Genomic DNA, 43,974 nt, shown 5'->3' with positions numbered 1-43,974 from the left:
CTCCGGCAGGACACGGTCATCGACGGCTCTCCCGCGCGAGACTGGCTGCAGGGACTACAGCCAGGAATGAAGGGCATCCTGGTTGATGGGGCCGAGGTCTACGGTCAGCCGATGAATGTTGTCCTGACCTACACCCAGGATGGGGAGGCGCTCGTCGTTGCCAGCACCTCTGGCTCTGCCAGCCGTATTCTGGCCGGGTACCGCAAGCGGTTTTGCATTGAGTGCTTATTCCGGGCTTTGAAAAGCAAGGGCTTCAAGCTGGAAAGTACCCACATGACGCTCCACGATCACGTGGAGCGCCTGCTCTGCCTGCTGACCCTGGCGTATGTGTGGTGCGTGCTGGTGGGTCTTCTCCAAACATGCACCGTGAAGGTGCACGGTCGACGAAACTGGAGTGTGGTCACCTTGGGTCTCCGTACCCTGGTGCGCACATTCGCGCGCATCCACGAGCGTGGAGAGGTCGAAGCCCTTCAACTGATTGGACTCTTGGAGCCGTCTCAGACAGAAAAATTAGAAAGTGTCGGGTACTGAGCGCTATTGGTCATCAACGGCTCCCTGGTTCAGGGTTTCATCCCCGGTGAAAAGACTTCCACCGGCCCCGCGCCATGCTCCAGCACCAGGCTGACTTTAAATTTGGCCCGGTCATAATTGGCACTCTGATAGGTGCCCGTCAACTTCGTCCCGCTCGCGATTTCCCGGCCGTCCAAGCGTAAAGATCCAGTCTCAAACTTCTGCACCGTCAGTTTGAGCCCTGTGTCCTGCCTGAGATAGATGTCAAGACTGCCCGTATCCTGCGTGACCACGCCTGAAAATGAGGTGGACGGCAGTTGTAAGATGAGCGGGCCAGCATCAGACTTCACACTGAGTCCAGTCACGGGCAGTCCAGTTAAATTGAGAAGGCTGCTGCCTGTCTCGCGGATGACATGCAGCTTCAAGGGCAGCTTGGGGCTGAGACCCACCTGCCAAGAGCCCACCTCGCGGCTGGCCGAAACGTAGGCCACACCATTTTTGACTGGGGGTTGAGCCAAGCCAAGAGCCGGGCTCATAGAGGAACTCACCGCGACTTCGAGAGGGCCGACCTCGTGGTTCAAGGTGATGTCAACAGAGCGGTAGGTCAGGGCAAGTGCGACGCTCCCTAGGGCGAGGCTCAAGGGAGCCAGCAACAACAGGACGGGTTTATTCATGGATACCTCCGGGGAACCAGCGACTCAGGAATCTCGGCCATTGTGCCGTGACTGTCCTAAGACGTACCCACGAATTCTCTAAATGCTTACGTTTGCGAAGTGGGCTTGAATCGGTTCTGCGCACATCTGGTTAAGCCACTTGAGCTTGGCGCTCAAACTCGTATGGTGTCAAGTCGTCCAGGGTCGAGTGGCGTCGGCATCGATTGTAGAAGACTTCAATGTATTCAAAGATGGCTTGCCGCGCTACAGTTCGGCGTTCAAAGGGAGCCGTGTCTAGCAGCTCCCGTTTCAGGGAGCTGAAAAAGCTCTCTAGGACGCTGTTGTCCCAGCAACTGCCCTTCCGGCTCATGCTCCCTTGCGCACCGATGCGCATCAATTCGGCCTGAACAATTTTGCTGGCGTATTGACTTCCACGGCCCTGCGTGGTGGAGGAGGCCAGGCGAAGGTTTCCTTGCGCCCACGGCCATCCGCAAGGCTGTCAAGGGCAGGGTCGCTGGCCTCTGGGCCTCCATGGCGTACCCCACCACCGCCCGTGAATGCAGATCAAGGGTGACGGCCAAAGAGAGCCAACCCGCTTTGGTGGGAATAATGTCAGATCAGAAATCCACACCATATTGACGTGCTGAACGGCAAATTTTCGGTTGAGCACATTGGGGCAGACCGCACAGGTGTGTTCGCTATCCGTCGTTCGTACGAATCGTCGTTTTCCCTTGGCCCGCAGGCCAGCAGCCCGCATCAAGCGCGAAATCCGCTTGCGGGAAACAGGTTGTCCTTCAGCTCGCAGATCGGCCTGAAGACGAGGCGCACCGTAACGCCCTTTGCTGGCTTCGTGCAGCACACGGACGCGCTGCTCCAGCAGCGCCATGAAGCTCAGCGTGTGGTGAGGTGGGCCTTCTTTGCCAGCTGTAAAACGCACTGCTGGACACGTCCAGCACCCGCCACAAGACTTCGAGCGGGTACTGGGTGCGCCACTGTTGGATCAACACGTATCTCAACGCGTGGCTCTCTGGCAAAGAGGTGGGCAGGCCCCATACGGGTGCCGTCCTGCCCAAGACAGGCCGCGGCTTTTTTCAAGATCTCGCGCTCCTGACGCAAAATTTCATTCTCCTTGCGGAGTCGTTTGAGTTCCTCCTGTTCAGGTGTCAAGAGTTGACGGCCCTGACCAGGGAAGGCCAACTCCCCATTGTGCTGGTCGGCTTTAATCCACTTTCTTAAGGCAGAGAGTCCAATACCAAGGTCGCGGGCGGTGCCCGCTATATTTTCGGTGGACTGCGCGAGTTGGACAGCCGTAACGCTTGAATTCGGCGGTGTATGTTTTGCGCTGGGTCATGGGGTGTCTCCTATGATCGGGGCTTAACTCCACGTGTGCAAAACTGACTCACCCTCAGGTGGCCCCTGGCGGGGCTGGTTGAACGGTTGTGTTGCCCCAACTGGGCTAAGCTACGCTCACCGTCCGTGACCGAGGTCAAACCCGACCGCCACCGTCACGCTGTCGGTGCTGACCAAACTGCGTCCGTCGTCAGAGCCGAGGGACTGGTCTGGCTGATCCTCTACCGCTGATCGGCGCTGAACTCCAGGTGCGCCAAATCGACTTACCCTCAACCTTGAAGTGATCCAATATCGTGACGCTCAGACGTTATGCTGCGCCGCCTGAACATGGGGCTTGCCCAGAAGGCTCAGGGAGGCAACGCATGCGGCCCCAAATGCATCATTTCTACATTTGAGTTTCGACTGCGTGATAAACTATGTTTCCCTATTGGGGATGACCCGGTTTCGACGGGGATCACTGAGCGGGACGTTGCGAGCCGAGGATGGTTGTGGGCCTCGTTAATCATCAACCAAGCCATTAACTGGCAACAACAACAGCACCACCTACGCTCTCGCTGCATAAGTGAGACAGTGATCAGGAAGCCCGGCCATTGGCGTCCTGTTAACTTACGAATAGATGGCTAGCCTGAGCAGACGCCCTTAAGCTCAAGCGAAACAAAGGGGCTGGAGTCAAAGGAAGCGTGTCCTTGCGCGTCTGAGACTTGAGATTTAAACCAAGGACTACGCTCGTAGAAACTACTGCAACGGGTCTTCGGACGGCGGTTCGACTCCGCCCATCTCCACCACCAGAACGCCCCAGGCCTCCATCGCCTGGGGCGTTTCTTATAACCCCTCCACTGTTCGAAGGTGGGTGGGGACAGTGGTTCGGACATACTGGTGAAGATTCGAGATGTGGGCATGGAGAGCCAGAAATTCCTGCCCTCGTCGCGCTTTCTTGAATCTGAGGAACAACCGGCAGCGGTAGAGCTTGCGGTCACGGGCAATCAGCCTACTGCGGATCATGTTGCTGCGTCTCCTCTTTGACAACCCCACCAAATCACTGTGGTTCGATTGGCCCTCACTGCTGGCGTGTATTGGCAGGTCCAACTGTGGGCCTGAATCCTGTCCATCATCTTGATGACCCTGGCGCGACCTCAAACCCTGCTCGCGCTGTACGGCCGCACTGTGCGACTGGGCTTGGACCCGTTTGTCTGCATGCTCGATGGAATTCAGGGGGAACCACCTTGGAGGCACTTCGGACCTCAGTCTTCCCCGTCCAGTGCGTCAATACTTCGCCTGCGTCCTTTAAGGGCTGAGCTGTCCGTTGTTGACCGGAGCGGAACTCCTTTCCCACGGCCGCCTCTGCTAAGCTGACCTGACCTGAGCAAGGGGAAGACCGGTGAAGGTGCTGATGCACCCAGTCCGGCGCTGTTGCGCAACGGTAATCAGATCTCTCGTATCACGGGATTCTGTCAGCCCGAATGCCTCTCAGGGAGACCCACCGTGATTGGTGGGCACCTCTCGCCATTAGAGGGCCACCAATGAGTTGAGGTCTGTCATGGCGCTGTTCTGGCGCGAATTCTGCCCACTCCGGCCCCGGCTGGAGTGGGCTGTTCAGGCTGGCCCAGTTCCAGCTGTTTTCGCCTTTGCCCATTGGAGTCGTCATGCGCTGTCTTCTGTGTTGTGTTCCTCTTCTCACCCTGTCTCGCCCTGGGCCGTCCCTCCCACTGCCCAGGGGCACTGAAATGCCCGATTCCACGACCGGACAGCGCGACAACTCCAAGAAACGCGAAGCGATCAGCAAGGGCCGGCGCGGGCTGATCATTGTGAATACTGGGAAGGGCAAAACCACTGCCGCGCTGGGCCTGATGATGCGTGCCCACGGCCGGGGCCTGAACACGAAGCTGTCTCAGTTTCTGAAGCACGGTAGCGCTCAATCTGGAGAGCGCAGCAAAAACCTTGAGAATTCGGCAGAGTTGGCGCCGCACGGCTGGATACTGGCAGAAGAGGCCATCCTGAACGGCGACCATGACCTGATCGTTCTGGCCGAATTCACCTCTCCCCTGAAATACGGCTGGGCTGCGGTGAACGCGGTTCTGCGTGCCCGTGACCCACGGCTGACTGTGGTGATCACCGGGCGCGACGCGCTGCCCGAACTGGTGGCTTTGGCCGATACAGTCAGTGAGATTCAGCCTGTCAAGCACGCTTATCAGGCCAGAATCGGCGGTCAACCGGGCACCGAGTACGGATCGAAGGGCCGAGCATGGTGACGACGCTGGTATTGGTATTCATCTTGGGCCTGCGGCACGGGATGGACGCCGATCATCTGGCAGCTATCGACGGCTTTTCACGGCTGCGGCCCAGCCGCTGGAACGGGGTGCTGTTCGGGCTGGGGCACGGGCTGGTCGTGACCCTCCTGGCGCTGCTGGTGGGGCGTCTGGGCGAAAAGTTCAGCCTGGGTTGGCTGGCACCCTACCTGTTTTTGGGAGTAGCGGCACTGAACCTGTGGCGGCTGCTCCGCCCCGCGCCCCCTCATGTCCACGCGCAGTTCACGCCGGGCCGCGCCTTTCTGGCGTCCAGTCCCTTTCTGATGGGCCTGTTGCTGGCGGTGGGCATGGAAACCAGTTCGCAGCTCTCGGCGTTGTCCCTGAGCAACAATGTGCCGCCGCTCGTGTTGGGGCTGGTCTTTACCCTGGGCATGGTGCTGATCGACGGCGTGGACGGCGTGCTCGCATCTCAGTTGCAGCGGGGTCAGCAGGCCGATCCTCAGCGGGCGCGCGTTGCCTCTCAGTTGATGGGCTGGATGGTGGTCGTCTTGTCACTGACCTTTGCCCTGAGCGATCTTGCTGATGTAGACCTGGGCGAAATCGCCAACCCACTTGGCTTCGTCCTGTTTGCCGTCCTGCTGGCCCTGCGGGTATGGAGTCGGTTGGGCCGCGTGCCCACGCGGGCCGCATGAGCCGCCCAAGTGCGCCGCGCCAACGGGTCGTCCGCGCCGATGGCCGCACCATCAACGTGGTGCGCAGGCGCGGGCACCTGAGTTACTGCTTTCACGGCTGCTGCTGTGGACGCACTGACAGGGGTTACGCCGAAGCTCCTGTCGACACCTATACAGAAGAGTGGACGCGGCGCAAGCTGCGCAATCAAATACACCTCACCAGGGCGGGCTGCTTGGGACCGTGCCTCCTCTCCAACGTGGCTCACCTGGTCTTCGACGGGCATGACGTGTGGTTCCACTCGGTCAACGACCCCTGGCTGGTGCGGGCCATCTTCGGGTACATCAGCGCCATGCTGGAGGCAGATGGATACTTGCCACCACCACCCGAACTGCTGGAGTACACCTTCAACTACTACACTTGGGACGCCTCCAGTTCAGCACCGGCAGTGGGGCACCGGATCCCGACCGAGGTTTCAGACCGCCCCCTGTCCGGGTTTGCCTTCCTCAGTCACGCCGATACTGACCTGCTCAATCTTCAGGCCGCGCAGGAAACGTTGCCGGACGATTTCGGGCCGGTTACCGGTGTGGCGCTGGGCGGTATTCGCAGTGAAGCGCAGATGGAGGCCCTGCTGGCCGGCGCAGTGGGACAGGCGGAAGTGGTCCTGGTGCGCGTGCATGGCAAGTTCAGTGGGCTGCCCGGCGGTGAGCGCCTGCGGCAACATGCCGCCGCGATCGGTCAGCATCTGCTGGTGGTCAGCGGCACCAACGAACCTGATCCGGAGTTGGCGCGGCTGAGTGTCGCCCCCCTGCACACGCTGGACACCGCGCTGACTTACCTGGCGGCCAGTGGTTGGCCGAACACCCGTGAACTCCTGCTTTCCTTGTCCGACACCCTGCGCCTGACGGGGTACGGCGCACAGCCGCCGCAACCTTTCCCCGAGCACGGTCTGTATCACCCCGACTTGCCCGAAGGAGCGACGCTGGACGATTGGCACCAGCGCCGCGACCTCCAGCGCCCGGCGGTCGGCATCCTCTTCTACCGCGCACACGCCCTGAGCGGCAACACGGCCTTTCTGGACACCTTGGTCGCGGCACTGGACGAAGCGGGGGCCGACGCCCTGCCCGTCTTCACCACCAGCCTCAAAGACGTGAATGCTCAGAGCGATCCACACGCCTTTGCGCTGCTGAAGGGTCAGGTGGACGCCGTGATCTCGACCCTCAGTTTTGCAATGGCGGAGGCCCGCACGCACACCGGCCGGGAAGATGACGGCGCATCGGCCTTCATGCGGCTGGGCGTGCCGGTCGTGCAGGGCCTCACGCTGGGCGGTGCACGCGGCCCCTGGGCCACGAGCGCGCGCGGCCTTGGTCCCCTCGACACGGCCATGAACGTGGCCCTGCCGGAATTCGATGGCCGGATCATTGGCGTGCCCTTCGCCTTCAAGGAACAGGAAGCGGGGGAGGCCCGGCGGCTCGTGGCTGACCCGGAGCGCAGCGCACGCCTGGCCGGAATTGCGGTGCGGTTGGCCCGGCTGCGGCACAAACCCAACGGGGACAAGCGGCTGGCCTTCATCTTCACGAACTCAGCAGCCAAGGCGTCGCAGGTGGGCAACGCGGTGGGTCTGGATTCGGCGGCGTCGCTGCTGCACATCCTGCGTGCCCTGCGCGGCGAGGGCTATGACGTGGGCGACCTTCCCGAAACCTCCGACGCCCTGATGCATGGGTTGATCGAGCGCAGCAACTACGACCAGACTGTGATGACGCTGGAGCAACTGGCGCAGGCAGCGGCACAGATTCCGGTAGAGCAGTACGCCCGTTGGTTCGCCGAATGGCCCGAGGATCAGCGCCAGCGCATGACGCAGCAGTGGGGGCCGCCGCCCGGTATGGCCTATGTTCACGGCGGCGCCCTGTGCCTGGCGGGCATGACTTTCGGCAAGGTATTCGTGGCCCTGCAACCGCCGCGCGGGTACGGGATGGACCCCGACGCCATCTATCACACCCCTGATTTGCCCCCTACGCACCATTACGCGGCGCTGTACCGCTGGCTGCGTGAACCTGCCGCACTGGGCGGTTTCGGGGCCGACGCACTGGTGCATGTGGGCAAGCACGGCACTCTGGAATGGCTGCCCGGCAAGGGCGTGGGCCTGAGCGCCCACTGCTTTCCTGACAGTCTGCTGGGCGACCTGCCGCTGTTCTATCCGTTCGTGATCAACGACCCCGGCGAGGGCACGCAGGCCAAACGCCGCGCCCACGCCACAATTCTGGATCACCTGCCGCCGCCGCTGACGAGGGCAGACACCTACGGCCCACTGGCCGAGCTGGCGGCGCTGGTCGATGAGTACTACCAACTGGAACTCCTTGATCCCAGCAAATTGCCGCTCCTTCAGGGGCAGATCTGGGCGCTGGTGCAGCAGGCAGATCTGGGCACCGATCTGGGAGCCATGTTGCGGCGTGATCACGGTGACCACGTGCATGATTGGGATGAAACTTTTACGGAGGAGGGGTTGCCCGTCACGCTGAGTGAAATGAATGGAGCGGATGTGGCGCATCTGCTGGAAGACATTGACGGCTACCTGTGCGAACTGGGCGCGGCGCAGATTCGGGGCGGCCTGCACACGCTAGGTCAGGCTCCGCAGGGTGAAGCCCTGCCTGAGATGCTGCGGGCGTTGACCCGATTGGCCAACGTCGGCGTTCCGGGTCTGCTGGCAGGGCTGGCCGGGGTGCTGAATCTCAACCTCCCGGAATTGCTTGACCGCCCCGGTGCCCGGCTGGACATCCGCGCCGACCTGAGCGAGTTGGCGGGACGCCCGGTTCAGACCAACGGCGACGCGCTGGAATTGCTGGATGAACTGGCGCTGCACCTCTACCAGTTGTTGGCGGAACGGCACTTCGACCCCGCCACCGTAGGTGAGGTGCTGGCCCTGACCCTGGGCGGTCGGAGCGGCAGGGGCACCCTTGCGGAGACACTGACCTACGCCTGCCAGCGCCTCAAGCCCAACCTGGACGCCACCAGCGACGAAATCACGCACCTGATCGCCGGTCTGGCGGGCCGATTCGTTCCCGCTGGCCCCAGCGGTGCCCCGTCACGTGGGCAAGCGCACATTCTGCCCACAGGGCGCAACTTCTACGCCGTCGATCCACGGGCACTGCCCTCGCAGGCAGCGTGGACAGTGGGCAGCAACCTGGCGCATGAGGTGTTAGAGCGCCACCACAAGGAAGCGGGGCAGCACCCGGAATATGTGGCCATCAGCGTATGGGGCACGAGCAATATGCGTACCCAGGGCGACGACGTGGCCGAGATTCTGGCCCTCCTGGGGACTCGGCCTGTCTGGCATCCACAGAGCCGCCGCCTGGAGGGCGTGCAGCTGATTCCACTTGAAGAGCTGGGCCGCCCGCGGATTGACGTCACGGTGCGGATCAGCGGGTTTTTCCGTGACGCGTTTCCGCACCTGATCACGCTGCTAGACGACGCGTTTACGCAGGCGATGCACGCCGAGGAGCCGGAGGAGCTGAACTTTCCCCGCAAGCATTATCTGGCCGACCTGCGGGACCGCCTGGCCGATCTGCCCACCGAGGAGGCGGAGGCGCGGGCGGCCTACCGCGTGTTTGGCAGTGCGCCGGGCACATACGGAGCAGGAATTCTTGACCTCATTCACGAGGGCAACTGGCAGAGTGACGCCGATTTCGCCCGAACGTTCGTCAACTGGGGTGGCTACGCCTATACGGCTGCGGAGCAGGGCAGCGACGCCCGCGAAGACTTCCGCGTTCGCCTGGGGGCCACTCAACTGGTGCTGCACAACCAAGACAACCGGGAGCACGATATTTTTGACAGTGACGATTACCTTCAGTTTTTTGGCGGCATGATCGCGTCTGTGCGCAGCCTGTCTGGCACGCAACCCAAACATTACTTTGGAGACAGTGCCAACCCCGAGCGTGCCCGCGTGCGCGACCTGGGCGAGGAGGCCCTGCGGGTGTACCGCTCACGGGTGGTCAATCCCAAATGGCTCAGCGGCATTCGTCAACACGGCTACAAGGGCGGTCTGGAGCAGACGGCCACCGTGGATTATCTCTTCGGCTTTGATGCCACCGCCCAGATTGCCCATGACTTTATGTATGAGGGCGTCGCGCAGGCGTACGCGCTTGATCCTGTCAACCAGGAGTTCCTGAAGGCAAGTAATCCTTGGGCGCTCAACGCCATCGCCACGCGCCTGCTGGAAGCCGAGGGACGCGGCCTGTGGGCAGCTGCGCCCGAGACGCTCGGGGCGCTTCAGAACCTGTTGGCCGAGAGTGAAGGTCTGCTGGAAGAACGCGGCGAGCAGGCACGGGTGGGCGGATGACCCTCCAAACCGACGTTTTTGATGAGTGGGCGGCGCAGGTGCGGGCTGTGCGCTCGGGGCGCTGGCAACCTGAACGCGATCTGGCGTTCTGGCGAGAGAAGGCTGCCGGGTACGACGCGGGCCAGCCGTCCCTGCCGAATACCGTGACGTGGCTGCGGGAGCGGCTGGCTCCCGCGCACTCGCTGCTGGACGTGGGCGCGGGCACGGGCCGCTTGACCTTGCCACTGGCCAGTGAGGTGCAGCAGGTCACAGCGCTGGATCACTCGCCCGAGATGCTCGCCGTGCTGCGCAGCAAGAACCCGCCCGCGCAGGTGAATCTCCGTTGCCAAGCCCTCGGAGACGCCTTACGTGATCCCACGCTGTCCCCACACGACGCCGTTCTGAGCGCTTGGTCGTTGGCGTACCTGCCCGATTTGCGCGGCGCACTGACGGGTCTGCTGCGTCTGGCCCGCCGCGACTTGTTTGTGCTGGAAGACGACGGGCTGGGCAGTCCACACGTCACCCTGCGCCGGACCCTGGCAGGGCAACCGCGCCCGCAGCGGGCTCCCAGCCTGCACCGTGCCCTGAAGGCATTGGGCGAGGAGCCGGAGCTTCACCGGATCGGGGAGGTCCGCGAGCTGACTTTTCCTCACACGGCTGCATTGCTGGCTCAGGCCCGTCTTCCCCTTCCGGAGGCGGAGGTGCTGGAAGTTTTACAGCCGTACCTCACCGCGGTCAAGGATGGCTGGCGCTACCGCTGGACATTCGACGTTCATGTGCTGCACGTACGAAAGGCTCATTCATGACTCCTGATTATCCACTGGCGGCTGTGGCCCATCAGCCAGAACTGCTCTTTGCGTTGTCGTTGCTGGCGGTGGCTCCGAGTGTGGGCGGCCTGCTGATCCGGGGTGACCGGGGCGCAGCGAAAAGCACGGCGGCACGCGGGTTGGCGCAGCTACTTCCGCCAGATTCAGACGCCCCTGCACCCTTCGTCAACTTGCCGCTGGGAGCCACCGAGGACCGCGTAATCGGTACCCTTGACCTCGACGCGGCGCTGCGGGGTGAGGCCCGCCTCAAATCCGGGCTGCTGGCCCAGGCTGATGGTGGCCTGCTCTATATCGATGAGGTCAACCTGCTGCCTGACCATCTGGTCGACCTGCTGCTGGACGCCTCAGCCATGGGCGTGGTGCGGGTGCAGCGCGATACCCTGAGTGCCGAGCAATCTGCCCGCTTCGCACTGGTGGGCAGCATGAATCCCGAAGAGGGCCAGTTGCGTCCTCAATTTCTGGATCGGTTCGGGCTGTGTGTCGACGTCTCGGCTCCGCACGGGTCTGCCGAACGCGCCGAGATTATCCGGCGGCGTATGGCTTTTGAGGCTGATCCCACCGCGTTTGCTCAGCAGTGGCAGGAGGCACAAGCGGCGCTGGGGCAGCGGCTGGCGTCGGCCCGTCACTGTTTCCCGCAGGTGACCGTACCCGACCCGCTGCTTGAAATCATCACCACCCTCAGCAGCCAGGCGGGGGTGCGGAGCCTGCGCGCCGATCTGGTACTGCACCGGGCGGCGCGGGCCTGTGCCGCCCTCGAACACCGCATTGAGGTTGAGGAGGCCGACCTCCACCGGGTCGCGCCCTTTGCGCTCCTTCACCGGCAAAGTGTGGGCCGGACCCCCTCCCCCCCACCCGCCGGAGGAGAATCGCCGGACCCCTCTCCGGCCCCTCCTCCTCCGGCTGGCGCAAGTGTTCCGGAGCACATCTTTGCCCCCACCACCGTCACTGTTCCGCTGACTCTCAGCCCACCGGTGCTGCGCCGCCCTCATCAGCAGGGCAGTCCACAGAACGGCGGGACACGGGCGGTACCTGACCCTCAGGCCACGCAACTTCACGTTCCAGCCACCTTGCGCTCGGCCCTGGGGCGCGGCAGCGTCCAGATCACGTCCCAGGATCTCCACACGCCTGTTTCCGAGGACGGCGGGCGGCGGGTGCTGTTCGTGGCCGACGCGAGCGGCAGCGTGGGCATCTCTGGACGAATGGGCGCAGTGAAAGCAGCGCTGCTGGAGGTGCTGGCTGGCCGCACCCGGCGCGATCAGACGGCTCTGATTCTCTTCCGCGGCACCGGGGCGACCGTGTCTTTAGACTGGACGACTGACGACGCCGCTGCCGAGGAGGCGATTCGCACCGCGCCGACTGGGGGACGCACGCCCCTCGCCCACGCCCTTCACCTGGCTGCCGATATGCTGGCGGGTCTGCGTCATGCCGAACTGGTTCTCTTTACCGATGGCCGCGCCAATGTGCCGTTGACTCCGGGTTCCGACGCCTGGACAGACGCGCTGACGGCGGCGGCGGGCCTGCGGGGCAAGGCTGCTCTGGTGGTGGACACCGAGTCGGGGCAGGTGCGCCTGGGACGCGCCTCACAGCTGGCCCAGGCGTTGGGTGCCCGGTGGCAAATCCTGGAGCCAGCATGAAGCGTCGGGCAATCACCGCCCCGGACTCCGGCGGTGGTGAAACGACTGTGGCCTCGCTGCTGCGTCTGACATTCCGGTGCAGGCCAGCCGTTCAAGCTGGGGCCGGATAACCTCGATCCCACCTGAGCCGCGCCGCGCAGGCAGACTCTCGATTCATTTTTACTGGCCCGTCTCACAGTGCAGCTTCGACAGTTCCAGTGTGGCCCGCACAGGACGGTTCTTGTACTCCTCATGGACAGCGCTGACCCATGCTGTGTGCATGTCGGGCAGGTATTCACTCCTGTACAGATCCACGGCCTGCCAGAAGGGCTTTTGCGGGTGCTCAGACTGCTGTCAGCGGCTTGAGCGTCCTGCAGCGCAACCTGCATAGCATACACGTCGCTGCTCGTCAGCACTTCTGGACTCAGTCGGTAGCGCTCGTATGCCTTGAGGACCCCCCAGGATGTCCCAACGCTGCACCGGGTAGGGGCGGCGCGACCCGGAAGCGGTTGCTGCTGGCGACCGTTTTATTCTCTTCGCCAGGCCAGAGAACCAGGCCCGCGTCATGCTGGCCGCGCACCAGACGATGTCCTGGCCCTACAAAGTGACCCGGGGGTGTCCGCAGAGAAAATAATCACGCTCGTATAACGCCTGAAAGTCCTTCACAGAGAACCGCTGTGCCTCCAGCAGGACCACAGAGGGGGATATCCACTGAAGACCGTGAGTGGCGTACCATTTTTCATCGTCCAGAGCAGCGCGACTGGAGCCAGAAACAGCGTCATGGCGCGGGATCAGACCACTTTCAACTGTGTTCGGATAAACAGCAGTTGGCTGTTCAAGTCGTTGAGTTCCACGCGTACCGTTCGCTCCTCGGCCTTGCGGCCTCCTTTCCAGATGGCGGCGGTGAGTCGTACCTCAGCAAGTACCGCTTGACGTTCCAGATGAGCCTGAACCTCTTGCAGCTGAGGACGAGACGAGGGCAGGCTGTCGACCCAAGCCCGCCAATCGCTCTCCCTCATCGGGTGCGGAGATGACAGAGCGGCAAGGAGGAATCAGAGGCGCAGTTCATGACTCAGCCTAGAGTGACGAATCTGACGAGAAGGTTGCGAAGATCAAACCCGAGCTTAAAAAACACCTCATCTCTCAACCAAAACCGGGGCGAGGCCGAAGTTGATTGGGATGACACTGAAACAATCATCCTGTCGAACAATCATTCAGGTGTACGCCCGCCCACCAGGGTCACGACGCTCAAAATTCAAAGTGTCAGCAGGGTCTGAACGAGCCGGCCAAAGCCCGTGATTTCCCGGGGCTTTTCCAGGTAGGCCGCGCCGCACGCCAGCACCGCTTCCACTTCCTTCGGATGGGCGTGACTGCTCCAGCACACCACCTGCACCGCTCCAGCCACTTCTTGCAACTGCTTCAGCACCTCGACTCCGGTCTGTCCCGGCAGATGTAGATCCAGCACCACCACCTGAGGGGGTTCGGCCGACTGGACGTAAGCCAGGGCAGTGGCCCCGTCCGAAATCGCCTCGACCTGCACCTCAGGTGCGTGATCTTCAAAGGCCAGCCCCAACAGCAGCGCGTCTTCCAGACAGTCCTCGATGATCAAGACCCGCCGGACCATGACCGCCGTCATCGATTCCTGGCTGGGAAACTGATCCATATGCGGCTCAGTCTACGGGCAGCCTCCGATTGCGGCACTTCATACAGAGATCATCTGTGGCCAGGTGGTCGAGCGGGCCTGACTCCAGAACTCAAGCAACTTCTTGAGTTGGCACAGGAAATGCTGGAAATCAATGGATTTGATGAGGTAGGCGCTGGCGTGCAGGGTATAGGCGCGGGTGATGTCGGCGTCACGGCTGGACGTGGTGAGCATCACCACCGGAATCACGCTCAGGTTGGGGTGGGTCTTGAGCACCGAGAGCAGTTCGAAGCCGGTCATGCCGGGCATATTGATGTCCAGCAGGATGACATCTGGGATGACGGCAGCAGGCGTCATCAGCATCCACAGAGCGTCCTGTCCGCTGTCAGCGGTCTGGAAGGTACATGGCTGATCCAGAAGGTCAAAGGCGGTTTCAGCCAGCTGACGATCCATGGGACTGTCATCGACCAACAGAATCCGCAGGGGCCGGGTCACAACCGCAGGTGAGCAGGAGGGGCAGGAATCTGAGGAGGAAGCTGACGGAACATACCCTAGTGTAAGGGAATTGGCCTGATGGAGAGGAAGACTTGGAGTGACGGAAAGGGAATATTGAACCCATCTGAACAAAAAATCCCTCGCTCAGGCAGCAGCGCAGGTGAGGGGTTTTCTCCTCTCTTCCCCACACACTGATGTAGGAGCAAAATGCTTCGTGAGCCGAAACTCCCTCTGATCATTCCTGTCGGGGAACAGAAGAGAAACCTTATTTACGCCGTCCAGTACGATCAAAAAGTGAAGTTATCAGCTGCTGAGCGGTGCAGCCCACTCTCCTACCCAGGCCCGCATGCGCCTTCGTCAATGACATGAGACGCTTCTTGGAAACCAAGGCGTCCCCAGAGTTCAAACATTCAGCCTGGTTTTTCAAGGGCCAGCCCACTGTGCCTACATGCCGTAGAGGTAACTTGCCTGCTGAACCGGTACTTCCGGCTCAGTCCAATACTGATCTCCTTCCCCCCGCTCTTTCGCGTTACCATCCACCCTGTGGATCTTGCGTTGTTCAGTCGCCTGCTGCGCCCCAGCCATGCTCACCATCAAGTCGTTCGGGCGTGGCCGCTCCACGGCGGCGTATCTGCGACCGTGACCGCTGTGGAACTGCTGGCACCGAAGGGTCAGGTAAGGACGGTCGTGGTGCGTCAATACGGCGCACTGGACAGCGCCCGAAATCCAAATATCGCGCGTGACGAGTTCAGGCTTCTTGAAACGCTGCGCCGCGCAGGACTCGCGGTTCCAGAACCCCTGGCCTTCGACGACTCCACGAGCCTCATCCCTGGTTCCCTTCTGGTCAGTGAGTTTGTACAGGGAACGAGCGAGTTCACGCTGTCGGAAGTTCCGCAGGCTGCCGCACTTGTCGCCAGATATCTCGTGCGGTTGCATCAAGACGTGCGGGTAGACGCGGATACCGCATTTCTCCCCCAAAAAATGTCACTCCCTGCGCGTCCCACCCAGCCCGACGACACGCTTTCGGAGACATTGATCCGGGATGCACTCGACGATTTCTGGCCGTCTCTGACCGGCGCAGGAGCGGTCATACATGGAGATGTATGGCCGGGAAATGTACTGTGGGATGGCGGGAAGCTGGCCGCAGTGATTGACTGGGAGGATGCTGGTATCAGCGATTCCCTCATGGATGTCGGCAATGCTCGGCTCGAATGGCTGTTCTTCTTCGGAGAAGATGAGATGAACGAGCTGACCCAGACTTACAGGGCACGTTCACAGCGTGACCTGAGTGCGTTGCCACTCTTTGATTTGTATGCGGCGTTGCGACCGGCAGGAAAGTTGCATACCTGGGGACTGGACCCCGAAATGGAGCGGAGCATGCGGGAGCGCCACCGGTGGTTCGTTGAGCGGGCCGTAGCTGCCCTGCGCTGATCGTGTTCAGACTGAATCACTCTCAGTGTTGCGGGAGGCCCCCTTCAATTCCGCTCTGGCTACGTTACTTCAGGCTTTGCATCGCGGCGTCCAGCTGAGGCGCATATTTGGCATACAGCTTTTTGGTCACATTGGCCGTCACCAACAGCGTCTGCTGGCCCTCGGCACTCACACGTAAATGGTTGTAGATTGGAGTGTCCAATCCATTTACCCAGAATCGAAGCACGATCCAGTCTCGCCCGCCCACGCGCTCGATACCACGCTTGACCCAGCGAAAGCCCGGCGTTTTATTGACCGAATTCTCCAGAGATTTCTGCACAGAAAGCAGATCGCTCTTGGGCAGCGCTACATTCCTGAGGGCGAAGGCAATGTTGACTTCCCAATTCGGACCGGGTGTGGAGTAGACCTGAGCAGGCGGCAACCCGCCACGTGAATATTTGAGTTGAAGAACATCGGGAGGCATGGGAATAAATCCGGTCGGCACATTGATACTGACCGTGGTGCCGGGCACCGTGACCCGCTCTGCCAGGGGAGGAGGGGCCAGCAGGAGCAGGCTAAGTAGCGCAAAGCAAAGGCGTTTCACTCCTCCAGCATAGGCAAAGCAGTGGCTGAACCCGTGAAGCGTGGGGGATTTCAGAAGACGAGGCGGCAGAGGACGGCCAGTGCCTTCTTGGCACTTTCCATCCGCGCAGCACAGCACCCGGCGCAGCAGACCGGGAAGCCCAGCTCATGAGGGGAGTGTTTGTGCATTGTCCGGAGGCGGGTCCTGAGCGAGCCTCCCGAGCAGCAGCCGAATCATGCCACCTGCCGCGTTGGTTTTCGCGCTTTGACCATCAATCCTGCCTGCCGTGAGCTGAGCGGTTCGTCCGGCTGCTCAACGCTTCCGTTCTTGGGGCACTCCATGGATGTGCCATGTCCGAAATTGGGCTTAGACCGCGCACCAGCTCGGAAAATTCAGGAGGAAGGGACACCAGACACCTCCAGTCCGCAGGGCACAGAGCATGGTGCGGCTCAGCAGACGCAGGGAATGAATCCGTTTTCGCCCAGGGGCACTCAGATCAGGCCGGGAGGGTTCAAGCAGTACCGTCCGGCGTTTGTGCTCCCTTACCCAGCATCGTCAGGTGTTCGTTTCCTCTGGCAAGGTCGATATCGTCCAGCTGGATCGGGAGCACCACAGTCAGAGGGCCAGCCGCCCTAAAGGTCGTGCTCGATCAGAAACGGCAGAAGAAAGCGCTCCAGCAAACTTGCCAGGAGTGTCCAGGTCTGCTGCTGGGCTTTGGGCAGGTGGGCGGTAAATACCAGCGTGTACTCCGGTACAGCCACACCGCCACGGGCGCGTTTGAAGGCTCCGACACCGCCGCTGGCATTGACCAGCAGGCCTTCTTGCCGGGCGTCCTGTAGCACGCCCAGACTCAACCGCCGGTACCAGCCTTCCTTCTGAGGAGCGCTGAGGTCATACCCGAACACAGGTGAGGTCATCACGCCTGCGCGTCTCACGCTGCCCCGTACCGCCTTGAGGACTCCGTCCACCCGTAATCCTCGCAACTCCAGCAGCCGCTGACGGTGCGCCAGCTGCAAAAAAGGCAGGGTGAACTGCGGATTGTAGGTGGAGTATTTTCCCAGATACAACTGCTGGTACAGCGTGAGGGCCGTACGCAAATCAGCATCGGTGAAAGCGTCGTGCAGCACCGGCTCAGCTGCCGGACGGCGGGTGCGGCTGGCGTCGTTGCGCAGCTGGGCATTGCGCCAGAAGGCCGCCTCACGTGGGTCTTGGTACGTGACCAGGCGGCTGGGGAGCCGCAGATAGCCAGCCGCCTCCAACGTGCCGATCAGCAGCGCATGGCGTGCCGTATCCAGAGACCGCCAGGCCAGCGGCCGGTCGGGAAAGGCGGCCAGCAGGGTGTGGGTCGCTTCCCGCAGTTGTTCCGGTGTCAGGTGCGGGTACAGGTTGGTGGAGAGCAGCCAGTTGTTGACGTACACCGTCCGCTCAAATCCCAGACCGCGCAGGCCCAGGCCCAGGCCTCTCAGCAGCGGCGCGGCCAGTGGGGCGGCCCGGCCCAGTTGGTACAGCTCCTGCGCGGCGTAGTGCACCAGGTGCGTGACCGGCGATACCGTGAAACTGTCATGCCAGCCAGGATCAAAGGTGATCGGCAGGGCTGTCTGGGCGTCAGTCAGCACCGCCACCCGTACCCTGGCATTGGTGACGAACGTTGCTGCACCCCGCTGCAACAGGGGCGTCAAGGCGCGCCGGGCGTAGTCGCCATCGGGGGTGGGGGGCCACTCGATTCGCGAAGCGTCGCTGCCGAGCTTCATGCCTCACCGTTCCATTCGATGTCGTGGGTGGTCGCGGCCAGCAGACCCACCCGCAGGCGTGCGGCGCGTAGTGCCAGCGAAGCGGCCAGGAGCGGTTGCGCCAGAGCCGGTAGCTTGTCGTAGGGCGCGTACATCACGTCCCGCGCGGCTGCCCAGGCCCGCCATTCTGGAACACTTCGCAGCTTGCCGCCCAGCGCCATCGCCGTCTTCAGGGCCAGCGCCGTAGCTGGCTGGGCGTGCAAGGTAGTTGCAGCTGACTGATCAAGGTACACCTCGGTCACTTCCGGTTGGTCGCGGAAGAGGTGAATGCCGCTGGTCAGACGTGGATTGCATTCCAGCGCCCAGAGGCCGTCAGCATCCTCCTTGAAGTCGAAGGCCAGCTGCCCGCTGAGCTTCGTGGCGTGGCCGAATTTCTCGATCCAGCGCTCGATACCAGCGTGCCGAACCGCCTGAAAATAAACGCTGGCACCGCCCACCCTGACCTGCGAGGGATAAACGGCCAGCGCGGCGACGCGGCCCGTCTGCAGTACGGCGTAGGCACACCATTCCTGCCCGGCCTTATACGGCTGTGCGCTCCAGGGCTGCTCTGGTGTGGGGCGCAGGCCGCTCAGGGCAGCTCTGGACGGGCAGATCAGGGTCCGGGTGCCGAATCGAGAGAAACTGGGTTTATAGACCGACGCTGGAGCGCCTGCAGCGTACAGGCTCACAGCCTCTGGACTTTGCAGCAGAGTGGTGACGGGTCCGGGCAGACCGCAGCGGGCGATCAGCTGAGAAAAGGCATGCTTATCGTGCAGCTCGCGCAGTTCGGCAAGTGGCGGGCACAGCACGCGCAGTTGGGGTTCCAGGAGCGGCTTGGCCCGCGCCACCCAGAACACCTCTTCACAGGTAGGAATCAGCAGGTCGTAGCGGCGCTGGCTGGCCAGCTGCTGCAGAGCTTGCGAGAAGGCAGCGAACGCCTGCCGGGGTGGGGGAAGGGGCCAGTGCCGCCCAGTGGCGCGTGAAAAGCGGCAGGCGTAGATCCCCCAGCTTTCAGCAAGCTCGACCTGGTGGCCCTGCCTCAAGAACAGGCGGGCGAGTTCAAGGGTGGCCGGCGCACGTCCGCCGGTCAGCAGGATGCGGGCCATAGCGCAGTATGGCGTGCCGAGCGGCCCTGTTCCCCGGGGTGAGAATGGAAGCACCGACAACCAAGACCTGTGACAAGAGTTGGGTTGCCTTATCGGTCACGATAGGTCAGCCTCCCCTGAGCTGGTCAAGGCAGCACAATCTGGATGAGCACCACCAGCCCGCGAATGCGTCGGTAATCACCACGTTGTAGAGCGTAGGCCCCGACATGACCGCCCCGGATCCCCTGCTCTTCGGCCATGCCCTGGTGTGGCTCAGAACGGAGGAGGGCGTCCTGATAAGTACACCGTAGTTAACAGGACGCCGCTTTACCCCAGACGGCGGGATAAAGCTCCATTCCCACGACGACGTATTTTCTTTGATACTCGCCCTGCTTCGCAGCTTTGCAAGTCCGCTCGTTTCATCCAAAAATGAACTGCGACGTACTTAGACCCCCAGGTACCGCTGAACATCCTGGGTCGCCGTTTGAGCCGTCAGCCCTGTTTCCACCAGGCAGCCTTTTTGCATGACGTAATAGCGGTCTGCAAAAGCCCAGGCAAAATCAAGATATTGCTCGACCAGCAAGACAGCTACCCTCAGTTCCCGGCGAATGCGCACCAATGCCTGCTCGATGTCTTGCACGATGCTGGGTTGGATTCCTTCGGTGGGTTCATCAAGCAGCAAGTAACGCGGCTGCGTGATCAGGGCACGGCCAATCGCCACCTGCTGCTGCTGACCGCCACTCAGGTTTCCCGCCTTGCGCTGCGCCATATCGTGCAGAATGGGAAACAGATCGTAGACCAGGGCTGGAATCTCTACCTTTGCTGTTTCACGTCCAGTCAGGGCGGGCAAGCCCATCAGGAGATTTTCGTGGACGCTGAGGTGAGGGAACAGGCCCCTGCCCTGAGGTACATACGCCAACCCTCTTCGGGCACGGCTGAAAGCGGGGTCCTGTTCGACCTGTTCTCCGTTGAGGCGCACCCCGCCGCTCATGACCGGATGGAGGCCAGCAATGGTCCGCAGCAATGTTGTCTTGCCGACGCCGTTGCGCCCGATCAGCGTGACCGCTTCGGCGTCTCCCAGCTCCAGATTGACTTCCCAGAGAACTTGACTCTGCCCATATGCGGCACTGACGTTCTCAAGTTTGAGCATAGCCGACCCCTTTGTGATGCCCCTCGTCTTTGGGTCGCCCGAGATAAATCTCCATCACATCGGCGTTTGAACGCAGGCTGGCCAGGTCGCCTTCGCAAAATACCTGTCCCTGATGGAGCACCGTCACCGGCGCGTCGAGCAGTTCGACAAACTGCATGTCATGGTCAATCACCAGTACGGTGTGTCGCCCTGACAGTGAGCGGATCAGCTCGGCTGTCTTCGCGGTCTCCTGCGCGGTCATTCCGGCTGTTGGCTCGTCGAGCAGCAACAGTTCGGGATCAGACGCCACGACCATGCCAATTTCTAACCACTGTTTTTCACCGTGGGCGAGGCTATCCGCCCGCTGATCCGCCTTGCCGGTCAGGTTAATGAGCTCCAGCAACTCTGCTATCCGCTGCGTTTCGGCGCGGCCCGTGGTGCGGGTCAAGCTCGCCCACACCCCTTTGGTACGTTTGGCAGCCACCCGCAAATTTTCACGCACACTCAGGCCGTCCAGAACGCCTGGAGCCTGAAACTTGCGGCAGATGCCAAGGTTGGCAATACGGTGCTCGGGCCAGGTGATAATCGACTGGCCCCGGTAGCGCACGTCGCCGCTGACAGGCCGCACTTTGCCGATGATGGTGTCGAGCAAAGTAGATTTGCCTGCACCGTTGGGGCCGATCAGCACCCTCAGACTCCCGCGCGGCACACTCAGACTGAGATTTTGCAGCGCCTTGAATCCGTCGAAGCTCACCGTGACGCCCTGAACTTCGAGGAGCACTTCAGGGTGAGACGACATCGCTCACCTCCCCAAGGGTTTTTCGGCGCGGAGCGGCAGGCTTGCGGCGCTCCAGCAGACCGGCGACGCCCTGCGGAAGCACCAGTACCACCACCACGAACAGGGTTCCCATCAGATACAGCCAGGCGTCCGGCACAGCGCTCGAAATCTTGTCTTTGGCCAACTGGCCCAGGACCAGTCCGCCCACCGCTCCCAACAGACTGTTGCGGCCACCCAACGCCACCCAGATCACCAGTTCTATGCTGAAAGTCACCCCAATCATGGCCGGAGAGATGGTACCGAGATGCAGCGTGTACAGGGCACCGCTGAGACCAGACAGCAGGCCGCCCAGCGCAAAGGCGGCAATTTTGTAGGCGGCGGGATGGTATCCCAGAAAGCGTACCCGGTTTTCATTGTCACGGATGGCGGTCAGCAGCGTGCCGAAGTGGGTCCTGAGAAGCCAAGCAGTGCTGAGGAGGGCCGCGCCCAAGACCATCAGAGTGCACCAGTACAGGTTGCGGGCGATGTGTTCACCGCGCAGATCAATGCCGAGGAGAGTGTGAAAATCAGTGATGCCGTTCGTGCCGCTGGTCAGGCCCTGAGACCCATTGAGCCAGGTCACGAAGGCTAACACCAAGGCCTGAGTGATAATCGAGATGTAGACGCCGGTGATGCGCCGCCGGAACATCAACCAGGCCACCGCTGCTGCGGCCAGCGTCGGCAGAATGACCACCATTGCCAGGGCGAAGGGGCCATTTACGAACGGCACCCAGAACCAGGGAAGGGCTTCGACTCCGTTGTACACCATGAAATCAGGCAACTCACCCTTAGGAGTCGCGGCCAGCTTCAGGTGCATCGCCAGGGAGTACCCACCCAGCCCGAAGAACAATCCCTGCCCCAGGCTGAGAATACCGCCGCGCCCCCAGACGACGCAGATGCCGATGGCCGCAATCGAAAGGGCCAGCACCCTTCCCAGCAGCGTCAGGCCATACGCACTGAGATAAAAGGGGGCGAGCAGCAGCGCCCCAGCGGTGACCACCAGCAAGATGGGCTGCGCCACCCGGTTCATCCTTCCTCCAGGGCACGCGATTGGGTGGGAATCAGTCCCCGTGGTTTCCACTGCAAGAACACCACCACCAGAATCAGCAAGGTGGCCTGTGCAAGGCTCGAACTGGTCAGGCCTTCAGCAAGCGCCGTGACAAAGCCCAGCAGGAGGGCGGCGGCTCCAGCGCCCAGCACACTGCCGACACCGCCCACGACCACCACCAGAAAGGCGTTGACGATATAGGCCGCTCCGACTGTCGGGTTGACTGGAGACAACATCGCCAGTCCAACCCCCGCAATGCCCGCAATACCCGCTCCAAGGGCGAAGACCAGCAGATCGAGTCGCCGCGTGTTCACGCCGAGAATCGAAGCGACCTCGCGGTTCTGGTTCACCGCCCGAACATGCATCCCAAACCGGGTACGGTTCAGCAGCCACCACATCCCACCCAACACCACCAGCGCAAGCACAATCACAAACAGACGGACATAGGGAAAGGTGAGGCTATCAAGTGGACCTCCGTGAATAGTCACGGCCCCATTCAGCCAAGGCGGAGCGGTCACTGGCACACCCGTGGAACCAAAAATCTGTCTCGCCGCCTGCTGCAAGATCAGGCTGATGCCCCAGGTTGCCAGAAGGGTATCGAGCGGCCTGCCGTAGAGCCGCCGAATCACCGTCGCTTCCAGGAGCGCCCCCAGGAGCGCCGTGCCCACGAAGGCCAGTGGAAAGGCCAACCACAAGAAGCCGGGGCCAACAGCCTGGGCAGCCAGAAAGGTCAGGTAGCCGCCGACCATCAAAAATTCTCCGTGGGCCATGTTGATGACCCGCATCAGGCCAAAACTAAGGGCCAACCCCAGGGCAGTAAGCAGCAGGAGGCTGGCTACCGATAGACCTGTAAACAGTTGCCCAAACAAGAAAACGGAATCCATAGCTTGGCTCCTTCACCCAGGTGTAATAGGGATTCAACTGGGTGGGGCAGAGAAGCTGAACCCTCTTGGCTCAGCACACTCCGCCCCAGGTCTGGACATTTGGGAAATCAATCCCTCAAGGGCAGCTTTTGCCAGGGAAAGTGAGAGCGTCGTAGGGTTGCGGAGTCACCACGCCTTTGCTCTGTCCAATTACCTTGAATTGCCCGCCTGCACCGGACTGCCCGGTATACACGGCCTGCGTCAGGCTGCCGTTGGCCGCCACTGTGATCTTGCCCAGTGGGCTATCCATACTGATTCCGACAATGGCCTTTCTCACCGCACTGGGTTCAAAGCTCTTGGCTTTTTCCACAGCAGCTTTCCAGAGGTACACATCCATATAGGCGTGCGCCATCGGGTCAGTGATGGCCGCATTCTTGCCGTATTTTGCCTGATAGGCCGCTACAAACTTCTTGTTGGTCGGGTTGGGCAAGCTTTGGAAGTAATTCCAGGTGGCGTACTGTCCGGTCAGCAGGGCTGGCCCGATAGACTGCGCTTCCTGTTCAGCAATGGAGAAACTGATCACAGGCAGGGTAGTGGCGCTGTAACCCGCAGCTTGATACTGCTTGAAAAACGATACATTGCTATCCCCGTTCAGGGTATTGATGATGATCTGCGGTTTGGCGGCCTTGATCTTGTTGATGACCGAACTGAATTCAGTGCCGCCCAGCGCGACGTATTCCTCACCTGCCAGTTTGGCACCCTTGGCAGCGATGTGCTTTTTGAGAATCAGATTGGCCGTCCGTGGGTAAACGTAATCAGAACCCAACAGGAAGATATTTTTGTAGCCTTTACTGAGCGCCCATTCCAGGGCAGGGAGAGCCTGCTGGTTGGGCTGGGCACCGGTATAGATGATATTCGGACTACACTCGTTGCCCTCAAATTGCACCGGATAGAACAGCAGGCCTTTGTTCTTTTCAAAGACGGGCAACATGGCTTTGCGGCTCGCGCTGGTCCAACCGCCGAATACGGTGACAACCTTGTCCTGAGTCAACAGTTTTTCGGCCTTGGTCGCAAAGGTGGGCCAATCTGAGGCACCGTCCTCTTTCACAACTTCAATCTTCTTGCCCATCACGCCGCCCGCCGCATTGATCTGGTCTATGGCGAGTTGCGCAGCATTGGCCACTGTGATCTCCGAGATGGACATAGTACCGGTCAACGAGTGAAGCACACCGACTTTAACCGTGCCCTGTGCACTTGCACTGCTACCCAACATGCTGAGAGCTAGGAGAAAAGTGATCTGCTTCTTGTGGTCGGTGATCTTATGGCTCATCTGCTCTCCTTACGACTCAGCTGAATGCGCAAAAAACAATATGTCCCAGAACTTTTGAATGTTTGGCAGCTTAAAGCACCTGCTATCGAATCTCCCCCACAGAATTTTGCATTTTGTCAACTTTCTTCCTCCCAAAATGCATAAGGCATCATACCTACATCAATCCTTTCTGAACCACCCCTGTTTAGAAACGCTCTTTGGAGATCACTGAAAAGCTAGTGACCAGCATTTCTATTGAGCACCTGGCGGGCGATAGAACCTCTCCTTCAAAAGTCATCCACGTCCAACAATGGACTTGTTGAAGTTTGATAGAACACTGATTCAGTTTTGATGCGCCCACAATGGAGGGCAGGATAAACACACCGCGCATCATGCACAGTGTGGAATCTGAGCAGGACGCCATTCGAGTCGTTTTGCCCACTGGCAAAGGCCGTGCTGAGGTCCCACACCACTTCGGAGTTGCTCCACCGTTGGTAGTTCGCTGGGTGAGGTAGCACGAACAGCGGGTTCTTCAGGGCCATCCAGCCTTGACTGGACAGGGCATTGCAGCCCGTGCTGCGCAAGAAGACCGGACTGTTCAGTGAGAACGCAAGCTGGACATCGCCCGAATGGAGCGGAAAATCATGAGAGGAGCTGTGGCCTTCTTTGCCAAGGAAAATCGCTGATCTACTGTTGTAGTCAGCAACATCGTCTTCAATTCACCTGACAATTGATGTACCGAGTGTCAGTGGGATTTTTGCAGGGTAAGGAAGGCCGCAGCGTGCCCGTGTTCAGCGGGATCTGGACAGAGGTGCCTATACCTGGCAGTTGTGACGGATCTGTTTTGATGCCAGCTCATTGGCTGGGCGATGCGCGAGACCATCCATACCAGTCTGGTTCTGAAGGCACTGAAGATAGCTCAACGCCAACAGCAGCCTAGGAGGAGCCGACTCCACCACTGTGACCAGGGACGGGTACACGAGTGTGGACCATCTTCTCAAAGTGTTCTGCGGTTCGTGGTTTGGTTGGTGGCACCGTAGCGCAGGCCATCCATCAGGAGATCCAGCAGCCGCTCTGCCTGATCACGCCATTCGCGTTCGGCACTGACCAGCCAGACGCCGCTCATCGCCTGCATCACGTCAGGCACATTGGCGTCGGGCCGAATCACTTCTACCTGAATGGCATGACGCAGCAGGGAATCCAGCGCACCATGGATCTGCGCCCGAAGGTCGGTGAAGTACTCATCTTCAGGAGACAAGACCGTGCGGAGGATGGGGGCCATCCCACGTTTGGCCGCGACGTAGCCGACGAAGCGCCCCATCCACTCCCGCAGGGCCTGATCCGGTGAGAGGGTGCGTTGCAGTTCCGCAGCTTTCTCACAGAGCTGTTCCACTTCGTGCTGATAGGCAGCGATTGCCAGAGTTTCCCGGGTGGGGAAGTGACGGTAGAGGGTGCCGATGCCGACTCCAGCCTGCCGGGCGATGGCTTCCAGCGAGGCGTCCAGGCCAGCCTGAGAAAAGGTGGCGACGGCAGCGGCCAGGATGGTCTCGCGGTTGCGTTGGGCGTCTTGACGTTTGGGGCGGGGCGTTTGGGTATCCGTCATGGTGATCTATTTCCTCTTGTAAAACGGAGGCTCCTCCGCTAATCTGGCCCCCACTGCGGAGGAGCCTCCGTTTAAAACAGTGTAGCAAAGGAGCAGCCTATGACACCCCTTCAGACCCCTTACGGTTTTCATACCACCACTGACCAGGTGCTTCAAGGCGTCGACCTCACTGGAAAACGTGCGCTGGTCACGGGCGCGGCCTCTGGCCTCGGCATGGAGACGGCGCGTGCCCTGGCCAGTGTCGGCGCCCACGTTACCCTCGCGGTCCGCAACACCACGGTCGGACAGACTGTCGCCGACACCATCACGTCCACCACCAATAACCCCCATGTTCAGGTGGCCCGGCTTGATCTGGCAGATCAGCCTTCCGTGCACGCTTTTACCAGTGCTTGGACAGGCCCGTTGCATCTTCTGGTCAACAATGCCGGTATCATGGCTCTCCCAGAACTGGAACGGAGCCCGGAAGGCTGGGAACTGCAGTTCGCCACCAACTACCTTGGGCACTTCGCGCTGACTCTGGGCCTCCATCACGCCCTCGCTGCTGCCAACGGCGCACGCATCGTCTCGCTGGCCTCCAATGGACACCTCCTCTCCCCCGTGGTGTTCGACGACCTGCATTACCGCTTCCGGCCCTACGATCCCTGGACGGCCTACGGTCAGTCCAAGACCGCCAGCATCCTTCTGGCCGTTGAGGCCTCCCGGCGCTGGGCCCAGGACGGCATCACGGCCAATGCCCTGAATCCTGGAGCCATCGCCACCAACCTGCAAAAACATACCGGCGGTCTCAAGACCCCAGTGGAACGCCAGAAAACCGTGCAGCAGGGGGCGGCCACCTCGGTCCTACTGGCTGCCTCTCCCCTCCTGGACGGCATCGGCGGACGGTACTTCGAAGACCTCAACGAAGCCGAGGCAGTCACCCAGCGGCCAGCCGACTACATCGGGGTCGCCCCGTACGCGCTGGATGCTGAGAACGCCCGCCGTCTCTGGAACGTCGCCACCGACCTCATTCGCTTCCCAAACTGATTGACAGGAGCTTCACATGCTCTCCTCTATCCCCCTCAGGTGGGTTTTATTGGCCTGAGCGATCAGGCCGCCTGATGGCCCACGCTCTTGCTGAATACGGCTTCTCGTACACGTCCGGGTCCGTTGCTCATCATCTCTGGGCAGCCTCAGCCTGGCTGGTGTGGATCACCTGGTCTCCCCTCACGCTGTGCAAGCCCGGGAAGCAGAGGCTCCTGTGACTCCAGGAAGAACTCCCGGCATTGCCATTGTCAGAAGTCTGGGTGAAAACGGCCTCTGACCAGCCTGTGCCGAAGCCATGTTGGAATCAAATAGCAGCCTGAATCCTCGTTCTTCACCGCACAAGCCTTCCCCTTTGCCTGCCTGCCGCTCTCTTCACTCCCAGTCATGAGGGCTTTACAACACCCCGTGCTGCCTGTCCTCTTTGGCCACCAGGGACCAAGCCGGGTCTTCCCCAATCCCACGAGTAATTGAGATCGCTGCGTCCAGCAGATGCTCTTTCATCTTTCGTTGGGGTTGCTCCAGCGCTGGTTATGCCATACTTCGTCTCGTTTCGTGGCTCTCTCATTTCTCTCCACTGCCTCAGGGCAGCGATCACAAGAGGTGTTCTTCTTGCCCACTGTCAATGCCTACGCCGCCCAGGACGCCCACAGTCCACTTGCCCCTTTCCAGATCGAACGACGTGAGCTACGCGCCCAGGACGTTCAACTTGAGATTCTGTACAGCGGAGTCTGTCACTCTGATCTTCATCAGGCCCGTAGCGAGTGGGGGCCCAGCCTGTATCCACTGGTTCCGGGACATGAGATCGTGGGGCGGGTGACCGCAGTGGGCGAGGGGGTGAGCCGCTTTCAGGTGGGCGATCTGGCAGGCGTGGGCGTGATGATCGACAGTTGCCAGCACTGTGAGAGCTGCGCCGAAGGGTTGGAGCAATACTGCGAGAATGGGCACACCACCACCTACAACTCGCGTGAGAAGGACACCGGCAACCTGACTTTTGGGGGATACTCGACCTCTATCGTGGTTACCGAACAGTTTGTCCTGCGTGTTCCCGGTTCGCTGGCGCTACCGGCGGTGGCTCCACTGTTATGTGCAGGCATCACCATGTACTCGCCGCTGAAACACTGGAAGATTGGCCGGGGCCACCACGTGGCTATCGTCGGATTGGGCGGACTGGGACACCTGGGTATCAAGCTGGCAGTTGCCCTCGGGGCGGAAGTCACGTTGTTCACCACCTCGCAGGGCAAGGCCGCTGACGGACTGCGTCTGGGTGCACACCATGTGGTCATCAGCAATGATCCGGACGCCATGAAAGCTGTCCGGGGCAGTTTCGACTTTATTCTCAGCACCGTGCCGACCAAGCACGATCTGAACCCTTACCTGCGTACCCTCAAACGCGACGGACAACTGATTATCGTCGGTGCCATCGACCCTGTTGGCGTCCACGGCGGCCTGCTGATTTCACATCGCCGGAGCGTGGCGGGCAGCAACATCGGCGGTGTGGCCGAAACGCAGGAGATGCTCGATTTTTGCGGTGAGCACGGCATCGTGGCCGACATCGAACTTATTGACATGCAGGACATCAACGTCGCCTACGAACGAATGGTGAACAACGACGTGAAGTACCGCTTCGTGATCGACATGGCCTCGTTGAAATAGCTCCTGTTCGCCTGTAGCACCAGCGGCCTGCTGAAAAACAGCTCTGCGTTATGGCCGAAGTGATAAGCCATTCTTGAGCCTGACAGCGTCGGAGGCCCTGCAAAGATAGCGCTTGCGGTGTGAATATCTGAGGGCAAACGGTTCTGTCAGGTTGACCCGTATGTTGGTGGGCGGTTGGGGGAAGTCGCTGGGCCAGGGTAACGTGGAGCTCAGTAGATTGAAGTTAATCTATAAATTAACCGAGCGAAGCGAGTATCGAAGAAAGTACGTTGTAGGGGGAATGGAGCTTTTGAGCATGCTTCGGTTTTGCGGCTCTTCCGCATTCCCGCGCAAGAGCCGCAAAAGCGAGGTATTCCCATTTTGATCCTGAATCAGACATCCGGTTTCACATGCTGCATCTGTTTGAGCTGTTGCCTCTGTTTGATGAGGCGACTTCGACCCATCAGAATTTTGTTGCGACTCATCTTCCGGAACAGCTCCCGCCGTTCTTTGTGGTGTCTACGGGGCCGTGTGGCTCTCTGCTCGCAACCGAAGAAGGCAAAGCTTTGCTCGAGCAGGGTCAATTCCGTGGCGTGGCCTTTCAGGAGTTGCCTATCACCTGGCCGGAACCGTAGGGCGTGGGAGACGCTGGAAGAAGAGGTCATCCAAGGTGTTGAGCCACCCTCGTCAGGCAGCAGAGGCTGACCTGCAACCCATCTGGCAACTCACCGGGGATTCCGTTGAGTTATTGGAGCGCCTTGGGCTGAAGCGTGATGAACAAGATCCCCAGCTCAACATCCATGCCGGGTTAACCACCTTGGCCGCGGCGCAGGCTCACAGCAGCAGCTTCGCGTTGATCAAGACCCCAGAGCGCGTCTCCAAGCCACTCATTGCTTTTGCCGCTGCCGAGGTGTTTCAACATGCGGACATCTTTGACAGCGATGCCCCTTGCCTGGTGGTCGGTTCAGCGTTCATGGCCGACTTTGATCAGGAGATCTGCGAATCCTGCTGCCAGCTTCCCGTGAAGGTGGTGATGTATGGCTCAAGCGCCCTACTGCAACTCACCCGTGACGAATTGTTGAAGCAGACCCGACCAGATGTTCTTCTATACGCGGTCGCCCCGCTCAAGACCATCAAGGCGCGTCGGCCCACCGAGAGAGACGATCTGGTCTTCGTGCCAGGGTCAGAACAGCTGCCCCCTTTCTTCCGGGTGCCCTGGCGAGTGGGCAGCGTCTTTATTCGCGATGACGTCCATCGGCGTCTCCAACACAGTCAGCTGCGTGGGGGCCAATTCAATCTTGACCCGTCTCCTCTTTAACGCAACAGCAGCTGATGGCGCACGTTTTTTTATATGTACGGTCATACAGCTTTATGTCATCTTTCAGCGGCTGCCGCTTTTGAACTACAGCTACGTCACCGCCTTTTCAGATGCCATACTTCTCCTGAATCCCCTACGTTGCCACCTAACCTAATCCCGCTCTGCTGGGCGTACGGCTCCTATAATCGCGACAAACTGGTGAGCGTATAAAGACCCTTACCTCTGACTTGTAGGTGAATTCCGATCATGCTCACAGCAACCACGCCTGCTTTGAGCGGTTGGTACTCCCTCAGGCCCCGGGCCATCCGTCCTCCACCAGAGCCGCGAGCTTCCAGCCTGCTCTGAAGTCCCGCTTCAGATAACCAGAACCTCTGGACGGGCTGACCAACAGCAATGGAGGCCAAAATCTTCACCTTATGACCATTGATCTGGGTGGCAGCAAAACAGTTAAAGTGATAGATCTCAAAAATATTTCCTGAAGGTGGTGTCCAACCTGTGAATCTCGTAGAGCATCTCGAAGTAATTGAGCGCTGGCTGGACTCTGTCGGTGTCCAGAGTGATGACCTGCCTGAACCGGTGGACACCTTGCTATGGGAACAGATTGGGAAGTTTTTCCACCGGCAGTTACCCTCTGATCTGAGTTTGCTGTATGCCAGACACGACGGGTTTCCCGACTGGCTGTACTTTTTCCAGACTTGGCTTATCGTTCCGGCCACTGAGATTCTGGCTGCGACGCAGATGTTGAGGGTGGCCTTCATGCCAGACAACTCCCCAGAGGCGTGGCGTCCGGATTGGCTCCCTTTCGCGGCAGATGGAGCTGGAAATTACCTGTTTCTTGACCTTCCTACTTCAACAATCAACAAGTTCACCCACGAGGGGGGCTATTGCGAATTCCTCTTCAATGATCTCGACGCTTTTCTGGGTCAGATTGCCTCAGACATCAACGAGCAGCTCTACAGCTTTCAGGACTATGAAGTCAATTACTATGGTTCAGTTGAGCTGTAGAAGCTGAATCAGCCAGTAAGAAACGGTGCGTTGAGGCTTAGGCACGGTTTTGCTCCCAACCCATGAGGAGGGGTTCGATCTTGCCCGCTTCTACAACTGTGTCAATGGCAGAATAGGTTTGGGTTTCCCTCACCCTTGGTGAACGTGGCTATTCGGGGTACAGACTTTGGCACAGACGTATAGATTTACCTCCCTGCCCCTCTGCGGCTCGTCCGTCAAAAAGATGTGCCCTTCAACATAACCCTGACCCACATTTGTGTCGGCCCCTACCAACGGTTTGGGCTGTCATATCTGTCTCTTTTGTACTGTTGACTGAAGATCAAGAGGGTGGTCTTCATATGAAGACCACCCTCATTGCTCCCTTGTAAAAGGCATCAGATTTCCGTTTTACGCCCTCTCCCCCGCTCTTCATTCTCCTGTTCATCAAAGAGTTGATTGAGCTGCGTCAGCAGACGTTCCAATCGTTTCTGACGGCTTGCACTCAGGCCTGTCACCACGGTCTTACTCGCCAGCTTGCGCCCCACGGCGCGGCTCAATTCCAGAGCCTTCAGCGGGGCAGTTTCTTCAGGTTGAGATCGCCGTTTAAGCTCTCCATCCAGCGTTTCAAGGGACGCTCCTTGGAGTGCCATTGCCAGCAGTTCCCGCCGCTGTTCCTCGTTGTTACTTGAGCCCAGGAGGGTCGCCTTCCGGTAATCTAAACCCTGTTCCCGCATGGCAGTCAGCACCTCCGAAGGTAGACGCCTGATCCGCAGTTTGTTCTTGAAAAAGCTTTTCCAGCCACCCCGACCTAACTGGCCGAACAAGGTGTCCAAGGCCTGCACCTGAGCTTCATCAGGCGTCCTTACCAGACGGGACAGGGTTGAGGACACCTCGTCTTCAGAGATGCCCAGCGCAGCGCTGATTAGCGCAACCGTCGCGTCAACCTCATCAATCACATTCAGGTCTGTTCGCTGTAGATTCTCTACGGCGGCCAGAACCCGCATCTCTTCGTCCGGTACTTCCCGAATCACGACTGGAAGACGTTGAGTGTCTTTGTTCCAGACCAGCAGGCGGCCTTCTACGGTCAAAGGCTGTTCTGGATTTGACATCAACTGTACAGCTCGCCACCGCCGCTCTCCGCCAACGATCTGGTAGCGGCCATCCGCTACGGGCCTCACCAACAGGGGTTGCAATAGTCCGTGAGTCGAAATGGAGAACGCCAACTGTTCCAGTGCCGTCTGGTCGAAGTGACGTCGAGGCTGATAGGGGTTTGGCTCTAGAACGTCGTGCGGCAGTTCCGTGACCCGCTCATCAGGGGCTACTGGAGCTTGGGCTGTCAACGAAGCCTCTCCCACCAATTCTGCCAGTGAATTGCTGAGTGTTGGCCGTTTAGCTTTCGCCACGGCGCACCTCCACAGGCAACCCTACGGCAGTGATGATCTCATTCGTCACCCTGATCACGTGTCCGTTGGCCTCACTCCGTGGATCATAGAGCGACAGGGGCTGGCGGGCGAGTTGTGCATCCTTCCACACAGCACGCAGAGGGACAGGTGAAGCCAGGGGACGCAAATTTTCCTGGTAGAACGCCAACATCTCGCGGTCATGGGAATTGCGGGTATCGAAACGCGTCGGGACATACAACGCGACGCTGAGGCTGGGATTGAGTTTCCGGTAAGCTGGCAGCATCTGTGTCAGACCTTTGAGGCCCAGCACGCCTTTTTCCTCAGTGGGGACAGGTACGATCAGGTGATCGGCTGCAATTGCGCCCAGTACGGCAAGTTGTCCCAGGCTCGGTGGAGAATCAATCAAGACCACGTCGTAGCGGTCAGTCATTTCTTCCTGGAGATGCGCCCTCAGATTCATCTGAGCCCCAATCGTGCCGAGCATGCGTCCTTCTACCAGCGAGAGCAGTACGTTGCTGGGTATCAGGTCAACGCCATGGGTCCGGACAGGGGAGGGGAGAGGCGCGTCATCCACGGCGGTGTCATGCACTGTTTGGGACAGGTCCTCCGTATAGACCCCAGCCCAGGAAGACAGGTTTGCTTGAGGATCCAGGTCGATCATGAGCACCCGTTGTCCCAGGGCCCCCATGGCGAACGCCACTTCCCGTGTGAGGCTGGATTTCATGGCCCCGCCCACATGATTGAAAAACGTCAATACCTTCATTGTCCCTATGTTACGGTCTGAACGCGCTGATCAAGCCAAGTCAGTTGGAATCTTGATTGGAACTCAGCTACAGCTTCAGGGAATAAGCACGACCTTGCCCATCACCGTACGGGATTCGGCGAGTTCCATTGCCTGCACCACCTCATTCAGCGGGAAGCGAGCGGCGATGTATGGGGTGATCACGCCCTGAGCAAGCAGGTCCAACACCCGGCTAAGATCCTCGTGTTGACGCCTGCGGAAAACCCTGGGAGTGATGGTCTTCCCGCTCCAGAAGTCATAGAACGAGGCCCGGCAACCGTTGGGCAACGCGGTCCAGACGAGGATCTGACCGACCATCTTGAGAAACATCGGGAGCATGGAGCCTTCCTCGTTCAGGTCGGCGGCCATGCCGTACGCGACCAGGGTGCCGCCTCTGGCCAACAGGTCAAAGGAGCGCCGGGCACTGTTCAGCCCCAGATGATCGAAAGCGGCGTCCACACCGTCCGGGGCCAGACGGCGGATCTGCGCATTGAGATCGGGGGTGTTGTAATCGATGGGTTCCACTCCCAGTTCACGCAGGGCGGAGTGATGGCGGGGAGACGCTGTGCCGATCACCCGTATGCCAGCGTGCCGGGCCAGTTGCACAAGGATGCTGCCTACACCGCCATTGGCTCCGTGTACCAGGATCGTCTGACCGGGTTTCGCCTGTGCACTGCGGTGGAGCATCTGCCAGGCGGTAACGCCGTTGACGATGACTGTCTCGGCCTCAGCGGGGTCAACGCTTGAGGGCACCGACACCAGATCGATGGCGGCCACCAGCGCGTACGTGGCCCAGCCCCCGGTCTTGGTGGCAACGGCGACCCGGGTGCCGATCATGGCCCGGTCCACTCCGGTTCCCACCTCACGTACGGTGCCGACGAGGTCATAACCAGGAACGAAGGGAAACTTTGGCTGGCCCGGATAGCGGCCTCGCCGCATGCCCTGTTCCGCGAACGAGACGCCGCTCGCCTCCACCTGCACCAGCACTTGTCCCGCTGCCGGTGCGGGCAAGGTCCGTTGCTGAATCTGGAGACCAGTGGGTTCGACGAGTCCAGGGAGGACCACTTCGGTAATCCGGGTGGAGCGCGTAGGGTGCAGGGTCTGGGTCATGGCTATTCTCCTGGTGAAATGGCGAGGGCGAATTGTGCTTGATCAGTCACTCACTAGATGAGATGGAAGAAACCGCCTGACCTGTGGCGTTCAGTTAAAAATGCTGAATACCCTTGGTAAGCAGACGGGACCAATCGGTGGCGTCATCGTCCAGGTTGGCGACTGTAATCAGGTGGCAGAGCTGACCATAAGCGATGAACTGCTGAACAGCCTCGTCTGGTGCCAGTGACCGGGCCTTGACAAAGCTGACGATCTGCCCGAGGCCATCCCGCAGTGAGGCGGCAATCTCTGGCACCGTTGTGGCCGACTGGGCATGGACCTGCAACATCAGCAGGGAACGGTCGGCGATGAGGGCGGCGTAGGCGCGGCCCATCGCGGCCAGGATGGACTCAGGGGTCTGATCGGATACGGCGGCAGCCCCAGTTTCGAGGGCGTTCTGAATGAGATTGAAGCAGCGTCCCAGGGCCGCGACAAACAGGTCCTCCTTGCGGGGAAACAACTTGAAGACGTAGGCGGTCGAGATCTGTGCGTGCTCAGCAATAGCGCTAACAGGAGTACCGAGGTAGCCCGAACGAGCAAAGACAGTCACGGCGCTCCTGATGACAGTTTCTCGCCGGGCTTCCGCAGTAGAGAGAGTAACAGTTGGAAGCATGTAGTGAGTGTACGATCACTCATTGAGGAAGTCAAGTTGGTCATGGCTCCGCCGCAACACCGAATACATCTGTCTGGCAGTACCAGAGGCGTCTGGGGAGCGATCGGCAACATCAGTGTTGTTGTCTGCTCTGCAACTTCACTCACCTACGACTTCAATCAGGGCCGGTGCTCATTGCATTCTGGACTGATCTAGCGAGGGCAGCCAACGCTGGGGGCAAGCGGGTCGGACATCCATCCATTACCGTTCCAAGGCTGTAAGGTCGATCCGGCCCAGGTGACTGGTACTCGTCTCCATGTAGATCTGGGTCGTCGCAACGTTGCGATATCTCAGAAACTTTCGCACCTGATCAATGGGTAGCCCTCGGTCAAGCATCAATCTCTCGAACCTGTGCCGCAGCAGATGGGAGTGGGCATGTTTTTCAAGACCCGTGTCCTCGCGCTGCACGACAGCCTGTTCCATCCACGCTAGTTTATGATCATGGTGGTGGGTTGGGTAGTCATCCTGGCCCTGGTCGGTGCTTAGGGTGTGGTCACTGACAGCCCAATGCTGTTTTTAGGTCTGACGTGGTCAACCGGCGGAGGCAGGGACTCGTTACGCTGGAGTTGGGGAACCGGACCAGGCCCGAATCAGGGCTTCGGCCCTCTCCAGCGTCGGCTGCTCACCACGGTCTCTGATGGCGCGGCCTGCTGTTAACCCGTAGGCAAACGTTGTCGCCGTCATGATGTACGCCCCAAAGGCAGAGGCGCGTGCATGTTGCAAGATAAAATCGCTTTCCTCGTTTCCGAGGTCTGGGGCTGTCATGAGTTGGCCAAGTGCACGGTTGGGGTAAGCGGCCAAGCATCCGAGATAGGTCGCCGCAGAGCCGAACAGACCCGCCAAGTCAATGTAGATTTCTGGGTGCCCGACGATGTGTTCGAGATACTGGAGAGCAAGCTCGGGGTTCTGCGCTTGCCGGGAGTATTTGATCGCGTAGTTGATCCAGAAGCCATCCGATGCTTCGTTGAAGGCGTACACCACGTCGCGAAACAATGTGTCAAGTTCGGTGCTGGGTTCATCCAGACATGCCTGCAGTGCGGTGATCAATGTTGGAGGAGCATCCTCAAAGGGCGTCCAGCGCTCAAAGGCACTCCTGAGTTCTTGAACGTTCATCTGCCAGCCAAAATATCGGACAAAAGGCGCAGCTGTGCCGTGGCCTGCACCAACGCCGCCTCAATGACGGTGTTGGCCGCGACGTTCCCGCCCTCCGAAAACGCCACAGAAATAAAAAGGCCGTCCCAGCCCTGGCCGAGAGGATGTGACCAGGTAACGCCCTCTCGGGTGCGGCGCTAAAGGCCTGAGCGTCTTGGATTCACACCCTAACGCTGTGCTTCTCAATCTCACCGCGTCCTACAAGGTCAGGAAGGGCAGCAACACGGCTGCGGTGAATCAGCGGCGCTCCTGAGATCCATTCTTTCTAGGAGGACGACTCCGTTGGAAGCCCCAGAGGATTCCAGCCTTCACGTCGCGCAGTAGTGGCGATGTCGGCGACCATGAACAGGTATTCGCGCATCTGAACAATCTTTGTTTCTTTGAGACTGCCGTTCCCACCGAGGGCCAGCACTGGGACATACCCGTACATCTGATCGGCCTTCAGGGGGCCAAGTTTCTTGAGCGCCTTTAAGTGCTCCGTGTGAAAGTCGGAACTGGTTGATACCAAGCCGCTCGACATCAGGGTGTCGAAGACTTCGAGCTTGTGGCCGTAGATGGCGCACGCAATTTGAGGATGAATCGTATAGAGACGGTCATCCAGGATGGCCCACAACCTGCCGAACGACGTGCGGGCATACACGATGAACGGGTGTTGATCCCCGAAAAACGCTTGAACGATGTCGGTGAAGTCGTCCGGGTTGGTGAACCACAGCTCACCCTGACCATGCGAGGTTAACCCGTACCGTTCCCAGATGGCCAACAGCAGCTCCGGCACCTTGCCCTGGTACTTTTCCAGTGTTTCAAGGGTCACATCAGCGTACTTCTCACTGCCAAAACGCTCTTCCAACAGTTCATAACGCAGTAGGTCTACCTGTTCGTACATCTTCACCTCAGTACCAACTGAATATTGAGGAAGCTGGTCGCTTGGTGAGATAGAGGCCCATTCCACTTCCCCTGACTAAACCTCGGTTCGCTGTCTCATTCAGGCCAGCAACCCGGGAAGCGACCGGAAGAATGACGAAAGCTTCTGCATGAGGCCGCTCCAACGCCGCCCTGTTTCAGACCCGGTTGTGAAGCCGCCCCCTGAACGGCGGCTCTGCGTTCTGAAGCGCCTGCCACGCCCCAAGCGAATAGTCATGTCCCAGGCCCGCAGATCCTTCAGTCTGACGGGAAGAACTTGATCAGGGCTGGCCAGAAAGACCTCCAGCATGGCCTTTTGCGCTGCTGGCCAAGAAGAGGTGGGCGAATGACCGCTCTTCTACCGCGAATAGAGGTTGACAAATCAGCCGTCTCCTGTCATCGCATCAGGTCTCAACATGTGGGCCAAGAATAGAAATATTCTCCAAATCCACCGTAGTTAGGATGGGCCGAAATAATTTAATTTCATCGCTTCTCGAACCATCTGCACCGTTTGCCCTGCGACCTCTCGACCACGCTGAGTTCCCTCCTTCAGAGCGGTTTCCACCAACTCCAAGTGTTGTACATATTCGGTCCGGCGCACTCGAATAGGGCTCAGCACCGCATCCAGCACTTCCAAAAGGTAGCGTTTCACTTTCACATCTCCCAGGCCTCCTCGACCGTAGTGATCCTTCAGGGCTTGAACGTGCTGACGGTCAGGATCAAACGCTTCCAGGTATGCAAAGACCGGATTGCCTTCGACTTCGCCCGGGTCATCTACTTTCAGGTGATTGGGGTCGGTGTACATGCCAGACACTTTCCGCGCAATTTCATCCAGGGAATCCGAGAGGAAAATGGCATTCCCCATAGATTTGCTCATCTTGGTTTTCCCGTCCAGCCCCGGCAGGCGAGGCACCTCCCCGACGAGGGCTTTGGGTTCCGTCAGCACAGGTGCATAAAGGCGGTTGAAGCGGCGCACAATCTCCACGGTCTGTTCAATCATGGGCAGTTGATCGTCACCCACAGGAACGAGGTGGGCACCGAACGCCGTGATGTCAGCGGCCTGTGAAACGGGATAGATAAAAAATCCTGCTGGAACAGATTCGCCGTAGCCTTTTTGAGCAATCTCTGTCTTGACGGTAGGATTTTGACGGAGATGTGAGGTGGTCACAAGGTTCAGAAAAAAGATGGTGAGTTCCGCAATCTCAGGGATCTGTGATTGAAGGACAAATGTTGCCGAGTGGGGATCGAGACCGACGGCGAGGTAGTCCAGCATGACTTCCATGACGTTGTCCCGAATTTTCTGGGGATGCTCAAAATTATCCGTGAGGGCTTGGACATCCGCCAGCAGGACAAACGTGTCGTAGTCATGTTGTAGGGCCACACGGTTGCGGAGTGAGCCAACATAGTGACCAATATGCAGCGGAGCGGTCGGACGGTCGCCGGTCAAAATACGTTGCTTCATCAGGGATCTCCAGTGAGTTCAAAATAAAAGCGCGCCCGGTCATCGGGCGCGCAAGACAACACGTGGACGTCACCCGATCAGCAATCGGGCCACCACCACACCGTGTTCAAACTCATGCCCGACATCGTAGCAGGCAAAAGTGGTCCAGAGAAATGGCTTTGTCTCTGGAAGACCCATCGTGCACTTGACGGTAAAGAGGCGCCGAGTTGAGGAGGAAGAAATGCGGTAGGGAGGGTGTTGATGAGCTGTTGCGATCTCACTTCACTGCCGCTTCCCGCTGGTGGAAGCTCCTCAAGCTCAACCACTTCCCGCATTTCCCATCTGAGACTCAGGCCCGCATCCAACTCGCTCGATTGACCCCAATGGTGGAGCGGCTTGTGGCAGAAGTCCAAAGCCTGAACTTCGTTGCTGTGTATTCAATGCCACTCCCTGTCTCGACGTTCAGACGAGCGCCACGATGCAAATTTCGTGGTGCTCACCACGGATTCAGCACGGCTGAGCCGGCCTACGGCTTCAAATTGCATGCCTAGAGTGTGCTGAACGGCAAGATCGTAAAATACGACATCCGTCCCGCGAATGAACATGATTTCAGCATGTTGTGCTGTATGAATCAAGATTGGCGTGCTTTTGGCGGGCCAGAACAGATTGGGGATAAAGCATATCAATCAGGGACGGGCCTGACGCCCCCGAAAGTCAATGCGAAGCACGTTGATTCACACTGGAAGGAAGAATACGGAACCGCGAGAAAGTGCATCGCGTCTGCCGTCTCCGGCCTGGTTGGGGCGCGACTGCGCTGCGGACAGGTCAAAACCTATCTCAGTCTGCGATTGAAGGTGGCGCTCAATGTCCTAGCGCACAACCTGAAATTCATACATCTCAGTGGCTGATCTCCACCCTGTCAACCCCCTATACAAGGTCATCTATATCAGCCCTATTCAGCTGAGCTCAATTCGAAAGCCGCCCTTCCCGCTGCGCCAGCACCCGCAGGGCATAAGCCACAGCCGAGAGCAGCGTCGCCGTGGTCGTCCCACCGTCCAAGCCCAGATAGGCCACCGAATGCAGCGCGTGATACGCCGCCTGAAGAGGTTCATCGCGCTCGGTCACCAGGCGCTCGTACCACCCTTGCCCCAACGCGGGCAGATCCAGGAACCGTTCCCCCGCCAATGCCGCAATGTCTCCCGCATGCCGGTCCAGTTCCACACTGAACGCCAACAACGTCTCCCGCGTCGGCTGCGTGTGGTGCAACGCTGGCGCAAATTCCACCGCCGCCAACACCTGCAAGGTCGTCGCCACACATGTCTCGAACGCCTGCTGATTGTGCAATTGAGCGTGGGGAGCTTGGGGCATCGCGGTCATCCCCTCCAGCATGGCGCGGCCCGCAAAGAGGGTCAAGGGCATAGGGTTACAGCTCGCCTCACGTGCGCTCAGCATTTAACGTTCAGCAGCAGCCGAACCAGCAGCAACATCTCTATGACCGGACACTCCGGCGCCGCCCGCACCAGAGACCCCTTCTCCGCAGTCAACCCTTAGAATGTCGCCAGAGCTGCCGCTGAAGGCACCCGACTCAAGCACAACCGCAGCAACATCCCGAAGGGCCAGGCAGTTCTTCTACTGAGCTGGGAGTTCTCTTTCGCTTCGGAGCAGCTTTGCTGAGGTTACTCACAGCGTCCACCACTGAAGCCTCGAGAGACCGGGACTTACACAGCCAGCCGCCAGCCGGTTCGTCCACCTACCGCAGGGCCGGATCCACGCGGCCGGGATGATCCGCCGCCAGCGCTCCTGCCACAGACCAAGTCACGTCCCAGCTGAGCAGACAAACCAGCAGCTTTAGGTTCCAGCACCAGCAAGAGGGTGTATGGAACGCTGCTTGCTTTGTCGCTGCCTTTGCAGATCGCCTTGCGCAGAGCCCTCAAAGCTGAACATTGACTCAACTAAGGCAACAATCTCAGCGTCAGACAACGCCAAAACAGATCGAAGGAAAGCCACACACTGCAACGGGAAACATGACAGGGTACAGAGAAGAACCACTCCTACCTGGCAAGGGGTCGGCAAAAGAAGGGGCAGACCCGCTGATCAGGCTCTTCTTTTCCTCTGGATGGTGGAGGCGCTCAGCGGCGTACGCGGTCGCAACTACCTGTGGCACTTTGTGGAATCAGAGGTTGTCTCCCTGCGGCACTTTGTGGAATTGCCTGTGGCACTTTGTGGAATTGAGGTGAATTCGGGGCAACCGACCTGTGGCACTTTGTGGAATCAGAGGTTGTCTCCCTGCGGCACTTTGTGGAATTGCCTGTGGCACTTTGTGGAATCTACAGAGCTTTACCTGTGGCACTTTGTGGTGCTTTTGATTCTTTACCTGTGGCACTTTGTGGAATTAGAGCATGTTCGCCTGTGGCACTTTGTGGAATTCTTGCGAAAAATGTCGTCCGCCACAGTGTTTTTGCGTTGCCTATGAATGATGATCATTCATGTGTTTTAACTTCTTTTAAAAAGATTGATCATCAATCAGTGGCAGCAACATCAGGTTCACCGCGTTTAGGAACCCTGTAAACTGATCCCATGGCGACCCGGGATGCAGACGTAGAGCTACGGCATGACGAGCCGAATCTTGCCCGGCTCAACTTAGTCCTTGCACCCAACCGCACAGATCTCTACGAATGGACCAAGCAGTTGGCCTTGGACGCACTGGGGGCGATTCACATCACCTGTACGGCGCCGCGCAACAGTTTGGTACCGCACGGCGTCGACAATGACATCCTGCTGGGCTTGGTGAACGCCGCTGTCTTGCAGGGCCTTCCGGAAGATGACACGGTGCGGGTGACCAGCCGGGAACTGCTGCGGCTCAGTGGAATTACCCCGAGTGCCCGCGCCTATGAGAAGTTGCGCGAGTCGCTCCGCCGTTTGCAGTACACCGCTTATGACGTGATTGACAGCTGGTATGACGGCAGTAAGCACCGCTGGCGAACCATGAGCTTCAGCCTGATCGTGAAGCATTCGGCGGAAGACAACACGGCAGACGTCACCAACCTCGGGCAATGGCGTGCCCAGACGGTGCTGGCCATCAAGCTGGATGACGGCGTGATCAAAAATATTCGGGCTGGTCATATTCTGCCGCTGAATTTTGAGCTATTGGCCAAGTTAACGCAGCCGCTGACCCGCAACCTGTTTCGCACCCTATCGTTCCAGCGGCAGGGGAGTGGGCAGCCTGTGGTCGCCTACTCGGTTCCGCTGAGTGTATGGGCCAGTCACCTCGGGATGCATGAGATGCGGCCCGATACGGTCATGCGCGCGCTTCAGCCCGCCCATGTCGAATTGAAGTCGACGGGCTTCTTGCGGGACGTGACCTATCAAGGCCGGGGGAAATCGCGTGTGGTGCACTACACCTTTGGCCAGATGGACGCCACAGCCCCTGATCCTGAAGCGGCCGCACTGTTGGCCCGCTACGGGGTCAGTGGAGGGCGCACGCTTCTGTTGGCCCAGACCCACGGACTGCAAGCGGTGAAGCGGGCCGTGGGGGTCTTGGAGGCCCTGCTGCGAACGGAGTACCGCAGCAAGATTCGGAACAAAGCTGGAATCCTGACGGATATTCTGGAGCAGCCGCACAAGTACGACACCCTCCTGACCCAAGTCGAAGGTCAGCAGGCGAGTACTCCACCGGCTCGCCACTCAGCCGCCCAATCCTCCAGCGATACGGATGCTCCGGTGGCTGTTCGTGATCTCGCGGCGGCACACATTATTTTGATGGGGACCTATGATCAACCCACTGAACGCCGGGAGATTCGGGATCGGGTCTCGGCTTTGTATGTCGGGGGCCGAGTCACGACCCTTGATCTGATCGGATTGTTGGGCAAAAGTACTGCCGAGGCTCAGGTCATGCTGGCCCAGTGGACAGAATAGAAGGGTTGGTTTCTACGTGCCTGTCTTCCGCAAAAATATTAGGGCAGGATCTGGTGGATTCCCTGCTCCGTACTTTCTATATCTTTCAGATCCCCAGTCTCAATCAGGGCCTGGTTCAAGGCCCGCATATAGTGGAGGCCGAGGTGAACAGCTCAAGCAGAAAGAGAAGCCTGATACTGCATCTCCTCCGGGTCTCTCAGGATGGACAAGGTTCGGTATAAATTCCTTGCCATACGCTGCTTCAATTTCTCCAGAGTTTCGATTTCTAGAGGACGAATGTATCCTTTCCTGATGCTTTGCATCAATTCGTCAGCAATACGGATCCCGATTCTGGTTTCTGCACGCCATTGACCTACGCCGTGCTGATCTGTGGTGGTGTCTTCGGCCCAATGCTTATAAATGATGCTAAGTATATCCTTGCTAAGCTTTGAGGAATGACTCCTCCAGCCCGACACCTGTCGTTGAGTTCCGAAGAAGATGCGGCCCTGCGCAGGCTAGAACTAGGCGCTGGGATCAACGTCAAAGTTCGTTTGCGAGCAAGCATTGTCCGTCTGAACGCCAGTGGGATGACTGTACCGCACCTGGCACAGCATTTCGGGCGCAACCCACAAAGCGTCCACAACGATCTGGATCGCTATGAACAGCATGGCATCCCTGGGTTAATGGATGGCCGGTCTTCGGGGCCGCCGCGCCGGATCACTCCAGAACTGGACCAGTACCTTCAGGAGAAACTCGCGGAGCAACGGCTCTGGAACAGCGACCTCCTCGCCGAAGCGCTCTTGGAGCGCTTCGGCATCACGGTCAGTCGAGACGCGGTTCGCGTTCGACTCCTGGCCTTGGGCTATTCGTGGAAGCGGGGACGCTACGCCCCGGGTCAGGTGCCTGACCCAGATGTCATTCATGAGCATCAGGCGTCGATCGAGACCTTAAAAAAGGGGCACTGGACGGCAAACTCACCCTCAAGTTTTTAGATCAGACCGGCCTGTCACTGATGCTGTCGGTCGCCAACTCCTGGTTCCCACGGGGTTCCGGACGGCAGTTCAAAATCCCCACGCGCTGGGGATCTCAGGGACGGATCAACTTGATCGGTACGCTGGCTGTGGACGCCCAAGGGGAGCACTTGGAGGTGCGACAATTGACAGCGTCCTGCACGCAGGACGTCGTGATCGCTTATCTAGACACCCTCGCTGAACAGTCTGACGACGCGCAGCGTCGTTCAGGAACCGCTCGGTTGACGGTGGTGATTTTAGACAACGCCTCATTTCATCGCGGTAAGGCGATTCGAGCACGAGAGCCGATCTGGGCCGCCAAGGGGATGCTCCTTCGATATCTTCCAGCGTACTGCCCCATGCTCAATCGCATTGAAACGACTTGGCGCAGACTCAAAGGATTCCTGATGCCTCGGCGGTGTTACGACACCGTCAGCGAACTCCAAGCGGCCTTGTTGATCGCCCTTCAAGCCCTCGGAGCCACCCTGATCTAAAACTTAACAAGGATGTACTTAGTACAGCGTTCAATTAATACGAATGGTTTCATAGTGGTGTCCAGGGGTTCGTCGGGCGGCCTGAGTTGAGAACTGCCAGTTGAGCGTGATGGCCGCACGTTCACGCGCGGCGACCCACGCCTCGACTTCGGAACGAAGTCGTTCCAGCGAAGGAATCCGCCGATGTAAACACTGCCGCTGAAGA

Annotated in this window: 38 protein-coding genes, 1 other RNA gene and 2 pseudogenes; 18 read left to right on the top strand and 23 right to left on the bottom strand. The window is 59.5% G+C overall.

Going from position 1 to position 43,974, the window contains the following annotated elements:
* Nucleotides 1–531 (top strand): transposase (locus F561_RS0118540; RefSeq protein ID WP_019011465.1); only part of this gene is annotated, 531 nt, incomplete at its 5' end.
* Between the two features lie 29 nt (nucleotides 532–560).
* Here the strand turns inward: F561_RS0118540 and F561_RS0118535 are convergent.
* Both F561_RS0118535 and F561_RS29045 read right to left on the bottom strand, forming a co-directional pair.
* A complete protein-coding gene (locus tag F561_RS0118535) occupies nucleotides 561–1,184 on the bottom strand; it encodes a hypothetical protein (protein WP_019011464.1) in 624 nt (207 codons plus the stop codon).
* Nucleotides 1,185–1,314: 130 nt separating this feature from the next.
* Nucleotides 1,315–2,514, bottom strand: a pseudogene (locus F561_RS29045) (IS3 family transposase).
* Nucleotides 2,515–2,942: 428 nt separating this feature from the next.
* Between F561_RS29045 and ssrA the strand changes: the two are divergent.
* From ssrA to F561_RS0118495, 6 genes are all read left to right on the top strand, one after another.
* Nucleotides 2,943–3,298: a transfer-messenger RNA gene (gene ssrA / locus F561_RS28045) on the top strand.
* A 939-nt stretch (nucleotides 3,299–4,237) separates the two neighbouring features.
* Nucleotides 4,238–4,762: a cob(I)yrinic acid a,c-diamide adenosyltransferase gene (locus F561_RS0118515; protein WP_019011460.1), complete on the top strand. Its 525-nt coding sequence runs from the start codon at nucleotides 4,238–4,240 to the stop codon at nucleotides 4,760–4,762.
* A complete protein-coding gene (locus tag F561_RS0118510) occupies nucleotides 4,756–5,451 on the top strand; it encodes a HoxN/HupN/NixA family nickel/cobalt transporter (RefSeq protein ID WP_019011459.1) in 696 nt (231 codons plus the stop codon). The genes F561_RS0118515 and F561_RS0118510 overlap by 7 nt, the downstream gene beginning before the upstream one ends.
* Nucleotides 5,448–9,764, top strand: a complete 4,317-nt coding sequence (locus F561_RS0118505; protein ID WP_026299048.1) for a cobaltochelatase subunit CobN — start codon at nucleotides 5,448–5,450, stop codon at nucleotides 9,762–9,764. Before F561_RS0118510 ends, F561_RS0118505 begins: the two co-directional genes overlap by 4 nt.
* Nucleotides 9,761–10,549: a class I SAM-dependent methyltransferase gene (locus tag F561_RS0118500; protein ID WP_019011457.1), complete on the top strand. Its 789-nt coding sequence runs from the start codon at nucleotides 9,761–9,763 to the stop codon at nucleotides 10,547–10,549. The genes F561_RS0118505 and F561_RS0118500 overlap by 4 nt, the downstream gene beginning before the upstream one ends.
* On the top strand, nucleotides 10,546–12,204 hold the full coding sequence (locus F561_RS0118495; protein WP_019011456.1) for a VWA domain-containing protein: 1,659 nt from the start codon (nucleotides 10,546–10,548) through the stop codon (nucleotides 12,202–12,204). Before F561_RS0118500 ends, F561_RS0118495 begins: the two co-directional genes overlap by 4 nt.
* 770 nt (nucleotides 12,205–12,974) lie before the next feature.
* Here F561_RS0118495 and F561_RS0118485 read toward each other — a convergent pair.
* From F561_RS0118485 to F561_RS0118475, 3 genes are all read right to left on the bottom strand, one after another.
* On the bottom strand, nucleotides 12,975–13,202 hold the full coding sequence (locus F561_RS0118485; RefSeq protein ID WP_019011454.1) for a hypothetical protein: 228 nt from the start codon (nucleotides 13,200–13,202) through the stop codon (nucleotides 12,975–12,977).
* A gap of 236 nt (nucleotides 13,203–13,438) precedes the next feature.
* Complete coding sequence (locus F561_RS0118480) at nucleotides 13,439–13,846, bottom strand: response regulator (protein ID WP_019011453.1); 408 nt, start codon at nucleotides 13,844–13,846, stop codon at nucleotides 13,439–13,441.
* A 39-nt stretch (nucleotides 13,847–13,885) separates the two neighbouring features.
* The gene (locus F561_RS0118475) at nucleotides 13,886–14,320 is read right to left on the bottom strand and encodes a response regulator (protein ID WP_019011452.1); all 435 of its coding nucleotides are present in this window, start codon (nucleotides 14,318–14,320) and stop codon (nucleotides 13,886–13,888) included.
* 543 nt (nucleotides 14,321–14,863) lie between these two features.
* Between F561_RS0118475 and F561_RS28040 the strand changes: the two genes are divergently transcribed.
* Nucleotides 14,864–15,751, top strand: coding sequence for a phosphotransferase family protein (locus F561_RS28040; RefSeq protein WP_040381191.1), 888 nt, complete (start codon nucleotides 14,864–14,866; stop codon nucleotides 15,749–15,751).
* Nucleotides 15,752–15,815: 64 nt separating this feature from the next.
* Here the strand turns inward: F561_RS28040 and F561_RS0118465 are convergent, their stop codons facing one another.
* From F561_RS0118465 to F561_RS0118420, 9 genes are all read right to left on the bottom strand, one after another.
* Nucleotides 15,816–16,334 (bottom strand): hypothetical protein, encoded by a 519-nt coding sequence (locus F561_RS0118465; RefSeq protein ID WP_019011449.1) that lies wholly within the window; start codon nucleotides 16,332–16,334, stop codon nucleotides 15,816–15,818.
* Between the two features lie 611 nt (nucleotides 16,335–16,945).
* Nucleotides 16,946–18,064, bottom strand: a complete 1,119-nt coding sequence (locus tag F561_RS0118460; protein WP_019011448.1) for a GNAT family N-acetyltransferase — start codon at nucleotides 18,062–18,064, stop codon at nucleotides 16,946–16,948.
* A complete protein-coding gene (locus F561_RS0118455) occupies nucleotides 18,061–19,188 on the bottom strand; it encodes an ATP-grasp domain-containing protein (protein ID WP_019011447.1) in 1,128 nt (375 codons plus the stop codon). The genes F561_RS0118460 and F561_RS0118455 overlap by 4 nt, the downstream gene beginning before the upstream one ends.
* Before the next feature lie 424 nt (nucleotides 19,189–19,612).
* Nucleotides 19,613–20,317, bottom strand: a complete 705-nt coding sequence (gene urtE / locus F561_RS0118445; RefSeq protein ID WP_019011445.1) for an urea ABC transporter ATP-binding subunit UrtE — start codon at nucleotides 20,315–20,317, stop codon at nucleotides 19,613–19,615.
* Nucleotides 20,304–21,095, bottom strand: coding sequence for an urea ABC transporter ATP-binding protein UrtD (gene urtD, locus F561_RS0118440; protein WP_019011444.1), 792 nt, complete (start codon nucleotides 21,093–21,095; stop codon nucleotides 20,304–20,306). The genes urtE and urtD overlap by 14 nt, the downstream gene beginning before the upstream one ends.
* Entirely contained in the window at nucleotides 21,079–22,143 is a 1,065-nt protein-coding gene (gene urtC / locus F561_RS25960; RefSeq protein ID WP_019011443.1) for an urea ABC transporter permease subunit UrtC, read from the bottom strand. Before urtC ends, urtD begins: the two co-directional genes overlap by 17 nt.
* Nucleotides 22,140–23,045 (bottom strand): urea ABC transporter permease subunit UrtB, encoded by a 906-nt coding sequence (urtB, locus tag F561_RS0118430; protein ID WP_019011442.1) that lies wholly within the window; start codon nucleotides 23,043–23,045, stop codon nucleotides 22,140–22,142. Before urtB ends, urtC begins: the two co-directional genes overlap by 4 nt.
* Before the next feature lie 115 nt (nucleotides 23,046–23,160).
* Nucleotides 23,161–24,297, bottom strand: coding sequence for an urea ABC transporter substrate-binding protein (gene urtA / locus F561_RS0118425; protein WP_157451996.1), 1,137 nt, complete (start codon nucleotides 24,295–24,297; stop codon nucleotides 23,161–23,163).
* 1,033 nt (nucleotides 24,298–25,330) lie between these two features.
* A complete protein-coding gene (locus tag F561_RS0118420; protein WP_019011440.1) occupies nucleotides 25,331–25,936 on the bottom strand; it encodes a TetR/AcrR family transcriptional regulator in 606 nt (201 codons plus the stop codon).
* A 99-nt stretch (nucleotides 25,937–26,035) separates the two neighbouring features.
* Between F561_RS0118420 and F561_RS0118415 the strand changes: the two genes are divergently transcribed.
* The 5 genes from F561_RS0118415 (at nucleotide 26,036) to F561_RS0118380 (ending at nucleotide 30,914) form a co-directional block, all read left to right on the top strand.
* A complete protein-coding gene (locus F561_RS0118415; protein WP_019011439.1) occupies nucleotides 26,036–26,959 on the top strand; it encodes an SDR family NAD(P)-dependent oxidoreductase in 924 nt (307 codons plus the stop codon).
* Nucleotides 26,960–27,559: 600 nt separating this feature from the next.
* The gene (locus tag F561_RS0118400) at nucleotides 27,560–28,612 is read left to right on the top strand and encodes an NAD(P)-dependent alcohol dehydrogenase (protein ID WP_019011436.1); all 1,053 of its coding nucleotides are present in this window, start codon (nucleotides 27,560–27,562) and stop codon (nucleotides 28,610–28,612) included.
* A 389-nt stretch (nucleotides 28,613–29,001) separates the two neighbouring features.
* Nucleotides 29,002–29,226 carry a hypothetical protein gene (locus F561_RS0118390; RefSeq protein WP_019011434.1) on the top strand — a complete coding sequence of 75 codons (225 nt, stop codon included), beginning with the start codon at nucleotides 29,002–29,004 and terminating at the stop codon, nucleotides 29,224–29,226.
* Nucleotides 29,227–29,261: 35 nt separating this feature from the next.
* Nucleotides 29,262–29,909 carry a hypothetical protein gene (locus F561_RS0118385; RefSeq protein ID WP_019011433.1) on the top strand — a complete coding sequence of 216 codons (648 nt, stop codon included), beginning with the start codon at nucleotides 29,262–29,264 and terminating at the stop codon, nucleotides 29,907–29,909.
* Nucleotides 29,910–30,404: 495 nt separating this feature from the next.
* Nucleotides 30,405–30,914: an SMI1/KNR4 family protein gene (locus F561_RS0118380; RefSeq protein ID WP_019011432.1), complete on the top strand. Its 510-nt coding sequence runs from the start codon at nucleotides 30,405–30,407 to the stop codon at nucleotides 30,912–30,914.
* A gap of 374 nt (nucleotides 30,915–31,288) precedes the next feature.
* On the opposite strand, the gene F561_RS25955 is transcribed toward F561_RS0118380, so the two are convergent.
* The 8 genes from F561_RS25955 to trpS form a co-directional block, all read right to left on the bottom strand.
* A complete protein-coding gene (locus F561_RS25955) occupies nucleotides 31,289–32,248 on the bottom strand; it encodes a ParB/RepB/Spo0J family partition protein (protein WP_245556573.1) in 960 nt (319 codons plus the stop codon).
* A gap of 34 nt (nucleotides 32,249–32,282) precedes the next feature.
* Complete coding sequence (locus F561_RS0118370; protein WP_019011430.1) at nucleotides 32,283–33,059, bottom strand: ParA family protein; 777 nt, start codon at nucleotides 33,057–33,059, stop codon at nucleotides 32,283–32,285.
* Between the two features lie 75 nt (nucleotides 33,060–33,134).
* On the bottom strand, nucleotides 33,135–34,187 hold the full coding sequence (locus F561_RS0118365; protein WP_019011429.1) for a medium chain dehydrogenase/reductase family protein: 1,053 nt from the start codon (nucleotides 34,185–34,187) through the stop codon (nucleotides 33,135–33,137).
* 94 nt (nucleotides 34,188–34,281) lie between these two features.
* Nucleotides 34,282–34,839 carry a TetR/AcrR family transcriptional regulator gene (locus F561_RS0118360; RefSeq protein WP_026299044.1) on the bottom strand — a complete coding sequence of 186 codons (558 nt, stop codon included), beginning with the start codon at nucleotides 34,837–34,839 and terminating at the stop codon, nucleotides 34,282–34,284.
* Between the two features lie 240 nt (nucleotides 34,840–35,079).
* Nucleotides 35,080–35,301, bottom strand: coding sequence for a tyrosine-type recombinase/integrase (locus F561_RS30550; RefSeq protein ID WP_019011427.1), 222 nt, complete (start codon nucleotides 35,299–35,301; stop codon nucleotides 35,080–35,082).
* A gap of 132 nt (nucleotides 35,302–35,433) precedes the next feature.
* Entirely contained in the window at nucleotides 35,434–35,991 is a 558-nt protein-coding gene (locus tag F561_RS0118350; protein WP_019011426.1) for a hypothetical protein, read from the bottom strand.
* Between the two features lie 304 nt (nucleotides 35,992–36,295).
* Complete coding sequence (locus F561_RS0118340) at nucleotides 36,296–36,913, bottom strand: GAD-like domain-containing protein (protein WP_019011424.1); 618 nt, start codon at nucleotides 36,911–36,913, stop codon at nucleotides 36,296–36,298.
* A gap of 474 nt (nucleotides 36,914–37,387) precedes the next feature.
* Nucleotides 37,388–38,392, bottom strand: a complete 1,005-nt coding sequence (gene trpS, locus F561_RS0118330; protein ID WP_019011422.1) for a tryptophan--tRNA ligase — start codon at nucleotides 38,390–38,392, stop codon at nucleotides 37,388–37,390.
* A gap of 293 nt (nucleotides 38,393–38,685) precedes the next feature.
* On the opposite strand from trpS, the pseudogene F561_RS28035 reads away from it, so the two are divergent.
* Nucleotides 38,686–39,279 (top strand): annotated as a pseudogene (locus F561_RS28035) (transposase family protein); the annotation flags it as partial.
* A gap of 58 nt (nucleotides 39,280–39,337) precedes the next feature.
* Here the strand turns inward: F561_RS28035 and F561_RS0118320 are convergent.
* Nucleotides 39,338–39,790 (bottom strand): hypothetical protein, encoded by a 453-nt coding sequence (locus F561_RS0118320; RefSeq protein ID WP_019011420.1) that lies wholly within the window; start codon nucleotides 39,788–39,790, stop codon nucleotides 39,338–39,340.
* 879 nt (nucleotides 39,791–40,669) lie between these two features.
* On the opposite strand from F561_RS0118320, the gene F561_RS29040 reads away from it, so the two are divergent.
* The 4 genes from F561_RS29040 (at nucleotide 40,670) to F561_RS0118290 (ending at nucleotide 43,769) form a co-directional block, all read left to right on the top strand.
* On the top strand, nucleotides 40,670–40,939 hold the full coding sequence (locus F561_RS29040) for a hypothetical protein (protein ID WP_157451994.1): 270 nt from the start codon (nucleotides 40,670–40,672) through the stop codon (nucleotides 40,937–40,939).
* Nucleotides 40,940–40,948: 9 nt separating this feature from the next.
* Complete coding sequence (locus tag F561_RS0118310) at nucleotides 40,949–42,286, top strand: replication initiator protein A (protein ID WP_019011418.1); 1,338 nt, start codon at nucleotides 40,949–40,951, stop codon at nucleotides 42,284–42,286.
* Nucleotides 42,287–42,720: 434 nt separating this feature from the next.
* The gene (locus F561_RS25945) at nucleotides 42,721–43,257 is read left to right on the top strand and encodes a helix-turn-helix domain-containing protein (RefSeq protein ID WP_083922540.1); all 537 of its coding nucleotides are present in this window, start codon (nucleotides 42,721–42,723) and stop codon (nucleotides 43,255–43,257) included.
* Nucleotides 43,258–43,277: 20 nt separating this feature from the next.
* The gene (locus F561_RS0118290; protein ID WP_019011414.1) at nucleotides 43,278–43,769 is read left to right on the top strand and encodes a transposase; all 492 of its coding nucleotides are present in this window, start codon (nucleotides 43,278–43,280) and stop codon (nucleotides 43,767–43,769) included.
* Nucleotides 43,770–43,974: the final 205 nt, after the last annotated feature.

The sequence above is a fragment of the Deinococcus aquatilis DSM 23025 genome (assembly GCF_000378445.1).
Taxonomy (GTDB): Bacteria; Deinococcota; Deinococci; order Deinococcales; family Deinococcaceae; genus Deinococcus; species Deinococcus aquatilis.
This window is presented reverse-complemented; position numbering and strand designations above follow the sequence as displayed.

Excerpts from the sequence above, each read along its gene's own strand:
- F561_RS0118535 (WP_019011464.1), bottom strand. The coding sequence starts at position 1,184 with ATGAATAAACCCGTCCTGTTGTTGCTGGCTCCCTTGAGCCTCGCCCTA.
- F561_RS0118515 (WP_019011460.1), top strand. The coding sequence starts at position 4,238 with ATGCCCGATTCCACGACCGGACAGCGCGACAACTCCAAGAAACGCGAA.
- F561_RS0118510 (WP_019011459.1), top strand. The coding sequence starts at position 4,756 with ATGGTGACGACGCTGGTATTGGTATTCATCTTGGGCCTGCGGCACGGG.
- F561_RS0118505 (WP_026299048.1), top strand. The coding sequence starts at position 5,448 with ATGAGCCGCCCAAGTGCGCCGCGCCAACGGGTCGTCCGCGCCGATGGC.
- F561_RS0118500 (WP_019011457.1), top strand. The coding sequence starts at position 9,761 with ATGACCCTCCAAACCGACGTTTTTGATGAGTGGGCGGCGCAGGTGCGG.
- F561_RS0118495 (WP_019011456.1), top strand. The coding sequence starts at position 10,546 with ATGACTCCTGATTATCCACTGGCGGCTGTGGCCCATCAGCCAGAACTG.
- F561_RS0118485 (WP_019011454.1), bottom strand. The coding sequence starts at position 13,202 with ATGAGGGAGAGCGATTGGCGGGCTTGGGTCGACAGCCTGCCCTCGTCT.
- F561_RS0118480 (WP_019011453.1), bottom strand. The coding sequence starts at position 13,846 with ATGGATCAGTTTCCCAGCCAGGAATCGATGACGGCGGTCATGGTCCGG.
- F561_RS0118460 (WP_019011448.1), bottom strand. The coding sequence starts at position 18,064 with ATGAAGCTCGGCAGCGACGCTTCGCGAATCGAGTGGCCCCCCACCCCC.
- F561_RS0118455 (WP_019011447.1), bottom strand. The coding sequence starts at position 19,188 with ATGGCCCGCATCCTGCTGACCGGCGGACGTGCGCCGGCCACCCTTGAA.
- urtE (WP_019011445.1), bottom strand. The coding sequence starts at position 20,317 with ATGCTCAAACTTGAGAACGTCAGTGCCGCATATGGGCAGAGTCAAGTT.
- urtD (WP_019011444.1), bottom strand. The coding sequence starts at position 21,095 with ATGTCGTCTCACCCTGAAGTGCTCCTCGAAGTTCAGGGCGTCACGGTG.
- urtC (WP_019011443.1), bottom strand. The coding sequence starts at position 22,143 with ATGAACCGGGTGGCGCAGCCCATCTTGCTGGTGGTCACCGCTGGGGCG.
- urtB (WP_019011442.1), bottom strand. The coding sequence starts at position 23,045 with ATGGATTCCGTTTTCTTGTTTGGGCAACTGTTTACAGGTCTATCGGTA.
- urtA (WP_157451996.1), bottom strand. The coding sequence starts at position 24,297 with ATGTTGGGTAGCAGTGCAAGTGCACAGGGCACGGTTAAAGTCGGTGTG.
- F561_RS0118420 (WP_019011440.1), bottom strand. The coding sequence starts at position 25,936 with ATGACGGATACCCAAACGCCCCGCCCCAAACGTCAAGACGCCCAACGC.
- F561_RS0118415 (WP_019011439.1), top strand. The coding sequence starts at position 26,036 with ATGACACCCCTTCAGACCCCTTACGGTTTTCATACCACCACTGACCAG.
- F561_RS0118390 (WP_019011434.1), top strand. The coding sequence starts at position 29,002 with ATGCTGCATCTGTTTGAGCTGTTGCCTCTGTTTGATGAGGCGACTTCG.
- F561_RS0118370 (WP_019011430.1), bottom strand. The coding sequence starts at position 33,059 with ATGAAGGTATTGACGTTTTTCAATCATGTGGGCGGGGCCATGAAATCC.
- F561_RS0118365 (WP_019011429.1), bottom strand. The coding sequence starts at position 34,187 with ATGACCCAGACCCTGCACCCTACGCGCTCCACCCGGATTACCGAAGTG.
- F561_RS0118360 (WP_026299044.1), bottom strand. The coding sequence starts at position 34,839 with ATGCTTCCAACTGTTACTCTCTCTACTGCGGAAGCCCGGCGAGAAACT.
- F561_RS30550 (WP_019011427.1), bottom strand. The coding sequence starts at position 35,301 with ATGGAACAGGCTGTCGTGCAGCGCGAGGACACGGGTCTTGAAAAACAT.
- F561_RS0118350 (WP_019011426.1), bottom strand. The coding sequence starts at position 35,991 with ATGAACGTTCAAGAACTCAGGAGTGCCTTTGAGCGCTGGACGCCCTTT.
- F561_RS0118340 (WP_019011424.1), bottom strand. The coding sequence starts at position 36,913 with ATGTACGAACAGGTAGACCTACTGCGTTATGAACTGTTGGAAGAGCGT.
- trpS (WP_019011422.1), bottom strand. The coding sequence starts at position 38,392 with ATGAAGCAACGTATTTTGACCGGCGACCGTCCGACCGCTCCGCTGCAT.
- F561_RS0118320 (WP_019011420.1), bottom strand. The coding sequence starts at position 39,790 with ATGCCCTTGACCCTCTTTGCGGGCCGCGCCATGCTGGAGGGGATGACC.
- F561_RS0118310 (WP_019011418.1), top strand. The coding sequence starts at position 40,949 with ATGGCGACCCGGGATGCAGACGTAGAGCTACGGCATGACGAGCCGAAT.
- F561_RS25945 (WP_083922540.1), top strand. The coding sequence starts at position 42,721 with ATGACTCCTCCAGCCCGACACCTGTCGTTGAGTTCCGAAGAAGATGCG.
- F561_RS0118290 (WP_019011414.1), top strand. The coding sequence starts at position 43,278 with ATGCTGTCGGTCGCCAACTCCTGGTTCCCACGGGGTTCCGGACGGCAG.